The sequence below is a fragment of the Tessaracoccus sp. O5.2 genome (genome assembly GCF_964266725.1).
Classification (GTDB): Bacteria; Actinomycetota; Actinomycetes; order Propionibacteriales; family Propionibacteriaceae; genus Arachnia; species Arachnia lapidicapta.
The window spans coordinates 111,987-155,989 of sequence record NZ_CAXWGV010000052.1 but is presented as its reverse complement, the minus strand read 5'-3'; the positions used below and the strand labels follow the sequence as shown (position 1 = coordinate 155,989).

General features: G+C 70.7%; 43 protein-coding genes and 1 pseudogene (1 of these 44 only partly in view). 19 read left to right on the top strand and 25 right to left on the bottom strand.

The genetic code is table 11. The features are described from left to right. Positions 1 to 291: 291 nt before the first annotated feature. Positions 292 to 1,233 (bottom strand): restriction endonuclease subunit S, encoded by a 942-nt coding sequence (locus ACFQPD_RS12595; RefSeq protein WP_385901073.1) that lies wholly within the window; start codon positions 1,231 to 1,233, stop codon positions 292 to 294. A 205-nt stretch (positions 1,234 to 1,438) separates the two neighbouring features. Next, a complete protein-coding gene (locus ACFQPD_RS12590; RefSeq protein ID WP_385901072.1) occupies positions 1,439 to 2,905 on the bottom strand; it encodes an N-6 DNA methylase in 1,467 nt (488 codons plus the stop codon). A gap of 113 nt (positions 2,906 to 3,018) precedes the next feature. Between ACFQPD_RS12590 and ACFQPD_RS12585 the strand changes: the two genes are divergently transcribed. Then, entirely contained in the window at positions 3,019 to 3,966 is a 948-nt protein-coding gene (locus ACFQPD_RS12585; RefSeq protein ID WP_385901071.1) for a hypothetical protein, read from the top strand. A 339-nt stretch (positions 3,967 to 4,305) separates the two neighbouring features. Here ACFQPD_RS12585 and ACFQPD_RS12580 read toward each other — a convergent pair whose 3' ends face one another. Both ACFQPD_RS12580 and ACFQPD_RS12575 read right to left on the bottom strand, forming a co-directional pair. Further along, positions 4,306 to 4,482 carry a hypothetical protein gene (locus tag ACFQPD_RS12580; RefSeq protein WP_385901070.1) on the bottom strand — a complete coding sequence of 59 codons (177 nt, stop codon included), beginning with the start codon at positions 4,480 to 4,482 and terminating at the stop codon, positions 4,306 to 4,308. Between the two features lie 210 nt (positions 4,483 to 4,692). Beyond that, positions 4,693 to 5,637 (bottom strand): alpha/beta fold hydrolase, encoded by a 945-nt coding sequence (locus ACFQPD_RS12575; protein ID WP_385901069.1) that lies wholly within the window; start codon positions 5,635 to 5,637, stop codon positions 4,693 to 4,695. Positions 5,638 to 6,128: 491 nt separating this feature from the next. Between ACFQPD_RS12575 and ACFQPD_RS12570 the strand changes: the two genes are divergently transcribed. The 3 genes from ACFQPD_RS12570 (at position 6,129) to ACFQPD_RS12560 (ending at position 8,502) form a co-directional block, all read left to right on the top strand. Beyond that, positions 6,129 to 6,500: a hypothetical protein gene (locus ACFQPD_RS12570; RefSeq protein WP_013350234.1), complete on the top strand. Its 372-nt coding sequence runs from the start codon at positions 6,129 to 6,131 to the stop codon at positions 6,498 to 6,500. A gap of 422 nt (positions 6,501 to 6,922) precedes the next feature. Beyond that, complete coding sequence (locus ACFQPD_RS12565; protein WP_385901068.1) at positions 6,923 to 7,276, top strand: cupin domain-containing protein; 354 nt, start codon at positions 6,923 to 6,925, stop codon at positions 7,274 to 7,276. Beyond that, positions 7,273 to 8,502, top strand: coding sequence for a Gfo/Idh/MocA family protein (locus ACFQPD_RS12560; protein ID WP_385901066.1), 1,230 nt, complete (start codon positions 7,273 to 7,275; stop codon positions 8,500 to 8,502). The genes ACFQPD_RS12565 and ACFQPD_RS12560 overlap by 4 nt, the downstream gene beginning before the upstream one ends. Before the next feature lie 169 nt (positions 8,503 to 8,671). Here ACFQPD_RS12560 and ACFQPD_RS12555 read toward each other — a convergent pair whose 3' ends face one another. The 10 genes and pseudogenes from ACFQPD_RS12555 to ACFQPD_RS12510 form a co-directional block, all read right to left on the bottom strand. After that, complete coding sequence (locus ACFQPD_RS12555; protein ID WP_385901065.1) at positions 8,672 to 9,325, bottom strand: choice-of-anchor Q domain-containing protein; 654 nt, start codon at positions 9,323 to 9,325, stop codon at positions 8,672 to 8,674. Continuing rightward, entirely contained in the window at positions 9,225 to 9,695 is a 471-nt protein-coding gene (locus tag ACFQPD_RS12550) for a hypothetical protein (protein WP_385901063.1), read from the bottom strand. Before ACFQPD_RS12550 ends, ACFQPD_RS12555 begins: the two co-directional genes overlap by 101 nt. A 40-nt stretch (positions 9,696 to 9,735) precedes the next feature. Further along, on the bottom strand, positions 9,736 to 10,080 hold the full coding sequence (locus tag ACFQPD_RS12545) for a substrate-binding domain-containing protein (RefSeq protein WP_385901086.1): 345 nt from the start codon (positions 10,078 to 10,080) through the stop codon (positions 9,736 to 9,738). Further along, positions 10,061 to 10,336: a hypothetical protein gene (locus ACFQPD_RS12540; RefSeq protein WP_385901062.1), complete on the bottom strand. Its 276-nt coding sequence runs from the start codon at positions 10,334 to 10,336 to the stop codon at positions 10,061 to 10,063. Before ACFQPD_RS12540 ends, ACFQPD_RS12545 begins: the two co-directional genes overlap by 20 nt. Next, entirely contained in the window at positions 10,261 to 10,623 is a 363-nt protein-coding gene (locus ACFQPD_RS12535; protein WP_385901085.1) for a LacI family DNA-binding transcriptional regulator, read from the bottom strand. The genes ACFQPD_RS12540 and ACFQPD_RS12535 overlap by 76 nt, the downstream gene beginning before the upstream one ends. Further along, positions 10,571 to 11,302, bottom strand: coding sequence for a phosphatase PAP2 family protein (locus tag ACFQPD_RS12530; RefSeq protein WP_385901060.1), 732 nt, complete (start codon positions 11,300 to 11,302; stop codon positions 10,571 to 10,573). Before ACFQPD_RS12530 ends, ACFQPD_RS12535 begins: the two co-directional genes overlap by 53 nt. Beyond that, positions 11,299 to 13,170 carry a hypothetical protein gene (locus ACFQPD_RS12525; RefSeq protein WP_385901058.1) on the bottom strand — a complete coding sequence of 624 codons (1,872 nt, stop codon included), beginning with the start codon at positions 13,168 to 13,170 and terminating at the stop codon, positions 11,299 to 11,301. The genes ACFQPD_RS12530 and ACFQPD_RS12525 overlap by 4 nt, the downstream gene beginning before the upstream one ends. A 303-nt stretch (positions 13,171 to 13,473) precedes the next feature. Next, positions 13,474 to 14,469, bottom strand: a complete 996-nt coding sequence (locus tag ACFQPD_RS12520) for a LacI family DNA-binding transcriptional regulator (protein WP_385901056.1) — start codon at positions 14,467 to 14,469, stop codon at positions 13,474 to 13,476. 23 nt (positions 14,470 to 14,492) lie between these two features. Next, a pseudogene (locus ACFQPD_RS12515) lies at positions 14,493 to 15,521 on the bottom strand (glycoside hydrolase family 36 protein); the annotation flags it as partial. Between the two features lie 137 nt (positions 15,522 to 15,658). Continuing rightward, positions 15,659 to 16,003 carry a hypothetical protein gene (locus ACFQPD_RS12510; RefSeq protein WP_385901054.1) on the bottom strand — a complete coding sequence of 115 codons (345 nt, stop codon included), beginning with the start codon at positions 16,001 to 16,003 and terminating at the stop codon, positions 15,659 to 15,661. A 208-nt stretch (positions 16,004 to 16,211) separates the two neighbouring features. Between ACFQPD_RS12510 and glmU the strand changes: the two genes are divergently transcribed. Both glmU and ACFQPD_RS12500 read left to right on the top strand, forming a co-directional pair. Then, positions 16,212 to 17,693, top strand: a complete 1,482-nt coding sequence (gene glmU, locus ACFQPD_RS12505) for a bifunctional UDP-N-acetylglucosamine diphosphorylase/glucosamine-1-phosphate N-acetyltransferase GlmU (RefSeq protein WP_385901052.1) — start codon at positions 16,212 to 16,214, stop codon at positions 17,691 to 17,693. A gap of 5 nt (positions 17,694 to 17,698) precedes the next feature. Further along, positions 17,699 to 18,673 carry a ribose-phosphate diphosphokinase gene (locus ACFQPD_RS12500; RefSeq protein WP_068750518.1) on the top strand — a complete coding sequence of 325 codons (975 nt, stop codon included), beginning with the start codon at positions 17,699 to 17,701 and terminating at the stop codon, positions 18,671 to 18,673. Here ACFQPD_RS12500 and ACFQPD_RS12495 read toward each other — a convergent pair. Next, positions 18,670 to 19,851: an Nramp family divalent metal transporter gene (locus tag ACFQPD_RS12495; protein WP_385901083.1), complete on the bottom strand. Its 1,182-nt coding sequence runs from the start codon at positions 19,849 to 19,851 to the stop codon at positions 18,670 to 18,672. The genes ACFQPD_RS12500 and ACFQPD_RS12495 overlap by 4 nt on opposite strands. Before the next feature lie 160 nt (positions 19,852 to 20,011). On the opposite strand from ACFQPD_RS12495, the gene ACFQPD_RS12490 reads away from it, so the two are divergent. Together ACFQPD_RS12490 and ACFQPD_RS12485 are read left to right on the top strand one after the other, a co-directional pair. Next, positions 20,012 to 20,767, top strand: a complete 756-nt coding sequence (locus ACFQPD_RS12490) for an ABC transporter ATP-binding protein (RefSeq protein WP_068750522.1) — start codon at positions 20,012 to 20,014, stop codon at positions 20,765 to 20,767. Next, positions 20,767 to 23,163 (top strand): ABC transporter permease, encoded by a 2,397-nt coding sequence (locus ACFQPD_RS12485; RefSeq protein ID WP_385901051.1) that lies wholly within the window; start codon positions 20,767 to 20,769, stop codon positions 23,161 to 23,163. Before ACFQPD_RS12490 ends, ACFQPD_RS12485 begins: the two co-directional genes overlap by 1 nt. A gap of 30 nt (positions 23,164 to 23,193) precedes the next feature. Here the strand turns inward: ACFQPD_RS12485 and ACFQPD_RS12480 are convergent, their stop codons facing one another. From ACFQPD_RS12480 to ACFQPD_RS12460, 5 genes are all read right to left on the bottom strand, one after another. Further along, on the bottom strand, positions 23,194 to 25,707 hold the full coding sequence (locus tag ACFQPD_RS12480; RefSeq protein ID WP_385901049.1) for an FGGY-family carbohydrate kinase: 2,514 nt from the start codon (positions 25,705 to 25,707) through the stop codon (positions 23,194 to 23,196). Then, positions 25,707 to 26,867, bottom strand: coding sequence for an L-rhamnose isomerase (gene rhaI / locus ACFQPD_RS12475; protein ID WP_385901047.1), 1,161 nt, complete (start codon positions 26,865 to 26,867; stop codon positions 25,707 to 25,709). Before rhaI ends, ACFQPD_RS12480 begins: the two co-directional genes overlap by 1 nt. A gap of 72 nt (positions 26,868 to 26,939) precedes the next feature. Further along, positions 26,940 to 27,959 (bottom strand): LacI family DNA-binding transcriptional regulator, encoded by a 1,020-nt coding sequence (locus tag ACFQPD_RS12470; protein WP_385901046.1) that lies wholly within the window; start codon positions 27,957 to 27,959, stop codon positions 26,940 to 26,942. Positions 27,960 to 27,969: 10 nt separating this feature from the next. Beyond that, entirely contained in the window at positions 27,970 to 28,128 is a 159-nt protein-coding gene (locus ACFQPD_RS12465) for a hypothetical protein (RefSeq protein ID WP_385901045.1), read from the bottom strand. A gap of 138 nt (positions 28,129 to 28,266) precedes the next feature. Further along, positions 28,267 to 28,473 carry a hypothetical protein gene (locus ACFQPD_RS12460; RefSeq protein WP_385901044.1) on the bottom strand — a complete coding sequence of 69 codons (207 nt, stop codon included), beginning with the start codon at positions 28,471 to 28,473 and terminating at the stop codon, positions 28,267 to 28,269. A 120-nt stretch (positions 28,474 to 28,593) separates the two neighbouring features. Here ACFQPD_RS12460 and ACFQPD_RS12455 point away from each other — a divergent pair, with 120 nt between their 5' ends. The 10 genes from ACFQPD_RS12455 to ACFQPD_RS12410 all read left to right on the top strand — a co-directional run bounded on the left by ACFQPD_RS12455 (position 28,594) and on the right by ACFQPD_RS12410 (position 38,533). Continuing rightward, positions 28,594 to 28,986, top strand: coding sequence for a substrate-binding domain-containing protein (locus ACFQPD_RS12455; RefSeq protein WP_385901043.1), 393 nt, complete (start codon positions 28,594 to 28,596; stop codon positions 28,984 to 28,986). A gap of 144 nt (positions 28,987 to 29,130) precedes the next feature. Beyond that, the gene (locus ACFQPD_RS12450; RefSeq protein ID WP_385901042.1) at positions 29,131 to 29,736 is read left to right on the top strand and encodes a 50S ribosomal protein L25/general stress protein Ctc; all 606 of its coding nucleotides are present in this window, start codon (positions 29,131 to 29,133) and stop codon (positions 29,734 to 29,736) included. After that, positions 29,733 to 30,314, top strand: a complete 582-nt coding sequence (gene pth, locus ACFQPD_RS12445; RefSeq protein WP_385901040.1) for an aminoacyl-tRNA hydrolase — start codon at positions 29,733 to 29,735, stop codon at positions 30,312 to 30,314. Before ACFQPD_RS12450 ends, pth begins: the two co-directional genes overlap by 4 nt. A gap of 28 nt (positions 30,315 to 30,342) precedes the next feature. Next, positions 30,343 to 33,825 carry a transcription-repair coupling factor gene (mfd, locus tag ACFQPD_RS12440; RefSeq protein WP_385901038.1) on the top strand — a complete coding sequence of 1,161 codons (3,483 nt, stop codon included), beginning with the start codon at positions 30,343 to 30,345 and terminating at the stop codon, positions 33,823 to 33,825. A 79-nt stretch (positions 33,826 to 33,904) separates the two neighbouring features. After that, positions 33,905 to 34,414 (top strand): hypothetical protein, encoded by a 510-nt coding sequence (locus tag ACFQPD_RS12435; protein ID WP_385901036.1) that lies wholly within the window; start codon positions 33,905 to 33,907, stop codon positions 34,412 to 34,414. Between the two features lie 9 nt (positions 34,415 to 34,423). After that, entirely contained in the window at positions 34,424 to 35,032 is a 609-nt protein-coding gene (locus tag ACFQPD_RS12430) for a MazG family protein (RefSeq protein ID WP_068750540.1), read from the top strand. Between the two features lie 77 nt (positions 35,033 to 35,109). Then, positions 35,110 to 36,390 (top strand): phosphopyruvate hydratase, encoded by a 1,281-nt coding sequence (gene eno, locus ACFQPD_RS12425; RefSeq protein WP_068750542.1) that lies wholly within the window; start codon positions 35,110 to 35,112, stop codon positions 36,388 to 36,390. Between the two features lie 211 nt (positions 36,391 to 36,601). Next, positions 36,602 to 37,054, top strand: a complete 453-nt coding sequence (locus tag ACFQPD_RS12420; protein WP_385901034.1) for a septum formation initiator family protein — start codon at positions 36,602 to 36,604, stop codon at positions 37,052 to 37,054. 52 nt (positions 37,055 to 37,106) lie between these two features. After that, positions 37,107 to 37,610 (top strand): DUF501 domain-containing protein, encoded by a 504-nt coding sequence (locus ACFQPD_RS12415; RefSeq protein WP_385901032.1) that lies wholly within the window; start codon positions 37,107 to 37,109, stop codon positions 37,608 to 37,610. Then, the gene (locus tag ACFQPD_RS12410) at positions 37,607 to 38,533 is read left to right on the top strand and encodes an exopolyphosphatase (RefSeq protein WP_385901030.1); all 927 of its coding nucleotides are present in this window, start codon (positions 37,607 to 37,609) and stop codon (positions 38,531 to 38,533) included. The genes ACFQPD_RS12415 and ACFQPD_RS12410 overlap by 4 nt, the downstream gene beginning before the upstream one ends. 18 nt (positions 38,534 to 38,551) lie before the next feature. Here the strand turns inward: ACFQPD_RS12410 and ACFQPD_RS12405 are convergent, their stop codons facing one another. The 5 genes from ACFQPD_RS12405 to ACFQPD_RS12385 all read right to left on the bottom strand — a co-directional run bounded on the left by ACFQPD_RS12405 (position 38,552) and on the right by ACFQPD_RS12385 (position 42,649). After that, entirely contained in the window at positions 38,552 to 39,970 is a 1,419-nt protein-coding gene (locus ACFQPD_RS12405) for an SPFH domain-containing protein (RefSeq protein ID WP_353082191.1), read from the bottom strand. 20 nt (positions 39,971 to 39,990) lie between these two features. Next, positions 39,991 to 40,509: a hypothetical protein gene (locus tag ACFQPD_RS12400; protein WP_385901029.1), complete on the bottom strand. Its 519-nt coding sequence runs from the start codon at positions 40,507 to 40,509 to the stop codon at positions 39,991 to 39,993. A 65-nt stretch (positions 40,510 to 40,574) separates the two neighbouring features. Beyond that, entirely contained in the window at positions 40,575 to 41,906 is a 1,332-nt protein-coding gene (locus tag ACFQPD_RS12395; RefSeq protein WP_385901027.1) for a hypothetical protein, read from the bottom strand. A 168-nt stretch (positions 41,907 to 42,074) separates the two neighbouring features. Continuing rightward, a complete protein-coding gene (locus ACFQPD_RS12390) occupies positions 42,075 to 42,395 on the bottom strand; it encodes a hypothetical protein (protein ID WP_385901025.1) in 321 nt (106 codons plus the stop codon). Continuing rightward, on the bottom strand, positions 42,395 to 42,649 hold the full coding sequence (locus tag ACFQPD_RS12385) for a hypothetical protein (protein ID WP_385901023.1): 255 nt from the start codon (positions 42,647 to 42,649) through the stop codon (positions 42,395 to 42,397). Before ACFQPD_RS12385 ends, ACFQPD_RS12390 begins: the two co-directional genes overlap by 1 nt. A gap of 143 nt (positions 42,650 to 42,792) precedes the next feature. Here ACFQPD_RS12385 and ACFQPD_RS12380 point away from each other — a divergent pair, with 143 nt between their 5' ends. Further along, positions 42,793 to 44,003 carry the 5' portion of a hypothetical protein gene (locus tag ACFQPD_RS12380; RefSeq protein ID WP_385901022.1) on the top strand. 646 nt of this gene lie beyond the right edge of the window, so 1,211 of the gene's 1,857 nt are visible here — the first part of the coding sequence; it begins with the start codon at positions 42,793 to 42,795; its stop codon lies off the right edge, out of view.

Below are 44,003 nucleotides of genomic sequence, written 5' to 3'. Positions count from 1 at the left end.
GTCATGAGCCGAACCGACATGCTCCAAGATCCGGCGGCGGCCGTTGCGTTTCTCGACGATCTGGACCGCCGTCGCCCCCGAGGCGGTCTTGACCCTCCGCACGAACGGACTCACCCCAGCACTCTACCCAGCACCCCCGATTAGTGCCCCAAAACGGACCCCCAAACCCACCCTGACAAGCAACTCAATCCCGGCGATCGGGAGCGGTTGTGGAACTCAGGTGTGACAGGCGTATACGTCCTTGAGCCGCTATCAGTCTCTCCTCCATGAGTTTGACCATCGGGACGTCAGTCAGCAGAGCTCGCCTCGAAATGCGCGAGCCTGGAGGGAGTTGAACAAGCAATCGTCAATTGTAAGGGATCTCTCCAATGTTTGGCGCTGGTTAGCGATCTGCTGGACCGTTGCCGCGAGCGAACGCTGCTCCCCGAGTGAATACACGGGCACCGCCAGCTGCTTCAGGACAGTCGTGTTCACCACACCTTGTGCTGAGCCGACCCGTCGTCCTATCAACCTCCGCTGCGTTGAGGGCAGGGCAAGGTAGCCTACTACTGTCGGTCCGAGGAGTAGCTCGCTTGGGCGTACGACGATGATGTTGGCGCAGTTGGCTCCCTCGAGATCGTCAGGCAACATGGCGGCGCGCACTTCGTCGGTGATCACTCGGGATATCAGGACATCCCCGGCCCGCAATTGGCTCTTCTTCAGGCGCTTGTGGAACTCGTTGGTCACGTGAGCGAGATTGTTCGTTAATACTCGGCCGTGTCCCACATTCCCTGTTCTTAAGAACGGCACTCCCGCCGCGCAGAAGTGCTGACTGGTCGGGCCAACGTGGCCCACCACCACCTTGAGCGCCAAGGAGCCCAAGGGCTTGGTCTGTCTCGTCGACAGAGACCGAAAGAAATCGCAATAGATCGACTGGGTGAGGGCGTCGAGGTGGGTGAGGACCTGGCGACGCTTGGCGCGGATGGCGTCGGCCTTGTCGAGAATCGCCGCAATCCGCTTCTGTTCTTCGAGACTAGGCAGAGGAACCGGCAGTGCAAGGAATAGCTCTTGGGGCAGCGAGCGACGCCGGGCAGTACTACCGCGAAGTTTGCCCTTGTAGTAAGCGAGGGCTTGCGGAGACCGCAGAAAGAGCTTCAGGTACACAGGATCGCAATCTTGAGCCCTCAGCAGGTTCCAGACGCCGTAGGCAGGACTGACTATTCCGGCCGGATACATGAGCTGGAAGTCGAGCACTCCTTCGTCGATTGGGAATCCTACGACGAGTTGACCTCGGCGGACCACCTTGTATTCCGATACATCGTCGCTCGCGACGCGCTTCTTGAACTTGACGTGCGATCCACCAGCCCCGCATGCATCGTCATTGAAAGCAAGGGGTAGTCCATATCACCCGCTCGCTCGACCTTGGCAGGGGTGATCGCGTCCCCCAGCTGCACCATCTTCACGAGAGCATCGCCTTCAGCTCCGCGATCCCCGCCGCGATTTCGACCTCCAACTGCTCAATGTCGGCGATGATCTCCAGCGGCGGGCGGTGCTCCTCCTCGTCGTGGACGATCTCCTTGTATCGGTTGATACTGAGGTCGTACCCCTGGGCGACGATGTCGGCCTTGGGCACGAGGAACGACTGCTCGGTGCGGGCTCTCGCACGCTCGGGGCTGTCCGGGCGGGACAAGGTGCGCCAGCGTTCCAGCACCTCTGGTAGGTCGTTGGCCTCCACAGGGTTGCGCTTGTCGTCGAGGGAGAACCCGTCGGCCTGGACGTCGTAGAACCACACGTCGTCGGTGCCGCCGCTGTCGGTCTTGGTGAAGAACAGGATGGCCGTCGACACGCCCGCGTAGGGCCGGAAGACGCCCGAGGGGAGCTTGACCACGGCGTCGAGCTTCTGGTCCTCCACCAGCGCCCGTCGCAGGTCCTTGTGCGCCTTGGAGGAGCCGAAGAGGACGCCGTCGGGCACGATGACCGCCGCCCGTCCGCCGGGCTTGAGCAGCTTGAGGAACAGCGCCATGAACAGGAGCTCGGTCTTCTTCGTCTTGACGATCCGCTGCAGATCCTTGGCGGTGGACTCGTAGTCCAGCGAGCCGGCGAAGGGCGGGTTTGCGAGGATCAGCGAGTACTTCTCCGCGTCGCCGCTGGCGCCCTCGGAGAGGGAGTCTCGGTAGCGGATGTCTGGCGCCTCGATGCCGTGCAGGAGCATGTTCATGCTGCCGATGCGCAGCATGGTGGCGTCGAAGTCGTAGCCGTGGAACATCGAATGGTGGAAGTGCTGTCGCTGGGTGGCGTCGAGGAGCGCCTCGGGGTGCTGGTGGCGGATGTATTCGCTCGCGGCCACCAGGAAGCCAGCGGTGCCGCAGGCGGGGTCGCAGATCTCGTCGTCCGGGCGGGGGGCGGTCATGTCGACCATGAGCTGGATGATGTGGCGAGGGGTGCGGAACTGGCCGTTGACGCCGGCGCTGGCGATCTTGGACAGCAGGTACTCGTAGAGGTCGCCGTTAGTGTCCCGGTCGTCCATGCGGATGCCGTCGAGCATGTCGACGACGCGGCTGAGGAGCGCTGGGGTGGGGATGGTGTACCTGGCGTCGCGCATGTGCTCGGAGTAGGTGGACCCGTCACCGCCGAGGTCTCGCAGGAAGGGGAAGACCTGGTTTGCGACGGTTGCGTGCATCTGGGCGGGCTCTAGGTTCTTCAGGTTCTTCCAGCGCAGGTGCTCCTGGGAGGGGGTGAATACTGCCCCGTCGAGGGTGCCGGTGACGCGAGCTCGCTTCTCGGCAAGGGTATGGAGATCGTCGAGTCGTCGGACGAAGAGGAGGTAGGTGATCTGCTCGATGACCTCCAGAGGGTTACTGATGCCCCCTGACCAGAAGGCGTCCCAGACGCGGTCGATCTTGCTCTTGAGCTCTCCGGTGATCACGTGGGAACCCTAGTCGGTTGCCGGCTCGGGATGGAGGAGGGTGCCGGGCGGCACGCCTAGGATCGCCCGAGAAGCCCGTTACGGGGATCCCATGGAGGACCTGGACCTCATGGATGAGCGACACCTCATGGATGGTTCCGCCAGGCGGCAACGCTGGGCGATGTCCAGGTATCGCCCGCCTAGACTCGTGGAGGAGGCTGGCGGCGGCGAACACCGAAGGCCGAGCAGCTGGCCCCGCCGTCACCGATGGGAGGATGCAGGTGACCGGGCAGCCCGAGAAGAGCACGCCGTCCAGCGGCAAGAGGGTCTTCATCATGATCCCCGAGGGGTACTACGACTGGCCGGAGGAGCGTCAGACTGCCTTTCTCGCTGAGCTCGTCAAAGACGTGGCACGAGGGAGCGCTGAGCCTGACGTGAGGGAGGAGAGGGAGATGGGTGTGTACTTCGAGAACGATGACTCCCCCGGAGCGGTCTACTACTTCGTGGGGGACGAGATGTTCATCTACGGCCCGGCCACCGAGGGATGGATCGCTGGCAACGAGTTTTCGAGAGACGGCTTCCACCGCAGGTGGAGAGACGGCTGGATCTCCGGTCCCCTAGACAACCCGCCAGAGGGCGTTCCGCCGTGCGATGCACCACCGGTCGCGGAGGCCGCACTGCGGGTCGCTCGAGACGTCGGTGGCCCGGAGATTCAGGCAGCACCAGGGGCACCAGCGGGGGTCACAGAGAACCCCACGGGCGCTTCGCCGGAAGAGTTGTGGAACGAGGCCGTGCAGGCCCTGATGCGCTGCGACGCCGCCGAGTTCCTCTCCGAGGAGTACATGGCCGAGTCCCGCATCGCGCAGGATCTGTTCGAGCGGGCGGCCGTCGGCTTCTCTGAGGCCGGGAACACCGAGATGGCCACCGAGGCCGCTCAGGTCGTCGCCCGTCTGGCCCGCTTCAACTCCGTCGACTGGGGAGACCCAGCCGACGTGGAGACCTCCGACGAGGAGCCGGTGTATGCGGAGGATGGAATCACGCTCATACCGCCCAGGGGGCTTGGGACTCCGGTGGAGGGGTAGCGTCCCAACCGGGCACAAGCCCGAGGGGTCCCAGCATGCCCGAGCCCGGGGTGACTCGCAGAGGATGGTCGGATACGACCGGCCCTGCCCCAGGCCCCTCGGCTACATCTGGGTGCTGTTCGTTGCGCTCCGGTAGTTCCACCGGAGCAGCTGGTCACGACCTGGTCACAACCTGGTCACAAACGGCGGCCTGCCAAGCCAGACCAGAACGGATGAGAGCCGACACGATGGGCGAGCTGAGCGGGGAGACGGGACGAGAACCTACGACAAGGCACACCCGCGACCCTCTTTGAATCAGGATTAGCGCAGCAGGTTCGACTCCTGCCCGGGGAGCCGAAGTCAGTCCGGCGTCTGCGTGGACTCGCGACGGGTCTCCTCGGGGTGGAGGGTGCGATCCTCGGAGTCCTCCAGAATGGCGCGCGCCTGAGCCTCGGGGTCGTCGCTGCCCGCAGCCAACTCCTCGGGGAGGAGCGCTTCGCGGCCCTCGGTCTGGTGGTCGTCGTGTGATTCGGTCATGACCCGACCCTAACTCTCGGTACGCCCGGCCCCAGCAGTCTTTGTGATGAGCGCTGCCTGGGCCGCCCCCTTCATTCGGTCCGGTCGCTGTGCGAGTCGTCGGTTTCCGATTGATGGGTGCATTGCCGACGGGGCCCTGCCGAGAGACGATCCTCACGGCATGGCCCCGTCACGGTGCTTGGGCGCGAGCGGCCGGGTGCGCCTCGGGGGTCAGGCGTCGTCCCGCCCGGCGGCGCGGTGGACGAACTCGATGAGGGAGTTCTCCATCTCGGCGCGGGTCTCGGGCTCGTTGTGAACCTCGTGGCGGACGTCGGGGTAGATGTGGAGTTCGACGTCGTGGCCCTTCTCCTCCAGGCGCCGGGCGACCTCGCGCGCACCCTCGCCGTAGTTGGTCACCGGGTCCTCCGCGCCCGCGAAGATCGCGACGGGAACCTGCGGAAGGCGGTCGAAGAAGTCGTCGCCGTTGGCCAGGTCGTACACGTCGACGAAGCCCTGCAGGAACCGGTTGCTCAAGGGGGCGCCGAAGTTGTTGAAGGGGTCGCGGCCGTGATCACGGACGACGTCCGCGTTGCGCGCCACCCAGTCCGTCGGGCCGAAGTCCGGGCCGAGGCGGTCGTAGAAGCCGTCGAACAGCTGGCCCACCAACGCATCCGCAGCGGGGGCGGAACCGTCGGCCGCCACGGCAGCCTTCAGGGCCTCGCGATCCAGCGTCGACTCGACACCGCGCATGCCCACGGCGATACCGCCCAGCGCGAGCCCGTCGACCTCGACACCCGGCTGCAGCACCAGCGCCCGCGCGATCATCGACCCCAGGCTGTGGCCGAACACCACGTACGGCAGGTCGGGGAACAGCTCCTTGGCCTTCCGGTACAGCGTCACCTCGTCCTGCACGATGACCGTCGCCGACTCGTCACCGGCGTCACCCCACGTCCCCGACTGCATCGCCGTCCGACCGTGACCCGCGTGATCGTCCGCGACCACGACGAACCCCGCATCCACCAGCGCGGCCGTCATGTGCAGGTACCGGCGGGAGTGCTCGCCGAGACCGTGGATGAGCTGGACCACCGCCACCGGCGTGACCGCCGGTTCGTACACCCAGGCCTGGATGGTGTCGGTGCCGTTGTGCGACGTGAACTCGAGTTCGCGCAGAGCCATGCTGACCTCCTCGTCATGCCCCTCGGGCGGGAGCTCGACGGTATGACCCTACCGGACCTGACGACAACGGGATGTCCGGCCCCCGACCTCCGTCGCCCACTCGCGGAACTCCCTGTCGCGGGCGCTGAGAGCGGCAGGTACGCCCCCAGCCCGTCCCGAGAGCCGCGTGACCGGGTCCGGACCCGGCGGCCCGGCAGGGTCACCCCCGGTGGGGGGCCGCGTCCCGCCCGGAGCATGCCTGCCGGCCCACCCCGTGGCACTTCGGACGCTCTGTGCCGGCGCCGGGCGTGCCCGTCCACGCCCGGACGGCCCGCAGAACGTGGACCAGCCCTCGGCATCGCGGCTAAGGAAGGTGAGGCCGGGGTCGATCAGACAGGCGACACGGGACATCACATGGAGAAACGGCGTCCCCGCTCCGGTGCTGCGTGTACCCGACGACGGCCCCCCGGCCGACGAGCCCGGCGCCGACGACCCGTCCGAGCGTCCCCGCAGTGAAGGCGGTGCAGCGCACCTTCCAGGTGGACCGGTACATGCCCAAGACCGCGGCTCAGGCCCGGGTCGTGGCGCGCCTCGACGACGACGGCGTGCTGCGTTACCGCGAGGACCGCGCCCTCTGGGGCGCGAACAACTGGCAGTTCGTGACGGTGCGGGTGCCCGCCGACGCGAGCAAGGCGCAGGTCATGGCCGTGATCAACGCCAAGACGTCCTCGCGTGTGGGTGACGTGCACACCGGTTCGCGCCTGCGTTCCATCACGCGTGGTCGCTCGGTGACGATCGCGTGGGAGCTCGGCAAGGGCGCCCGCCCCACCTCCGCCTGGGGTGCGAACAAGTCCGTCAACCAGATGTTCTTCGCCCGCTCCTGAGCGACCACAGGTGGGCGTGGCCATCACCACCACGCCCACCTGTGGCGGGCCTGCATCGCCGAGCCCGGCCGAGCGACGCGTCACCCTTGCGAGGGTGGCGCCGTCGCCGCATGTCGGCTCCGCCCCTCGGGGGTGAGTCCGGGACCGGCGCCCTCATGGGTCGAATCACTCGGCTCGGCCATCGAATTCCGCGGCAGCCTCTCGGTGATCCTGGGACCCGCGCGGTGTTGCGGGGCGGCCTGGCACCTCTTCTCCGCGTCGTGCAGCAGCGTCCCTTCGCGTGAGAACACTGTGAACGTTCCCCCGAGATGCCGGGGGAGAGGCTCAGCGCCGGCACGCTCGATGTCTGTTACGTCAGCGCTTCTTTGGCCGGACCTCTGCGTGGGCAGAAATGCCGGGGCGAGGCCCTCTAGGCTCGGTGCATGGCGACACTTACTCCCATCACTGAATCCACCGCCCACCTGGACCTGGCCACCGCGCTGCCTGTGGTTCGCGAGTCGACGACCTCGCGCGTGCTGGTCAACAACGACCTCCTGCGCGTGGTCCAGTTCACCTTCGATGCGGGCGAGATGCTGACCGAGCACACCTCGCCGCGGGCGGTGGTCGTTCAACTCGTCAGCGGCCGGATGCGGTTCACCGTCGACGGAGACGAGCACCTGATGGGCGACGGCGACATCATCTACCTCGCGCCAGGCGCGGCCCACGCCCTGGTCGCCGACACCGCGTGCCGGATGACCCTGGTGATGGTCGATGTGGCCGTCGCGACGGGGGTGTGAGAGACGTGAAGATCGGGGTCATCGGAACCGGCCAGTTCGCGCGCAGCTTCATCGCCCTGTGGCAGCTCCATCCTGCGGTCGAGGCCGTGTATGTGACCGACCTCGTCGCGGAGCGGGCCGCGCAGCACGTCGAGCAGTACGACCTGGCGGGCAGCTTCCCCGACGTTGACGCACTGCTGGCCTCGGACGTCGACTCGGTCGCCATCATGACCCAGCGCTGGACCCACGGCGAGCTGGCCCTGAGGGCACTTGAGGCCGGCAAACACGTGTACTCCGCCGTCCCCATGGCCATCACCGCGGAGGAGATCTCGGCCATCGTGGCCAAAGTCGAAGAGACGGGCCTCATCTACATGATGGGGGAGACCAGCTACTACAACCCTGCGGTGATCTACGCGCGCACGAGGATCGCCGAGGGCCGCTTCGGCCGCGTCTTCTACTCCGAGGGCGACTACGTCCACGACATGGACAACGGCTTCTCCGCCGCCTACCGGTTCAGCGGCGGGGAGGACTGGAAGTCGACCGCCAGCTACCCGCCCATGCTCTACCCCACCCACGCCATCGGCGGGGTACTCGGGGCGCTGCCGACCTACGCGACGTCCGTGTCGTGCCTGGGCATCGTCGACACCGGGACCGACGGCATCTTCGACGCGACGCTGTCGCGGTGGGGCAACGACTTCTCGAACATGACCGCACTGTTCGAGCTCGCCGACGGCGGCGCGATGCGCACCAACGAGTTCCGCCGCGTGGGTTACTGGAAGGGGCACGAGTCGCGGTTCCGCTTCTACGGCACCGAGGAGGTCTTCGAGCAGTCCGGAACCGGTGCGACGCTGAGCGTCAAGACTGAGGGGGAGGACTACGCCAAAGGCGACACCCTCGACGTGAGCGACCTCCTCGCCACCGGGCCCGGCGAGCTTCCGGAGGGCTTCGGCGACGTCGACCCCGCCCTGATGCAGAGCTTCGCGTCCGGCAGCGCCAAGGTCCAGGACCGCTCCCGCCTCCCGCGCGAGTTCGACGGCGCCCACAACGGCCACGAGGGCAGCCACCACTACCTGGCGGACGACTTCGTGCGCGCCGTCACGACCCGCACCCAGCCGCCCGTCAACGCGTGGCGGGCGGCCCGGTTCACGCTGCCCGGCGTGATCGCCTTCGAGTCCGCACGGCAGGGCGGTGCACGGCTTTCCATCCCCGACCACGGCGACGGCCCGGCCGATCCCGGCTGGGACTGACCGTCCCCCGGGGCGGTCCGCGAGGTCCTGGAGACGAGCCATCCACCCACGTACTACCTGCCCCGCTCTGCCTTGCCTCGTCGGCGGAGACAAGGTGACTCCCTGACCGGCCCGCGGGGAGACAGAACTCCACGCGGGCCGGCCAAGGTCATCTCACCTGAGGATCAGCTCACGCCACCTCCAGCTCGAACGACCCGGCGTCGGGGCCCGCACCCTGCGGACGGGCGACGCCGCGCTGGTCCGTGTCAGGGCCGGACGCATCGCCCGCGTCGAGGGCGGGGCTGCCGGGCAACAGAGCGTGGGTCAGCGTCGGCCCTCCGTTGTCGGCCAGCGGGCCGAGCAGGGCGTCGTCGACGCCCACATCCGTGGATGCCGCCGCGCCACAGGTGGCGTCGCCCAGGACGTTGGAGCCGAGCGACTCCATCGCGAACGGGCCCCCGTAGAAGACGATGCACTCGTCGCCGGAGTTCCCTGAGACGATCGATCCCTGCAGCGAGGCGCTTCCGTTCGGCGCACCGAACGAGCCGAGGAACAGCCCGCCCGCGGTGCCGCCGGGTGCAGTGTTGCCGGTGACGGTGGACGACGAGATGGTCATCGCGCCGTCGGTGTGGAACACGCCGCCGCCCTTCCAGAACTCGATGGCGCCGGTGGTGACCGTGTTGTCGGCGACCACGACGTGGTCCAGCGTCAGGTGTCCGTTGTTGAGCACGCCGCCGGCCAGGTCAAACCCGTAGCCGTCGCGCAGCGTGAGCCCGGCGACGGTGGCGGTCACGCCCGTGTTGACGACGAGCGCGCGCCTGGCGTCCTGGCCGCTGACGGCCACGCCGGGGCGCCGCCGACGCGTCGATCGTGACGTCCTTGCCCAGCGTGAGCTCGGAGCCGCTCAGGATCGTCGCGCCCGCCAGGTCCTCGGCGAAGGTGACCGTCCCGCCGGCGCACACCGCGCCCAGCGCGGAGCGCAGGGATCCCAGACCGCTGTCCGCGTCGGTGGTGACCTCCATGGTGGAGGAGCAGGCCAGGCGCAGGTCGTCGACGAGGATGGACTCGCCCCGCTTCGTCTGGGCGCTCAGCGAGATGGCCCGGACGTCGGTGAGGTCGAGCGTGGCGCCGTCCTCATTGAGGAAGGAGCTGAACGGAAGGTTCACCGTGCGCCATCCGGCGACGTCATCGCGGAAGGTGGAGGTGAACGTCACCGGACGGGTCGCCGGCTGGTAGACCGCTGAGGCAAGAGGGTCAGGCGGATTCGCGCTCGACGAGAGCGACGGGCAGGACGAGGCGATCCAAGCCGCGGAGGTCGGGGAGGCCGCCGTCGGACGGCGCCGGACGGGCGGGGCGAATGGCGCTGAGCAGCATGCGGGCCATCGCGCGCCCCTGCAGCACGGTGTCCTGGCGCACCGTGGTGAGCGGCGGCTCGGCAGCGGCGGCCAGCGGGATGTCGTCGAAACCGACCACCGCCACGTCGTCGGGGACCCGGCGGCCGGCACGTCGCAGCGCCCGGAGAACGCCCAGCGCCATGAGGTCGGACGCGGCGAAGATCCCGTCGATGTCGGGGCGCGGCTCAGCAGGCGTTCGCGCGATCTCTCCCGGAGAATCCGCGGAGGCGGTCCGTGCCCGCGGTCATGTCGCCGGGGCCCGCGACCGTAGCGATCCTCCGGCATCCCCTCGACAGGAGATGCTCGGCGGCGATCCGCCCACCGCCGACATTGTCGTTGTCGACGTAGGGCACGCCCAGGCCGTCGTCGATCGGGCGCCCGCCGATCACGAGGGGGAGCCCGGCGTCGCGCATCGCGAGGGGGATGGGGTCGTAGGCGGCGTGCTCGGAGATGAGGAGCACACCGTCGAGCGGCGCGCTGCGCAGGTATCGCTCGATGTGGTCGAGGTCCGGGTCACCAGGGTGCGGGCCGCCTGGTTGGGGACGTAGCGCAGGTCCGCGATCGCCTTCTCCACGCGCGTGCGCAGGTCGGCGTCGACCGTGGCGACCCCGTTGACGACGCGCGAGACGGTCGCCCTGGAGACGCCGGCGGCTGCAGCGACCTGCTCGAGGTTGGGACGGCGTGTCGACGGTCCGCTACTCGACCGGGGCCCTGTCCGGTTGCGGCCGCATGGCGTGCCAGAGGCGATGCACGCCGATGACCATCGCGAGCCAGGCCAGGCCGAGGACCCAGGCCGCGAGCACGTCGGTGAGCCAGTGATGCCCCAGATAGACCCTGCTGAGCCCCATGGTGAGGGCGTACACGGTGAAGAAGGCCACCCACCCGACCCGCGCGAGCGGGCGACGCCCGTCCAGGTGGATCAGCACCAGGTAGCACAGGATCCCGGCGATGACGAGGGCGTTGAGACTGTGCCCGCTCGGGAAGCTCGCGGACACCTCGTGCGGCGGGATGGCCTGCTCGAACGGCGGCCGGATGCGCCCGACCGCCCGCTTGCCCAGCACCGTCATGGCCAGGGCGCCGCCCGCCGCGATGAGCGTCAGCACCAACGGGCGCACCGAGCGGTAGCGCCAGCAGAGGAACGCGACGACGGCGGCGGTGACGATGGGCTGCCACAGCGGGCCGCCCGCGTTCGAGTACCACGCGATCGCCGCGTCAGCGGCCGGCGTCCGCGCGGCGATCATCCAGTCGAGGAGCGGGCGGTCCCACATCGCGATGCCGTCGCGATCCGTCACCGACTCGAGGACCTCCCCGGCGGCCCAGAAACCCGCGACCGCGACGATGAAGGTGACGCCGACGGCGCCCCAGAGCACTGAGTACCAGGCCGGCGTCGGCGCGGGAGCGGGGACGGCATCGCTACGTGAACTCATCGGCACAGTGTCGCGGACGGGGGATCGACCGACAAGCGCAGCGGGGCCACGACGATCCGACTCACCACAGGCGATGGGCCGCCCACCGGGACCAGCCGCAGCGGATCGTCCGCCGTCTCGAGGACGACGGGCAGCGCCCGATCCCACTCGTTGGCCCAGGAGTAGGTGTACCGACACCCCGCCCGGCCCACCGGCCGCTCGCCCTCACTGAGCTCCAGGTGCCGATCGACGACCTGCGGGTTGTAGTCGTGCTCGCCGTCGAGGTCGGCGTTGGCGTACGTGATGACCACGTGGTGGGGGCCGGGGGAGGCGATGGCCCCCGTCCGCGGCACCTCCAGCGCGTCCCCGTCGGCCGCGACGACCACGCGGTCAGCGTCGTACGACGCGGCCCGGCGCAGCTCGAGCGAGATCACCTCGGCGACGCCGGCGGCCGCGGACAGCTCCACCTCCGTCACGCCCTCCACCAGGTGCACGACCGCACGACCGGGCGCATCGCCGTCGCAGTCGACGATGCCGACGGGGCAGCCGTCCAGCGCCACCACGACCCCGCCGGGGCGGGTCGTGCGGAGGATCAGTTCGTGATAGCCGGTCTCCCAGGCGGTGACGTACGCGTCGGCCCGGGCGCGGTCGGCCAGGACTACGGCCCCGCTGGACGGCGCCCACTCCAGACGCGCGCCGTCCGCGAGCCGGAACGTCGCGGCGGGGTACACCTCGCGGTCTTCGTCGGAGGCGTCCATGAGCGTGAACCGGTCCAGCGTGATCTCCGCGCCGGGCAGGAGCGTCAGGCCGTCGAGGCTCGGGCGGACCGAGAACTCGTGCTCGCCTCGGGTGAGCGTGAAGACCACCTCTGCGCTGCCCCGATAGTGGCCGCGCGACGTGTCGTTCAGCGCGAGACCCGCGGGATGACGCAGGATGCAGGCGGGCGCACCGTCGACGAACACCGCCAGCTGCCCCGGATCGCCGGCCGCGGCGCCGATGGACTGGAGCCGGTACCGGCCGTCGTGGGGCAGGGTCGTCCGCCAGGTCGCGGCCGACGTGGGAGCGCTGAAGTCGACGACGTGGGCGGACCCGGAGGCCAGGAACTGCCATCCCTCCCGTGCCCGCGGATCCTGGACGGCCACGGTGGCGTCGTCGAGCCGCGTCGTCTCCGCCTCGACGTCGGCGCGCCAGTGGGCGGGCGGCTGCGCCTCAGCGACGGCGGGGGTGATGAGGACCTGACAGGCGCTGGTGGGGTCCGACAACGCGAGCCGCAGCTCGAGGGGCACGCCGTCATGGACCGCGAGCCCACGCCACGCCCTGACCACCGGCGGCGCGGGATGCAGCCCGTCGACGCCCGTGAGGCGCGCCTCGCGCACCGCGACATCGACCCCGCCCGCCAGCCCCGCCTCGGCCAGGCCCCGCAGCTCGACGACGACCTCGCCGGACCCGCCGCCGAGCAGGACCGTCGCGCGGCCGTTGACGGCGTCGGCCGCGCCGATGGCCTGGAGCGTATCCGGGACGTCAGAGGCCGGAGGCGCGACGCGCACCGTGGTGGCACCGTCGAGATCGCCGTACCACTTCCACAGCCACCAGCCGCCGTTGGCTCCATGGGCGCGGGCGGAGTTGTCCGAGAGGTTGCCGGCGTAGTTCCAGTACGCCACCTGCGCGTCGACCTTGGTGTCCTCGAACAGGGCGAACCATTGGATGAGCTGGCCGGGGACGGCCATGTCGCGCAGCATGCCGTACTCGGTGATGTTCACCTCTAAGGGCCCGAGTCCGAGGCGGGCCTCCAGCGTGCGGTACTCGGCCAGGTGGCCGCGGAAGGTGCCGAGATTCTCGATCCCGAGCTCGTGCCAGATGACGACGTCGGGGAGGCAGTCGTGGGCCACCGCTGCGCGGGCCCGTCCGGGTACCAGTTGCCCCCGTCCGGCTCGTTGAAGGGGATGAGCACGTAGTCGCCCGGCCGGGCGGAGCCGGCGGCCACCGACTCCGCGACCCGCTCGGCGACCGCGAGTCCCCGCTCGGGTGCTGCGCGCCCCCGGGCGCCTTCTGCGATGACGTCGTCACGTGGGCGCCGTTGAGGACGGCTCGGGTGGGCACGCCGTTGTCGCCCAGCCCGTACAGCGTCCCGGCGGCCCCGCCGCGGAAGGGGCCGACGGGGGCGGTGAAGTCGACGACGAGGCGCTGCTCGGTCATGGGGCGGTCCTTCCCGCAGACGGTGGCGCCGTGCTGGCGCGCAGGATGAGCTCGGGGGTCAGGCTGACGAGACGGGTGCTGGTGGATCCCTGGATGCGGCCGGCCAGCATGCGCCAGCCGCGCCGCCCCAGCCCGGCGAAGTCCTGGCGCACGGTGGTGAGGGACGGATCCCACAGCTCGGCGATCGGATGGTCGTCGAAGCCCACCAGGCTGATGTCGCGGGGGACGGCGACGCCCCGGTCGCGCAGCCCGGCCGCCACGCCCATCGCCACCTCGTCGTTGCCGCAGAACAGCGCGGTCACGTCGCGGCGCTCTGCGAGCAGGTGACCGATCCGCCGTGCCGCGGCAGGTTCCCACGTCGTCTCCAGGAGCTCCGGCACCGGGCGGCCCGCAGCGCGGAGGGCGGCCCGCCAGCCGGCCGTGCGGCCGAGCTCGCCGCCCTGGGCGGGGACGCGGAGGTGGTGCACCGTGTGATGCCCCAGCCCGAGGAGATGCTCGACGACGAGACGAGCGCCGTGCTCCTCGCGGATGACCGCCTGCGCGCGTCCCCGCTCCCGCGCCCCGGCCAGGGCGACCGTCGGCAGCCACGCGGGCAGGCGTTCGAGTGCCGCGGCCCCGGGGGCGTCGAACTTCAACACGACGACGCCCGCGATGGGCTGCGACATCGCGAGGGCGACCGCCCCGGCGACGGCCTCGTCGGCCGCGCTGTCCAGCGCGGTGATCGTGACGACGAATCCGGCCGAGCGCGCCGCCTCCTCCACTCCCCGGATGGTCTCCGCGTAGCCATAGCGCGACGTGTCCCCGGTCAGCACCGACACCACCTGCGGCGGGCGGCCGACGAGCGCCCGGGCCGCGGCATTCGGCGTGAAGCCCAGGTCCGCGACGGCCTCGGCGATCCGCAGCCGCTTGTCCTCGCTCACCCGCGCGGCGCCGCTCAGGAACCGCGACACGGTGGGGACGGACACCCCAGCCCGCTCGGCGACGTCCTTCATGGTCGCCGGACCCGACGGGCGCATCAGGCCTCCGGGGTGAGCCGGAAGAGGCGGGCGGTCCCCGGCTCGCCGGCGCCGACCGTCAGGACGCCGGCCTCCCGGTCCCACCGGGTCCGCCAGGCCGCCAGCGTTCCGGGGAAGAGCTGCTCGACCGCGCACCCGCGCCCGCGGAGCCCGGCGAGGGGGAGCGCCGTGTCCCCGGCCCCGTCGCGGCGCCACACGGCCAGGATCGTCTCCCGTTCCGTCGCCAGCGCGACGGCGACCACCGGGTCCGTCCACCCCGGCAGGCCCAGGGGCCACGAGGGGACCGCCTCCGGGAGCACGTCGCGGAGCAGCCGCGCGACGCCCACGGCCTCCCGGACCAGCCCCAGCTCGGCCCGCGTCATGCGGTTGAGGTGACCGGAGAGGTAGAAGCGCCCGACCAGCCCGGTCACGAGGCAGAAGGCGGCCTCCTCCGCGGACATGCCCGGCTGGGGGTAGGCCCAGTTCGCGGCCTGTTCCGGCAGCATCTGCATCGGCGCCGCGGCCGCGATCGGCGGATAGAGCCGGGGCTCCTGCTGGTCCGAGGTGGACTGCAGCTGCAGCCGCGACAGCAGAGCGAAGTCCGCCCGCATCGCGCCCGATCCGCAGTTCTCCAGGATCAGGCAGGGATGCCGGTCGGCGACCCCGTCGAGCCACGCGAGGTGGGCCCGGTTGTGCTCCAGCAGCCCGTGGCCAACGCTGGGCGCGTCGACGTCAGTGCCCGGGCCCGGGTTGATGTTGTAATCGAGCTTGAAGTAGCCGACCCCGAACTCGCCGACGAGCCGGTCGACGACCTCGTCGAGGTGTCCGCGCGCCGCCGGATGCCGCAGGTCCAGGTGGTAGCGGTCGTGTTCGACGATCCGCTGCCCGCCTCGCTGGAGGAATGCCGAATCCGGGAGCCGGTCCGCCACCGGACTGCGCACCCCGACGACCTCGGGCTCCAGCCAGAGCCCCGGCGTCATGCCGTGCGCGCGGATGCGGTCGAGGACCTCGCCCAGCCCGCCGGGGAAGCGGGTGTGTGACGGCCGCCACTCGCCGACCCCGTCCCACCAGTGACCCTAGTCGTCGTACCAGCCGGCGTCCACGACGAACACCTCGGCGCCGACGCCGGCCGCGGCGTCGATCAACGGCAGCAGCTTCTCGGTGGTCGGGTCGCCGCCCAGCGTGTTCATGTCAGGGCCACGGCGAAGTCCCCGGCCAGCTCGCGCACCTCCATCCGTGCGTCGACCCGCAGGCCGTCAGCCTCCATCGTCACGAGGAGCCGGTGCCAGCCGGTGTCCCTGGTCGACTCGTGGTCCACGTAGCGCAGCAGCGACCCCAGCCGGGTCAGCCCGAGGCCCGCGCTGGCGGGCGCGTGCCCCGAGTCCGCCGTGAGCACCTGTGCCAGGCCGACGGGCGCCCCGCCGGCTACGTGCGCGTCGCGGGCGGCGGCCGACACGAGGGAGACCGGCGCGTCGTCGTCGGTCGAGAACGTCAGCTCGAGTGCGTCGTGGCCCCAGGTCAGCGTTCCCACGGATGTCGTCCTTCTCTCGATGCGGCGCCCCAGTCAAGTACAGTCGTGATAGCGCTTTCAAGGGTTCTGAACACGCTTTCATCGCGCGAGGTCCGGGCCACGGGGCGCGGGCTGGTATTTTGACGGCGAGAGAGCGGCCCCAGGCCCGTAGCTCGTCCGGCTCCACGGCAGCGGAGCGTTTCGGTCGGCACCGAAGGAGAGATATCCCGTGTCCAACTCTGACAGCGATCTGGCGCCCGTAGCGGCCGTCGTGGTGCTCGCCGCGGGAGGCGGCACCCGGATGAAGTCCAACAAGTCCAAGCTGCTCCACGAGGTGGCGGGCAAATCGATGCTCAGCTTCTCCGTCTCGGCGGCGGCGGCGCTGAACCCCGAGCACCTGGTCGTGGTCGTGGGTCACCTGCGGGAGCAGGTCGTCGAACATCTCGAGCAACTCTCCGAGACGGTGAGCACCGCCGTCCAGGACGAGCAGCTCGGCACCGGCCACGCCGTGGCGTGCGGGCTCGACGGGCTCGGCGACCTGGAGGGCGACGTCGTCGTCACCTACGCCGACGTGCCGATGCTCACGGGGGACACGCTGCGTCAGCTCGTCGCCGTGCACCGCGCGCACCGCAACGCCGTCACCGTCCTCACCGCGAGGGTCGAGGACCCCACCGGTTACGGCCGCATCCTGCGCGACGGCGACGTCGTGACCGGGATCGTCGAGCACAAGGACGCCGACGAGGCCCAGCGGGCGATCGACGAGATCAACTCCGGCATCTACGTCTTCGACGCGGCCACGCTCCGCGAGGGCCTCGCCTCGCTCACCACCGACAACGCGCAGGGCGAACAGTACCTCACCGACGTCCTGCGGTTCGCGCACGAGAGCAGCCGACGCTGCGGGGCCCACCTCATCGACGACGTGTGGCAGACCGAAGGCGTCAACGACCGGGTGCAGCTGGCCCGCATGAACCTCGAGATGAACCGCCGCATCCGCGACGCATGGATGCTCGCGGGCGTCACGATGGTGGACCCCGCCACGACGTGGATCGACGTCGACGTGGACCTGGCCCGCGACGTCGTCCTGCTGCCCGGCGTCATCCTCCAGGGCGCCACGACGATCGGAGAGGGCGCCATCATCGGCCCCGACACCACCCTCATGGACGTCGAGGTCGGCGCCGGCGCCGAGGTCGTGCGCACCCACGGCTCCTTCGCGGTCATCGGGGAGGGGGCCACCGTCGGCCCGTTCGCCTACCTGCGCCCGGGCACCGAGCTCGGCAAGGGCGGCAAGATCGGCACCTTCGTCGAGACCAAGAACGCGGTCATCGCCGACGGCTCGAAGGTGCCGCACCTCACCTACGTCGGCGACGCCGTCATCGACGAGGGCGTCAACATCGGCGCGGGCACGATCTTCGCCAACTACGACGGCGTCTACAAGTCGACGACGCACGTCGGCGCGCGGGCGTTCGTGGGGTCGAACTCGGTGCTCGTCGCCCCCGTCGACATCGGCCCGGGAGCGCTGGTGGGCGCCGGGTCGACCATCACCGACGACGTGCCGGCCGGCAGCCTCGCGCTCGCGCGCGGACGGCAGCGCAACATCGACGGGTGGATGGCCGAGCGCCGCCCCGAGTCCAAGGCGGCCGCCGCGGCAGCCGAGCACGACGGTGGGATCCACCCCGCCGTCGAGGAGTCCCGAGCCAAGAAGAAGGCCTGATCGCTGTGTCCCATACCGCCAAGAACACCAAGCACCTCATGCTGTTCAGCGGGCGTGCCTTCCCGGAGCTCGCGCAGGAAGTCGCCGCCCTCATGGACGAGGAGCTCGTGCCAACGCGCGCCCTCACCTACGCCAACTCCGAGATCTACGTGCGCTTCGAGGAGTCGGTGCGCGGCTGCGACGCCTTCGTCATCCAGTCGCACACCGCGCCGGTCAACGAGTGGCTGATGGAACAGCTCATCATGGTCGACGCGCTCAAGCGCGCGTCCGCCAAGCGGATCACGGTCGTGGCGCCGTTCTACCCCTACGCCCGCCAGGACAAGAAGCACCTCGGCCGCGAGCCCATCTCGGCCCGCCTCGTCGCCGACATGTACAAGGCGGCGGGCGCGAACCGGATCATGTCGGTCGACCTCCACGCCGCGCAGATCCAGGGCTTCTTCGACGGCCCCGTCGACCACCTGTGGGGCCTGCCGGTCCTCTCGGACTACGTCAAGGAGAAGTACGACGCCAACGAGATGTGCGTCGTGTCCCCGGACGCCGGCCGCGTCCGCCTCGCCGACATGTGGACCGACGTGCTCGGCACCCCGCTGGCGATCGTCCACAAGCGACGCGACCACGAGAAGGCCAACACGGTGGCCGTGCACGAGGTCGTGGGCGACGTCGAGGGCAAGGTGTGCCTGCTCGTCGACGACATGATCGACACCGCGGGCACCATCGCCCAGGCGGCCCAGGCGCTGCACGACCGCGGGGCGTCCAAGGTCATCGCCGCGGCCACGCACCCCATCTTCTCCGGCCCGGCGGCCGAGCGGCTCAACGGGGCCAACTTCTCCGAGATCATCGTCACCAACACCCTGCCGACCCGCACCGACGTGCCGATCAACAACCTCACCACGCTGTCGATCGCGCCCCTGATCGCCAAGGCGATCAACGCGGTGTTCCTCGACGGCTCCGTCACGTCGCTCTTCGGGGGCGTCGCCTAGAAACTGGTGACGATCACCGCCACGTTGAGGGCCAACACGGCGGCCACCACCGCCCATGCCACGGCGGTCAGCCACGCCGGGTTGCGGTACTCGCCCATCGTCGCCCGGCTCGCGGTCATCGCCACCAGCGGCACCACGGCGAAGCCGATGCCGAAGCTCAGGACCAGCTGCGACTGCACGAGCGCCTGCGTGGGAGCGAGCCCGATCATCAGGATGGCGACGGCGGGCACCAGCGTGATCAACCGGCGCACGGTCGGCGTGATCTTCGGTGAGACTAAGTCGCGCACCATGCCCGCGCCGGCGTCGGTCCCGACGATGGCGGACCCGACGCCGGAGAACAGCAGACCGAAGGCGAACACGGTCGCGGCCAGGGGGCCCACCAGTGCGGTGACCTCGCCGTGTGCCGCCTCGATGGAGTCCACCGTCGCGCCGCGCAGGGCCGCCGCGGCGAACAGGAGCATCGAGACGTTCACCACCCCGGCCACCGTCAGCGCGATCATCACGTCAACGCGTTGCACACGCAGCAGCCGCGGCACCGTCTCGGAGGAGCCCTCATGGCGTGAGCGGGCCAGTTCCGAATGAAGGTAGACGGCGTGGGGCATCACGGTGGCCCCGAGCATTGCCGCGGCCAGCTGGAGTGACTCGGCGCCGGCGAATCGGGGCACGAGGCCGCCGATGACCTGCGCGGGGTCTGGCGGCAGCCAGATCAGGCTGGTCATGAAACCGATCGCGATGATGGCCAGCACGCCTATGAGCAGCACCTCGAAGAACACCTCGCCGTGGGAGCGCAGCCACTGCAGCATCACGATGGCGACCAGCCCCACGATGACGGCCCCTACCGGCAGCGGGAGGCCGAAGAGCAGGTTGAGCGCGATGGCGCCGCCCACCACCTCGGCCACGTCCGTGGCAATGGCGACGGCGAGCGCCTGGGCCGCGTACAACGCGCGCCACACCTTTCCACCCCGACGCCTCAACAGAGAGGCGCGCACCAGGCCGCTGAGGCTCTGGCCGGTGACCACGCCCAGCTTGGCCGACAGGTACTGCACCAGCATCGCCATGAGGCACGCGAGCACCAGCGACCAGACCAGCAGGTAGCCGAACGTGGCGCCCGCCGTCAGGTTCGCCGCCACGTTGCCCGGGTCCACGTAGGCCATGGCCGCGACGAACGCCGGTCCCAGGAGGGCGACGGTGCGGCGGGTCATGGCGTGAGTCTAGGCACCCTGAGGCCCTGGCAGGGTCTGGCTCAGGGAGCGGCCATACCCAGGTGCACCCCCTCCGGGACGCTCAGCCGATCCGCCGGCGGCACGCCCGGTCCTAGGTTCGATGCGAGACCCACCCATGGAGAGGACCACGGCAGTGACCGTCATCACCCACACCGCCTGCGCCACCCGGCACCTGACGAAGATCTACGGCAGTACCGCTGAGCAGGTGGTGGCCGTGGACGACGTGTCGGTCGACATCGCCCGGGGGTCGTTCACCGCCATCATGGGGCCCTCCGGCTCGGGGAAGTCGACGTTGATGCACTGCATGGCAGGGCTGGACCGCCCGACGAGCGGCCAGGTCCTCATCGGCGACGATGACCTGGCGGCCCTCCCCGAGCGGGCCGTGACGCGGGTGCGCCGTGACAAGGTCGGCTTCATCTTCCAGGCCTTCAACCTGCTGCCCACCCTCACGGCCGAGCAGAACATCGTCCTTCCGCTCGAGCTCGCCGGGCGGCGCGTCGAGCGGTCCGTCCTCGACGCCGTCGTCGACTCCCTCGGACTGGGCGACAGGCTGGGGCACCGACCGAGCCAGCTGTCCGGCGGGCAGCAGCAGCGCGTGGCCGTCGCCCGGGCCCTGGTCACCCGCCCGGAGGTGATCTTCGCCGACGAGCCGACGGGGGCGTTGGACCAGAAGACCGGCACCCGCCTGCTCGACTACCTGCGGGCCTGTGCCCGCGACGACGGGCAGACCATCATCATGGTGACCCACGACGCGCGCGCGGCCGCCTACGCCGACCGCGCCCTCATGCTGCTCGACGGCCGCATCGTCGGCGACCTCGCCCAGCCGACCGCCGAGGCCGTCACCGGCTTCCTCGGGGCGGTGGCCGCCTGATGTTCCGCCATGCAGTCAGCGAGTTGAGGCTCCACCCGGGCCGCTTCATCGCCACCCTCGTCGCGATCGCCATCAGCGTCGGGTTCATCGTCGCCATCTCGGTGTTCATCAGCACCGAGCAGAACGGCACCGGCAAGGCCAACTCCATGGCCCTGTCCACGGCCGACCTCGTCGCCGTCGCGGGCGACGAGGGCCTCTCCGCCGAGGCCGCGGAGCTGATCGGGACCGTCGACGGCGTCGCGGCCGTCCAGCGGGTGATCAACGCGTCGGCGGAGGTCACGGCGGGGGACCGCACCGTGTTCGCCACCCTGTGGGTCAACCAGGCCCCGGAGTTCCGCTGGGCCGAACTGGCCGAGGGCGCCTACCCCGGCGCGGCCGGGGAGATCACCGTCGCCGGGGACATGGCCGACAAGCTCGGCGTCGAGCTGGGCGACGAGGTCCAGGCCGGCCCCGGTCAGCCGCTGACCGTCGTGGGGATCACCCGCGACGCCCGCAGCCTGTTCACCTCCACGGGCTACCTCTCGCAGCCCGCCGAGGAGTTCCCGGCTGCCGGCGCGGTGGCGATCCTCCTCGCCGAGGACGCGGACCCGTCCGCGGTGGCCGACGCGGTCGTCCGCTCCGCCGACGCCGTGGCGCCTGGCCTGACGGTCCAGACCGCCCAGGAGTACCGCGACGCCGCCCTCGTGGCCACCACCGGTGACTTCGACGTCTTCAAGAACCTCCTGCTGGCCTTCGCCGTCATCGCGGTGCTCGTCGGCATGATCACCATCGCCAACACGTTCACCATCCTCCTGGCGCAGCGGCGCCGCCAGCTCGGGCTCCTGCGCGCCGTCGGCGCCTCGGGGAGCCAGGTCATGGGCCGCATGGTCCTCGAATCCCTGCTCCTCGGGCTCGCCGGATCGCTCGTCGGCGTCGGCCTCGGCTTCGCGGTCGCGGCCGCCGGCTCGGCCGTCACCGGCTCCTGGTACTGGGGGCTGACTGTGGACTGGGCCGAGGTCGGGCTGGCCGTCCTGGTCGGAGTGCTCGCGACGCTGATCTCCGCGGTCGTGCCGTCGGTCGCCGCCGCGCGCGTCCGGCCGCTCGAGGCCCTGCAGGCCGTGCCGACCGAGGCCCAGGCCCGGCGGGCCGGCGCGGTGCGCGCCGTCGTCTGCGGCCTCCTGATCGCCGGCGGGGTGGCGTTGGCGGTGCTGTCGCAGGTCGGACGCTCGGAGATGAACCTCGTCTACGCGGCCGCCTCCGGCGTCCTGCTCACCCTGGGGGTGCTGGGGGCGGCGCCGTTCTTTGTCCCGGCCCTGCTCCGGCTCGCGGGCAGGCTGGCCGGTCCCGCCGGACCCACCGCCCGGCTGGCGCTGAAGAACTCGGCCCGCAACCCCCGCCGAGCCGCCGCCACCGCCAGCGCGCTCATGCTGGCCATCGGGCTCATCGTCACCCTGCAGATCGCACTGACCAGCGCCCGGACGTCCGCGATGGACACCATCGACCGCGAGCTGCCGCTCGACCTGTCGGCCACCTACGAGTCGGGGGTCCCGGCCGGCACCGCCGACGCGGTCCGGGCGGTCCCCGGAGTGGCTGAGGTCGCGGTGCTGCGCGGGAAGGTGGTCGAGGTGGACGGCGCCTCGTACTTCGCCGTCGACGACCACGCCGCGCGCCGCGACATGGGAGTGGAGGCGGAGCCGATCCCCGACACCGTCGCCCGCTTCGACGAGGTGGGCCCCGACACACCCGCGACCTTCGCGATCGGCGACGTGGAGCTGACGTCCGAGACGGGGGAGCTGTACGGCTGGCGGGCGTTCGGCGTCAGCGCCGCGACGCTGGACCGGCTGCCCGGCCAGATGGTCGACGCCGCGCTCTGGGTGAAGCTCACCGACCGGACCGACGCCACGGCCATCAACCGCGCCATCGCGGCCCTCTCCGCCGAGGAACAGCCGGACCTCAGCAACAGTGGGGCGCAGATGGCCGGTCTCCTGGAGCAGGTCGTCGGGGTGGTCATCCTCATCATGACGGCGCTGCTGGGCGTCGCGGTGCTCATCGCAGTGGTCGGGGTGGGCAACACGCTCGGCCTGTCCGTGCTCGAACGGCAGCGCGAGTCCGCGCTGCTGCGGGCGCTGGGTATGCAGCGCGGACAGCTGCAGCTGATGCTGCTCATCGAGGCGCTGGCGCTCGTGCTGGTCGGCGCGCTGGTCGGCTTCGCGGCGGGGATCTTCTTCGCCTGGCTGGGGCTGTCGGCGGCCTTCGCCGCCGTGCCCGGCGGCACCGTCGACCTCCGGCTCGCCATGGACCCGGCGTGGATCTTCGGACTCGTCGGGGTGTGCCTGGCGGCCGCCGCGCTGGCGTCGGTGCTCCCGGGGCGGCGTGCCGCGGGGGCGACCCCGACCGAGGCGCTGGCCGTCGACTGATGTCGCGGCGGGGCCGGGGAGGGGCGGGGCTCAGGCCTTGGCGACCTGCTTGCGGTACGCCTCGGCCTCCCAGGTCTCGATGAAGCGCCGCTCCCGCTCGTCGAGCGCCCGGACCCGGCCCAGCGCGGTCGCGGCGCGCCCCACGGTCAGGGCGTCGACGTAGACCTGCAGGGCCGTCGTCGCCGACCTCTCCGAGTCACCCACGGCGACGACCCCGGACCCGGGCACCACCGCGACGACCGGGTCCACCCCGCGGGCCTCGCGGAACTCGGCCAGCCTCGGCTGCACCTCCGCGACGCCCGTGACGACGAGCGGGAACGAACCGGCGTAGACGATCTGGTCGGGGATGAGCGGACCCTCGACGAGGAACCGCGTGCCGGCCTCGGTGACGGGGAAGGCGCGGGCCAGGTCCCCGTCGTCGGTGGCGACGGCGGCCGCACCGACGGCGGCGCGGAACTCCTCGGCGACGGCGGCCAGGTCGGCGAGCTCGGCCTGGGCGGCCGCGGGGGTCTCCGCCGCCCTCGCCGCGGCCGCGGCGACCGCGTCCTCGATGCGCCGCAGGATCCGGTAGCTCTCCTCGGCGACGGCGGCCGGATCGTCGCCGGAGACGATGAGGCCGTGGTTCATGAGGAACGTGGCGCTGGGCGCCGGGCGGCCGGTCCGTGCCGTGAACTCCTCCCGGCGGGCCTTGATCTCACGGGCCAGGGGCAGACCGGGATCGACGTACGGCACCCAGAGGACGTCGTCGCCGAAGTGGTCGCGGGTGAGGCGCTCGCCGTCCGCGTTACAGGTGATGGCGTTGATCAGCAGCGGGTGGCTGTGCAGCACGTAGGTGTCGGGGATGAGCGCGTGGAACAGGATCTCCACCGACGGGCGGCGGGGCCCGTCATCGCGGCGGGCCAGCGTCGCGATGTGGTTGACCGGGTCGCCCAGCGCCGGGTCCGGGTCCGGCGCATCGAGCGAGTCGAGGAGCACGGCCAGGTCGAGGGGGACGAGGTCCTCGGCGGTGAGGGTGCCCATGGACACGCCGCTGGGCTTGATCCAGAGCACGCCGTCGGCCTTCGCCGACGAGTTGCCGCCGCCGGCGCGGGCGAAGGCCGGGTTGGCGCCGAACTCGTTGGACAGCGCGGTGATCGCGGCGAGCTCCTTCTCGGGGCGCGGGAGGTACTGGGTCACGGTGGTCGATGCCATCACGGTCCTTCTGAGGTCGGTGAGCGAGCCGGCGAGCAGCCCGACGGCGCGCGCCTGGATGAGGCAGTTGCCGAGTGCCGTCGCCTCGACCGGGCCTGCGGAGACGGGCAGTCCGGTGCGGTCGGCGGCGCGCTGGCACAGCAGAGTGTTCTGGGAGCCGCCGCCCACCACGACGATGCGGCGGGGTGAGCGGCCCGTGATCGCGGAGATCTCGGCGATGGCGTCGGCGTAGGCGTCGGCCAGGGACTCGATCAGGGCGCGGGTGAACACGGCGGGGTCGTCCAGCCGCGCGTCGCCGCCGGACAGGGCCTTGACCCGACCGACCATGTCGCCGGGTGGCAGCAGGCTCGGGTGCGTGGCGTCGAAGTGGGGCGCGTCCCGCACGGTGCGGGCCGCCGCGACCAGCTCCGGCACGGACAGGTCCCTGCCCTCCGCGGCCCAGTGCCGGACCGCCTCCGAGAGGATCCACAGGCCCATGACGTTCTTGAGGTAGCGGACGGTGCCGTCGACGCCGCCCTCGTTGGTGAGGTCAGCCGCCCGGGACTGCTCCGTGAGGATGGGGGCGTCGAGTTCCATGCCGACCAGCGACCACGTCCCCGACGAGATGAACACGTCGTCGTCGGCCAGGGGCGCTCCCACGACGGCGGAGGCGGTGTCGTGGGTGCCGACGGCGACCAGTGGGACGCCCGCGGCCGGGCCCTCCGTGATGGTGCCGAGCACCGTGCCGGGCTCCACCACCTCCGGGAAGATGCGCCGCGGAAGCCCGAGCCGGTCGACGAGCTCCCAGTCCCACTGACCCGTGAGTGGATCGAGGAGAGCGGTGGTCGACGCGTTGGTCCGTTCCGCCACCTCCCGCCCGGTGAGCCACGAGGCCAGGAGATCGGGCAGGAGCAGGAACCGCCGCGCCCGGTCGAGCCGACCGGCGGCGAGGTCGTCGGCCAGCTGGTTGACCGTGTTGAACGGCACGTCCTGCAGCCCCACCCGCGAGTACAGCTCGGCCTCGGAGATCCGCTCCCGCACGAGGGCCCGGCCGCGCTCCGTCCTGGGGTCGCGGTAGTTGAAAGGTTGTTCGAGCAGTCCGTCATCGCCGAGCAGGCCGTAGTCGACCGCCCAGCAGTCGATGCCGAGCGACACCACCGGCGCCGTGGCCGCAGCCATGGCCAGGCCGATCCCGGTCTGGATCTCCGCGAACAGCCCGGCGACGTCGAGCCGGAGCCCGTCGTCGGTCTGCCGGGCGGCGGTGGAGAACCGGTGGACCTCCGTCAGGTCGACGCGGCCGCCGGCGAGGGCGGCGAGCACCACCCGCCCGCTGGTCGCGCCCAGGTCGACGGCGATGACGGACTGCGCGGCCATCAGGCTCCCCAGCCCGCCTGCGCCCCGCCGACGCGCTCCTCGGCGATCTTGGCCAGGTAGCCGGACTCGGCGAACGCCTTCATCGGGTTGCCGGGCAGGCCGCGGGACTCGCGCCACTCGGCCAGCATGGGGCGCACGTCGGTGTAGAAGGCGTCCATGAGGATCTCGTTCGCGCCGAGGACGTCGTTGGCGTCCTGTGCCGCGGCCAGCTCGTCGGCGTCGAGGAGCAGCACGCGGGCCGTCATCTCCTGCACGTTGAGCACGGAACGGATCTGGCCGGGGACCTTGTCCTCGATGTTGTGGCACTGGTCGAGCATGAACGCCACGCCGGTGGCCGGATCGAAGCCGCCACCGCGCCGCACCTCCCACAGGATGCGGAAGAGCTGGAACGGGTCGGCGGCGCCCACGACCAGGTCGTCGTCGGCGTAGAACCGCGAGTTGAAGTCGAACGAGCCGAGCTTCCCCAGGCGCAGCAGCTGCGCGACGATGAACTCGATGTTGGTGCCGGGGGCGTGGTGGCCCGTGTCCAGGCAGACCAGCGCCTTGTCGCCGAGGGCGTTGACGTGCGCGAACGAGGTGCCCCAGTCCGGGACGTCGGTGTGGTAGAACGCGGGCTCGAAGAACTTGTACTCCAGCACGAGCCGCTGCTCCGGGCCGAGCTCGGCGTAGATGGTGGCGAGCGACTGGGCGAGCCAGTCCTGGCGGCGGCGGATGTCGCCCTGTCCGGGATAGTTGGTGCCGTCGGCGAGCCAGATCTTGAGGTCCGAGGAGCCGATCTCGTTCATGATCTCGAGGCACTCGAGGTGGTGGTCGATGGCCTTCCGGCGCACCTTCGGGTCATTGTGGGCCAGGCTGCCGAACTTGTAGGCCTCGTCCTGGAAGGTGTTGGAGTTGACGGTGCCGAGCTCCAGGCCGAGCTCCTCGGCGTAGGCCTTGAGCCCCGCCCAGTCGTCGACCTTGTCCCAGGGGTAGTGCAGCGCCACCTTCGGCGACAACCCGGTGAACCGGTTGACCTGCGCCGCGTCGGCCAGCTTCTCCTGGATGGTGCGGGGCGTGCCGGGCGAGCCGAAGACCCGGAAGCGGGTGCCGGAGTTTCCGTACGCCCACGACGGGACCTCGATGACCTGGGCCTCGAGTTGAGAGCTGATGGTGTCGATCATGGCGCCTCCTCGCGCTACTTAAATCGTTTCACAAACGAGTGATTGAAACGATACAACGATGGGGTTCGCCGGTCAACGGGACGTGGAGTCCCGGACGACGAGCGTGGGGGTGTAGACGATGGTGCGGTGCTCGTGGTCCACGCCCGCGTCGTGGTCCTCGAGCTCCCGGATGAGCAGATCCGCGGCGGCCCGGCCCAGGTCACGCCGGGGCTGGGCCACGGACGTGAGCGGCACGGTGGCCGCGGACGCGAACTCGATGTCGTCGTATCCGACGATCGCGACCTCCTGCGGCACCCGGATCCGGGCGGCGACGAGGCCCTGCAACAGCCCGATCGCGATCATGTCGTTGGCGCAGAAGATCCCCGTCGGGCGCTCCTCGGGGGGCAGCGTGGACAGGTGCTCGGCGGCCGACCGGCCGGATCCGAAGTCCAGCGCCGGCACGGACACGGCCAGCAGGGTGGCCCCGGCCTCGGCGGCGGCCTGCTCGGCGCCCTCGCGGCGGTCGCGGACCTGTGCGAGAGTCGAGGGCCCGCCGACGAAGGCGAGCCGACGGTGTCCCTGCGCGACGAGGTGCCTGACGGCGATGCGCCCGCCCTCGATGTCGTCGACGCCCACGGTGCAGCCGGCCTCGCCGGCGGCGCGGTCCACCAGCACCGAGGGGATTCTGGCGCGGTGCAGCGCCTCGACCTCCGCCGGCAGGGCCCCGATCGGCCCGAGCACGACGCCGCGGACGCGCTGATCGCGGAACGAGCGCAGGATCGCCGCCTCGCGGTCGGGGCGGTTGTCGGCGTCGCCGATCGTCGCCCCGTAGCCGGCCTCCTCGAGGCGGGCCTGGGCGCCGCGCAGGACGTCGGCGAAGAACGGGTTCGCGACGTCCATGACCGCCAGCCCGATGGTGCGGCTCCGGCCGGCCCGCAGCGCCTGTGCCTGCTGGTTCGGGGCCCAGCCCAGCGTCCGGATCGCGTCCTCCACCCGGGCGCGGGTGGAGGGGAGCACCCGGTCCGGGTTGTTGACGACGTTCGACACCGTCCCGATGGAGACTCGGGCCAGGTCGGCGACGTCGCGCATGCTGAGGCGGGGCTGCGGGTTCACGGGTCTATCCTCAGCCCTTCACGGCCCCGGACGTCATCCCGGCCACGATCTGACGCTGGAAGAAGATGTACATGATCAGCGGCGGGATCGTGATGAGCAGGATGTTGGTGAACAGCAGGTTGTAGGACGTGTTGAACTGGCTCTGGAAGTTGAACAGCGTCAGCTGCACCCGTGGCGTTCTTGTCGCCGGGCAGGAAGTACAGCGGATTCTGGAAGTCGTTGATGAATGCGAACGGCAGGATGAACACGACGGTGGTGACGGCGATCCCGATGATGCCGACGATGTAGCCGAGTGGCCGCATCTTGGTCACAGGACGACCTCCTTCGAGTTGAGCCACCGAGACAGAGGGTAGATGATCGCCGTGACCACGATGAACAACACGACGTTGCCCGCGGTGGACAGGCCGTAGAAGCCGGCCTGGTACTGCTTGTAGATGACCGACGCGATGACGTCGGACGCGAAACCGTGACGAAGTTGTCGAAGCCGACGAACGTCGCGTCGAACAGCGTCCACCGGGTGAAGGCTTAGTAGAACGACTGCACCGTCGGGACGATGAAGAGGACGAGGAAGACCAGCCCGCCCGGCAGGTAGAACCACATGGGGTAGATCTTGTCGATGTGGACCGTCGCAGGGATGGACGGTGTGTCCCTGCGCGACCTGCACGTCCCGGACCTCGAGATCGACGGCGGGATCGACGCGGGCCATGCACTGCTGTCGCTTCCGGACGACGAGCGGCCCGACGGCGTCATCTGTGTCGCGGACCTCACCGGCATGGCGATCGTCCAGGTGCTGTCGGGTGCCGGCGTCCGCGTGCCCGACGACATCCTCGTCATGGGATGTGACTCCAACATCAACGCATGGGGCGGCGTGCCGCTGACCACCGTGGCCCAGCGCGGCGACGAGATGGGCGCAGCAGGAGCCCGCATCCTGCTCGACGAGCTGGCCGACCCGGGCCGCCCCCCGACGCGCCACGTGATCCGGCCGGAACTGATCGAGCGGGCGTCCACGTCCCCGCGGCCCCGCTAGGCCACGGCGATTGGCCCGGCCGCGGGTGCTGAGGTAGGCTTGGCGGGCTGCCTGGCGAGGGACCCCCAGGGTCCGTGATCGACATGCCACTGTCCTCGCTCGGCGCCCGCACGCGTACACCACCCGAAGCTTGAGGAGTTCCGCATGGCAGACGTCACCCTGACCGCCACCACCCGCACCGAGTTCGGCAAGGGCGCCGCCCGCCGCCTGCGTCGCGCCGGCCAGACGCCGGCCGTCCTGTACGGCCACGGCACCCAGCCGGTCCACCTGGCGCTGCCCGCGCGCGAGACCTTCCTGGCGCTGCGCCAGGCCAACGTCCTCCTGCACATCACCGTCGAGGGCGAGAAGAAGCCGTTCCTCGCGCTGCCCAAGCAGATCACCCGCGACCCGATCCTCCCCGCCATCGAGCACGTCGACCTGGTGCTCATCACGGCCGGCGAGAAGGTCACGGTCGACGTGCCGCTGTTGTTCACGGGCGACGTCGAGCGCGGCGCGCTGGTGAACCACGACCTGTCGACGGTCAGCGTGCTGGCGCCCGCCACCGACATCCCCACCGAGGTCGAGGTGTCGCTGGAGGGCCTCGCCATCGGTGCGCAGATCACCGTGGCGGACCTGACCTTCCCGCAGGGTGTCGAGGCCGCCGTCGACGGCGACACGCTCGTCGTCAGCGTCGTGCCGGCGCCGGTCGCCGACCTCGGTGAGAGCGCCGAGGGCGAGACCGAGGCCGAGGGCGGCGCCGAGAGCGAGTGACCGACTCGACGTACCTCGTGGTCGGGCTCGGCAACCCGGGCCCGACCTACGAGGCCACCCGGCACAACGTCGGGTTCTGGGCCGTAGCGGACCTCGCGGACCGCTACGGCTCGTCGTTGTCCCTCAATTCCCGGCAGCGCGCCGAGGTCGCGACCGCGCTGGTGCCGGGCACGTCGATCCGGCTCGTGATCGCGCGGCCGACGACGTTCATGAACGACTCCGGCTCGGCCGTCCGCTCCCTGGCGACGTTTCACAAGGTCAAGCCGTCCCACATCGTCGTGATCCACGACGAGCTGGACCTGGACGCCGGCCGCCTGCGCGTGAAGCTCGGGGGCGGCGACAACGGGCACAACGGTCTGAAGTCCATCCGCGCCCACCTCGGGACCGGAGACTTCCACCGGGTGCGGGTCGGCGTGGGGCGCCCCCCCGGTCGGCAGGACGCGGCCGCCTGGGTGCTGGCGAAGATGAAGCCCGCCGAGCTGGAGGAGATGCGGGTGGATGCCGCCGTGGCGGCGGACGCCGTCGAACTGCTCGTGCGCGAGGGCCTGGTGGCGACGCAGAACCGCTACAACTCGTGATGTCAGAGGGCCGTGGAAGGATGGCGACGTGTTGTTCCCCGGACTGCTGACCGCACTCGAACGCGACCACGCCGTCGCCGCGACGCTGGCCGATTCCCGCCGCTCGGGCGTCACCACGCTCGACGTCACCGCCGTCCCCGCGTTCTTCCCGGTGCTGACGGCGGCCATCGCGGAGGAATCGGGCCGCACGGTGCTGCTGGTCACCTCCACCTACCGCGAGGCGGAGCAGGTGACGGCGGAGCTGGGCGGGTTGCTCGGCGAGGACGCCGTGGCCTACTACCCGGCCTGGGAAACCCTGCCCCACGAGCGGCTCTCGCCCCGCGCCGACACCGTGGGCCGCCGGCTGTCCGTGCTGCGGCGCCTCACCGGACACGCCGAGCTACCGGTGCCGCGCGTCGTGGTGGCACCCATCCGCTCCGTGCTGCAGCCGCAGGTCAAGGGGTTGGCGGACATGGCCCCCGTGCGGATCGCCGTGGGGGAGGAGTACCCCCTGTCCACGCTGCTCGCGGACCTCTCCGGCGCCGCCTACACGCGCGTCGATCTCGTGGAACGGCGCGGCGAGTTCGCGGTGCGCGGCGGCATCGTCGACATCTTCCCGCCCACCGAGGAACACCCGGTGCGCGTGGACTTCTTCGGCGACGAGGTGGAGGAGATCCGGTCGTTCACCGTCGCCGACCAGCGCTCCACGGGCGACACGCTGCCCGAGATGGTGGCCCCGCCGTGCCGCGAACTCCTGCTCACCACCCCGGTCCGCGAGCGCGCCCGGGCGCTGGCCGCCCAGCACCCCGAACTGGGGGACATGCTCGGCCGCATCGCCGAGGGTCACGCCGTCGAGGGCATGGAGGCGCTCACGCCCGTGCTGGTCGACGGCCTCGAGCTGCTCGTCGACGTGCTCCCGGCCGGGTCGCTGATCCTCGCGTCGTCGCCGGAGCTCATCCGCGCCCGCGCGATCGAGCTGGTCCAGACGAGCCAGGAGTTCCTGGAGGCCAGCTGGGCAGCGGCGGCCGGCGGGGGCACCTCGCCGATCGACCTCGGCGCGTCCGCCTACTGGAGCCTCGCCGACGTCCGTCAGCACGCGCTCGCCGTCGGCCACCGCTGGTGGTCGCTGTCACCGTTCGCGGCCGACGACGAGCAGACCATCGACGCGGACTCCGTGCACTCCCGCTCGGTCAAGGTGGGGGCCGTCGAGTCGTTCCGCGGTGACACGGAGGCCGCAGCCCGGCACATCGCCGAACGCCGCGCGGCCGGCTGGGGCGTGGTGCTCAGCGTCGAGGGACGCGGCCTGGCGCAGCGCATGGTCGAGCTGCTCGACGAGGCGGGCGTCCCCGCCGGCATCGACGACCTCACCGAGCCACCGGGCCCGGACCGGGTGACGGTCGTCGTCGCGACGCTCACGCACGGCTGGCGGGCCGACGAGGCCAAGGTCGAGCTCATCACCTCGACGGAGCTCACCGGACAGACGGTCACCGACCGCTCCGAACGGAAGCTCCCCAGCCGCCGCAAGGCCACCATCCAACCGCTCGAACTCAAGGCCGGCGACGCGATCGTCCACGAACAGCACGGCGTCGGGCGGTTCGTGGAGCTGGTGCAGCGCGTGGTGCAGGGCGCCACCCGCGACTACCTCGTCGTGGAGTACGCGCCCAGCAAGCGCGGACAACCCGGGGACCGGCTGTACGTGCCGATGGACCAACTCGACCAGCTCAGCCGCTACGTGGGGTCGGAGGCGCCGGCGCTCGACAAGATGGGCGGCGCCGACTGGACCAAGCGGAAGGCCAAGGCCCGCAAGGCCGTCCGGGAGATCTCGGCCGAGCTCATCAAGCTCTACGCGGCCCGGCAGGCCACCCGAGGGCACGCCTTCGGGCCGGACAACGTGTGGCAGCGCGAGCTGGAGGACGCCTTCAGCTTCGTCGAGACGCCGGACCAGCTGTCGGCCATCACCGAGGTGAAGTCCGACATGGAGAAGATCGTGCCGATGGACCGGCTGATCTGCGGCGACGTCGGCTACGGCAAGACGGAGATCGCCGTGCGGGCCGCCTTCAAGGCCGTCCAGGACGGCAAACAGGTGGCGGTGCTGGTGCCCACCACGCTGCTGGTGTCGCAGCACTACCAGACCTTCGCGTCGCGGTTCGCCGGCTTCCCGGTCCACCTCGCGCAGCTGTCGCGGTTCCAGTCCGACGCCGAGTCCAAGAAGATCCTCGACGGCCTGGCCACCGGCCGCATCGACGTCGTCATCGGCACGCACCGCCTCCTGAGCAAGGAGGTCCAGTTCAAGGACCTCGGGCTGGTCGTCATCGACGAGGAGCAGCGGTTCGGCGTCGAACACAAGGAGCGCCTGAAGGCCATGCGGGTCAACGTCGACGTCCTGTCGATGTCCGCGACGCCGATCCCCCGCACGCTCGAGATCGCCATCACCGGCATCCGCGAGATGAGCGTCATCGCCACGCCTCCGGAGGAGCGGCACCCCGTCCTCACGTTCGCCGGTCCGTACGACGACGCGCAGGTCAAGGCGGCCATCCGGCGCGAGCTGGCGCGCGAGGGTCAGGTGTTCTTCGTCCACAACCGCGTCGGCACGATCGAGAAGACGGCCGCGCACCTGCGCGAACTCGTGCCCGAGGCGCGCATCGTGACCGCGCACGGCCAGATGAGCGAGACGCGCCTGGAGCAGGTCATGCTCGACTTCTGGGAGCGCAGGGCCGACGTCCTCGTCAGCACCACCATCGTCGAGGCGGGCCTCAACATCCAGAGCGCCAACACCCTCATCATCGACCGCGCCGACACCCTCGGCCTGTCCCAACTGCACCAGCTGCGGGGCCGCGTCGGCAGGTCCCGCGAGCGCGGCTACGCCTACTTCCTGTATCCGCCGGACAAGCCGCTGACGGAGGCGTCGCACGAACGCCTCGCGACGATGGCCGCCAACACGGACCTCGGCTCCGGCATGGCCATCGCCATGCGGGACCTCGAGCTGCGCGGCGCCGGCAACCTGCTCGGCGAGGACCAGTCGGGGCACATCGAGGGCGTCGGCTTCGACATGTACCTGCGCATGGTGGGGGAGGCCGTCGCCAGCTACCGCGGCGACGACGTCGAGCCGGAGCCGCAGATGCGCATCGAGCTGCCCATCGACGCCCACCTCCCGGAGGACTACATCGAGTCCGAGCGCCTGCGCTTGGAGATGTACAAGCAGATCGCGGAGATCCGCACGGAGGCCGACATCGATTCCGTCCGGGCCGAGCTGGCGGACCGCTACGGGGAGCCGCCGGCCCCCGTCGTCGCCCTGCTCGGGGTGGCGCGGCTGCGGATGCTGGCCCGCGAACACGGCGTCCAGGAGATCGTCCCCCAGGGCAAGGTGGTGCGGTTCGCGCCGGTCACGCTGCCCGATTCCCGGCAGGTGCGGCTGCGCCGGCTCTACCCGGGTGCCACCCTCAAGCCGGGCGCCGAGCAACTGCTTGTGCCCAAGCCCGACGGGGACCACCTCGCCTGGGCCACGACGCTGCTGACCCAGCTGTACGGCTGACGCCATCGGGCCGCCGGAGAGCCATGCGCTAGGCTGGCCCGCAGTGTCACCGCCCTCCTGTTCCACCGAGAGGACCCCCATGAAGCTGACCCGCCTCATCCCGATGGCCGCGGTCGTCGCGGCAACCGTCGCCGCCGGCTGCAGCCCCATGCCGAGCACGGCCGCCCAGGTCGGCGATGCTCGGATCTCGGAGGCGCAGCTGACCCGCGTTGCCGAGGGCTGCGAGTCGGTCGGCCTCGGGCCGGACCAGGTGCAGCGCAGCCAGCTCCTCATGTCGGAGATCCTCGGACTCATCGCCGACGACCTCGCCGCCGACAACGGCCAGACCGTCACCGACGAGGAGGCCCAGGCGGTGCTGCGCGAGACCAACGGCACCAGCCCCGCGCTCGGCAATCCGGACTGCGCCCGGGTCGCCGCCAGCGGCGCGAAGCTGCAGATCCTGGTGACTAAGCTGGGGGAGAACGCCGACATCGCCGCGCTTCAGCAGCAGTTCGAGGCGGTCGACGTGCAACTCAACCCGCGCTACGGCACGTGGGACCCCGCCGGCGCCGGGATCACCGGCACCGGGTCGCTCTCGGTCCCCTCCTGAGCCGCCCGGATGGCCTCTGAGCTCGAGCGGCTGCGCGGCATCATGGCCGAGCTCCGCACGAAGTGTCCCTGGGACGCGGAGCAGACCCACCGGTCGCTGCTGAACCACCTCATCGAGGAGGCGTGCGAGGTCGTCGACGCCGTCGAGGCCGGGGACGACACCGAACTGGTCGAGGAGCTGGGCGATCTGCTGCTCCAGGTGTACTTCCATGCCCGCATCGCCGAGGACGAGGGCCGCTTCACGCTCGACGACGTGGCCCGCGGCATCTCCGACAAGCTCGTCAGGCGGCATCCGCACGTGTTCGCCGACGAGGACGTGCCGTCGGACATGTGGCAGTCCTGGGAGGAGCGCAAGCGCGCCGAGAAGGGCCGCTCGTCCGCCCTCGAGGGCATCGCGCAGTCCCTGAGCGTGCTCGGGCGGGCGCACAAGGTGGTGTCGCGGACACGATCCCACGGCGTCGCCGTCGACCTGCCCGACGAGCCGATCGATGAGGAGAGCGTCGGCGCGGAGATCGTCGCCCTCGTCGCCCGCGCCCAGGCCCACGGAATCGACGCCGACGCCGCCGCCAGGCAGGCGCTCAGGGCGCTCGAGGAACGCATCCGCAGCGCGGAAAGTTAAGCCGTCCCGCCGACGCTTTCCTGCCCCTGGATAGCTAGGCTGGACCCGCAAGAGAACAACTCTTCGAAAGGGAGCACATGGCATCCATCGAATTCATCCAGGCACGCGAGATCCTCGATTCGCGCGGCAACCCGACCATCGAGGTCGAGGTCGAGCTCGAGTCGGGTGCGAGCGGTCGCGCCGCCGTCCCGTCGGGTGCCTCGACCGGCGCCTTCGAGGCCGTCGAGCTCCGTGACGGTGACAAGGGCCGCTTCGGCGGCAAGGGCGTGCTGACCGCCGTCCAGAACGTCACCGAGGCCATCGGTGAGGAGATCCTCGGGCTCGACGCCTCCGAGCAGCGCCTGGTCGACATGGCGATGCTGGAGCTCGACGGCACCGAGAACAAGGCCAAGCTGGGCGCCAACGCCATCCTCGGCGTCTCGCTCGCCGTCGCGCACGCCGCGGCGGAGGAGGCCGGCCTGCCGCTGTACAAGTACGTCGGTGGCCCCAACGCCCACATCCTGCCCGTCCCGATGATGAACATCCTCAACGGCGGGTCCCACGCGGACTCGAACGTCGACATCCAGGAGTTCATGATCGCCCCCATCGGCGCCGAGAGCTTCGCTCAGGCCGTCGAGATGGGCGCCGGTGTTTACCACGCGCTCAAGGCCGTCCTCAAGGAGAAGGGCCTCAACACCGGCCTCGGCGATGAGGGCGGCTTCGCCCCCAACCTCGAGTCCAACCGCGCCGCCCTCGACCTCATCCTCGAGGCGATCAAGAAGGCCGGCTACGAGCCCGGCGCCGACGTGGCGCTCGCGCTCGACGTCGCGGCGTCCGAGTTCTACAAGGACGGCGGCTACCAGTTCGAGGGCACCTCGAAGACAGCCGACGAGATGATCGACTACTACGCCGAGCTCGTCGACGCCTACCCGCTGGTGTCCATCGAGGACCCGCTGAACGAGGAGGACTGGGACGGCTGGAAGGCCATGTCGGACCGCCTGGGCAGCAAGGTCCAGATCGTCGGCGACGACCTGTTCGTCACCAACGTCACCCGCCTGCAGAAGGGCATCGACACCGCCACCGCCAACGCGCTGCTGGTGAAGGTCAACCAGATCGGCTCGCTGTCGGAGACCATCGACGCCGTCGACCTCGCGCACCGCAACGGCTACCGCACGATGATGTCGCACCGCTCCGGTGAGACCGAAGACGTGACGATCGCCGACCTCGCGGTGGCGCTCGGCTGCGGCCAGATCAAGTCGGGCGCCCCGGCCCGCACCGACCGCGTGGCGAAGTACAACCAGCTGCTGCGCATCGAGGACGACCTGGACGAGGCGGCTGTCTACGCCGGCCGTTCGGCGTTCCCGCGTTTCAAGGGCTGAGTTACCCGGCCTGATCCGGCACACTGGGTCAGTGCCTCAGACTCCTCGGAACAAGCCGACACGCAATGGTCCGGGACGCGGTACGCCGCGGTCCCGGACCACTGCGCGTCCGGGGGAGCGCACCCGCCCCCGGGTCGAACCGCTCCCGGACCGCGACGTCACCGCCGCGATGGACCCCAAGCCGGGCCCGATTCCCCGCGCGCAGCGCGCCATGTCCGCGACCTGGCGGCTCATCGTTCTGCTCGTCGTGATCGCGGGCCTCGGTCTGGTCCTGGCGCACTCGTTGCGCGTCTACTTCGCCCAGTCCCAGGAGATCGCCGCGGTGCGGGCCGACATCGCCGCCAAACAGGAACAGATCGCCGACCTCGAAGACAAGCTCAACCGCTGGAACGATCCGGAGTACGTGCGCTCCGTCGCCCGGGTCCGGCTCGGGTGGGTCATGCCCGGCGAGGTTGGCTACCGCGTGATCGGTGCTGACGGTCAGCCGCTGGAGGGCCCGGAGATCGAGACGCCGGCGGATCGCGAGGAGCCGGGACTCTGGTGGGAGAAGATGTGGCGGTCGGTGGAGATCGCCGATGCGCCGGAGCCTGAACCCACCCCCGCCCCCAGCCCGGAGCCGGACCGCACCATCCAGCCGAGTCCTGCCCCCACCCCCGAGCGCTGACTCTCGGCGGAGTCCGACCCGCTAGGCTCGGACGTCCAGTGAGGAGGCGCCCATGAGCGAGCACACCCAACCGAGCGACGAGGATCTCGCCGCCGTCGCGGCGCAGCTCGGCCGCGAACCCCGCGGCGTGCTGGCCGTGGCCTGGCGCTGCCCCTGCGGGAAGCCTGGCGTCGTCACGACGGCACCTCGCCTCCCCAACGGGACGCCGTTCCCCACGACCTACTACCTGACCTGTCAGCGAGCCGTCGCGGGCTGCTCGGCGCTCGAGGCCTCCGGCCTCATGACCGAGATGACGCAGCGCCTGGCCGAGGACGAGGACCTCGCGGCGCGGTACCGGGCGGCCCACGAGGCGTATCTGGCGGACCGGGCCGCGCTGGGACACGTCGAGGAGATCGACGGCATCTCCGCCGGCGGCATGCCGAACCGCGTCAAGTGCCTCCATGTGCTCGTCGGTCACGCCCTGGCGGCGGGGCCGGGCGTCAACCCGCTGGGCGACGAGGCACTGGAGCGGCTCGGCGAGTTCTGGGCCAACCCCTGTGCACGGGAGGACGCATGACCACCGTCGCCGCCGTCGACTGCGGCACCAACTCCATCCGCCTGCTCATCCTGCGTCGGGAAGAGGACGGCAGCATCACCGAGCTCGCCCGTGAGGTGCGCCTCGCGAGGCTCGGTCAGGGCGTCGACGCCACCGGGGAGTTCCACCCGGACGCGCTGGCCCGCGCCAACGTGATCTTCGAGGAGTACGCGGGGCTCATCGACGCAGAAGGGACAGATGAGGTGCGGTTCGTGGCGACGTCCGCCGCGCGCGACGTCAGCAACCGCGCGGAGTTCGAGCGCAACGTCCGGGACCGGCTGGCGGTCGCCGTCGACGTCATCACCGGCGACGAGGAGGCCCGCCTGTCCACCATGGGCGTGTTGAGCGGCGTCGACGCACACACCCCGGCCCTCGTCTTCGACATCGGGGGCGGCTCCACCGAACTCATCGTGGTCGAGGACGGCGCCGCGGTCCGATCTGCCCTCAGCCTCGACATCGGCGCCGTGCGCATCAGGGAACGGTTCCTGCACTCGGATCCCGCGACCGCCGACGAGGTCGCTGCCGCGCGCGAGCACGTCGGAGCGCTCCTCGACGGGGCGGGCGTGGATTTCGCGGCCTTGAAATCGGCCATCGGGGTGGCGGGGACCGTCACCAGCGTCGCCGCGTCGGTCCTGGGCCTGCAGCAGTACTCGCGCCAGGCCGTGCACGAGACGGTGCTCAGCCGCGCCGACATCGACCGGACCGTGTCGCGTTGGCTGGCCCAGACCGCTGAGCAGACGGCCGCCGAGCCGTGCATGCATCCGCTCCGCGCCGCCGTGCTCGGGGCCGGCGGCCTGATCCTGGACGAGATCTCCCGCCGCGTCCCGGACGGGGCGGTGCGGGTGAGCGAGACCGACATCCTCGACGGCATCGCGCTCGGTCTCCTCGGCCGGACCGCCGGCTGAGGAGACCGAGCGCCTCCGTCACTCGGCCGAGGCGCGATCCCTCGACGCGAACCGGTCGAGGGCCGCGGTGAGGTCGTAGCCCGTGGTGTCCTTCACCATCTGCAGCGTCTGCAGCATGTTGGTGGTCACCGTCTTCGGGAGCGCCGAGGCGCCCTCGGTCGAGACGACCGTCAGGGTGTCGATGTTCGCCATCGGGGCGGCCACCTTCTCCGCGATCTGCGGCAGCACCTCAATCAGCATCTGCAGGACGGCTGCGTCGTTGTAGTGCGCGAAGGCTTCGGCCCGCTTGTCCATCGCCTCCGCCTCCGCCTGACCGACGGCGAGCACGGCGGCGGCCTTCGCCTCGCCTTCGGCGCGGACCGCCTCGGCCTCCGCGGTACGACGCGACTTCTCGCCCACACCGGTGAGCCGGGCCTTCTCCGCCTCCGCCTCGGCGTTGGCGATCGAGGCGGCCTTGCGGGCCTCGGCCTCGAAGATCGCAGCGTTGCGCTGCGCCTCCGCGGCGGTCTCGACGCGGTACCGCTCGGCGTCTGCCGGCCGGCGCACCTCGGTGTCCAGCTGGCGCTCCTTCAGCGCCGCCTGCGCCACGGCCACCTTCTCCTGCTCCAGCAGGATCGCCTGATCCCGGTCCGCCTGAGCCAGGGGCCCGGCCGCGGCGGCCTGCGCCCGGGCGGCGTCCGTCTCCGCCTGGATCTCGGCCTGCTTGAGGACGAGCGCCCGGTTGGCGATCGCGATCTCCTGCTCGGCCGCGATCTGCGCCTGCTCGGCCTCGCGGCGTGCCTCCGCCTCGGCCACGGCAGCCATCCGGCCCAGCTTGGCCGACTCGGGGCGGCCGAGATCGGACAGGTAGGAGCCGTCGTCGGTGATGTCCTGGATCTGGAACGTGTCGAGGACGAGCCCCTGACCGGTGAGCGATGACTCGGACTCGTCGGTGACGCGCTGGGCGAAGGCGGCGCGGTCGCGGATGATCTGCTCGACCGTCAGCGACCCGACGATGGAGCGCAGCGACCCGGCCAACGTCTCCTGCGTGAAGGTCTCGATCTCGCCCTGCTGGGACAGGAAGCGCTGCGCCGCGGCGCGGATGGAGTCCTCGTTGCCGCCGACCTTGACGATGGCGACGCCGTCGACGTTGAGCTTGATGCCCTGTCCGGACACCGCGTTGCGGATGGTCACCATGATGCGGCGGGACGACAGGTCCAGGACGTGGAGGCGTTGGATGAACGGCACGACGAACACGCCGCCGCCCATGACGACCTTCTGGCCGCTGAGGTCGGTGGACACCAGCCCGGTCTCGGGGTTCCGCACCTCCTTGCCTTTGCGTCCGGTGATGATGAAGGCCTCGTTGGGCTTGGCCACCTTGTAGCGGCTGGCGATGAGCAGGCCCACGAGGAGCAGCAGGAGGAGGAGGCCTCCTACGGCGAGGACGGCGGGTGGCATGGGGTGCCTTTCTGTCGGGTTCAGTTGGTGGAGTCGGGCAGTGCGGCCGCCGGGGTGACCTCGACGGCGGTGGGGGAGACGATGGCGGAGATCCACACGTCGGTCCCCGTTGGGATGGGCGAGTCGGCGCGGGCGGCGAGCTTGCGGACATGCCCGGCGATGCTGACGTGGACCTCGCCGTAGCCCCCGACGGGAATGTCGGTGATGACCCGGGCAGGGTGGCCGAGCATGGCGTCCGGGCGGAGCGCGGCTGAGTTCTCACCGGAGCGCAGGGCGCGGGTGAGGCTGATGGCGCCCCAGGCCGCGGCGGCACCGACCACGATCCCCGTGAGGACCGCCAGCAGGGTGTTCGGCACGAGCGCGAGCGCCAGCGCGCCGCCGAAGCCGAACGCTCCGATGAAGGCGGCCAGGCTGGACACCGAGAACAGGTCGCTGTCCAGGGCGTCGAGGCCGAGGACGCCGTCGAGGACATCGCCGATTACGAGGGTCACCACGACGAGGGCGAGACCGATCCCACCGATGAGCAGGAATGTGGTCATGGCTGCACCCTTCCGTGGGCGGACACATCCACCCTAGCGGGAGGCCAGGTCAGCGCGACTTGGCCCTAGTCGAGCGCGCGGGTGCCGGTGGTGGTGACTTCGTAGGTGAAGCCGAGTGGGCTGAACCAGATGAGTTGTCCGGGTCTGGGTTGGTCGACGCGCCAGGCGCGGCGGGTCTTGGCGCGGTGGACGGTGCGGCCCAAGGGTGCGAGGTTCCCGACGCGGGTCTGCCCACGGCAGCCGAGCCGGTAGGCGCGGGTGTGGTCGACATCCAGGCCCTGGGACCGGTGCTGCCGGTAGAGGAACATGTCATGCTCGAACTGGAGCAGGAGGCCCTTCTTCAGCGGCACCGACGGCACGTACTGGTCCTCGGCGGGCAGCTCGGGCAGGTCGATGACGGGCTGGATCTTCACATCCAGCCCGGGCAACAGCTCGGCCAACAGCGCGGTGGTGATGTGGCCGGCTTTGTCGACGCGGGCGGCGCCGGTGAGCCGGCCGACGGCGTCGGTGTGGATGTGGACCGCAAGCTCAAGGGTGGGGCGCAACCGCGACAGGGGCGCGGTGATCGTCCCGCACAGCGCGCCGAGGCAATGCGGATCATGCCGCTGCCCACCCGCCTCGGAGGCTGGATCTTCGACCGGGTCGTCGAGCAGCGACGGCTGCGCCGCGCGCTGCAGCAGCGCCAGCGCGTAGGCGGGGTTGGCCAACACACCCAGCGCCTTCGCGCGCAGGATCGTCTTGGTCTGGCCGGGCTGCTCCACGGCCAGAATGTCGGCGACCCTGTCGACCGCCGCATCCAGGTAGCGGGCATCCAGCACGTCCAGGCGTCCGGTGAGGTTCATCACGCCCTCGTACAGACCCCACACGTGGACCCCGCGATCCTGGCGCTGTTTGACCTCCTGTGCGGCGGCTCGTGCCGGGTCAGCGTCGATGATCAGCTTCTTCAACCAGTTGAACGCCGCGGTCCAGCCGAGCTTTCCCTGTCGCCCGAGCCACCGGCTCGTGACCTGCTCGGCCACCTCCTGCGGCAGGCCGCTGCACAGATCGGCCGCCTTACACGCCCGTGCTGGCTCGACCTCGAACAGGCGCACCGCCCGGAACAGCTCCGGATGGCGATACTTCAGGTTCAGCGCGTCGGCGAGCTTCGTGGCCGCCGCCATCGGCGTGCAGCGCAGCAGCCCCGCCAACTCCAACGCGATGAACTCCGACACCCCCGGCGTCCCCGCGCCACCCACCGTGACCTTCCGCTCGGCCAGGATCTCGTGGACCTCGTCACAGCCGACCGAGTACTCCTCGGCCAACTCACACATCAAGGTCACGGTGTTCGCTTCCGCGACCCGGCGCAACTCATCCGTGGAACGCAACTGCTCCGCGATCCTGCGCGCCACCTCTGTCATGACCCCCACGCTACGGACCACCACCGACAATTTCCGATCATGCGAGCGAATCTGCGGATTTCCAGTCAGATTCTCGCTGGTCCGGGGTCAACACATGACAGGGCCGCCGGCGAGTCAAGTGCCCCCCAGAACACTCGTCTCGCCGGCGGCGGCTCGCGGGTCCTCCACTCAGGAGGCGGCGACGGTCCACGCCCCATCGGCGGTGATGAGCAGGAGGGAGGGGCCGGCCATCAGCGGCACACTGCCCTCGTAGGGACCGATCTCGTTGATGAGCAGATTGGGCCAGGTGCCATCGGACTGATGGACCACGAAGTTGGCCGTCCCGGTGTGGGTGATCGATGCCACGGCTGCCGGCCCCTCGTACTTGTAGACGGCGTCACCGCTGCCCTTGAGTGGCCCGGCGGCTAGCGGCGCCGTGGTGATGGGGGAGATCTGGACGGTCCAGGACCCGTCGGCCGTGATCTGGAGCATGCCGCTCTTGTCTCCCATCAGCCCGTAGGGCACGGTGCCGGAGTAGGCGCTGGGCTGGGCTGCGCCGACGTCGCTGCCGGAGCGGAGCTCGAGGCGGGGGCGGCGGCCGGCTGCGCCGTCTCGGCGGGATCTGAGAGTGCGCCCCCGATGCCGGCCAGCACCAGGAGGCCGGCGGGAATCATGATGCGCTTCTTGCGGTACCACGGCCTGGTTGCGGTCGGCTGGGGGGCGGCGGTACCGGCGGGCGGCTGCCACTGGGGGGTGGTGGTCACGGTGACTCCTTCGGGTTGATGGTGACTCCACCATCCCAAGCCGTGGTCATCCGGTGTATTAGCACGCCCGATAACAGGGGTTATCGCAAATCAAGTGAGCATGTTCCACCGCGTCGCTAGTGTGGGCGAAGAAGGGAGGGTGTATGCGCATCACTGCTGCCGACGTGGCGATGATCGCGCGCGTCCGCCGCCCCGTCGTCTCCATGTGGCGCAAGCGATACGCCGGGACCGACGCCTTCCCTGCGCCAGACATCGACGGGCGGTTCGACGCGGAGCGCGTCGTCAGCTGGCTCTCCGAGCACGGGCGCGGGAACAACCCGCAGCCCGAGCGAACGCTGCCGCTGCTCGGCATGCTGATCGGGGCGCGCACGGACGTGGCGCGGGCGATGGAGCTGTCCGCCGTGCTCGCGCTTCGGGCGGCCTACGGCGATGACCTCGTCGACGATCTCACTTCGCGCGCAGCGGCACTCGGCGGACTCGACAAGCTGGACCGGCTCGGCTGCTTCGGCAGCGAGGTCCTGGCTCTCGGCCCTGGCCTGCCGGAGACTGCCGCGGCCGTCGACGCCTTCCTCGACGAGCGCTTCGGCGCGGCCGACGCCATGCGGTGGTTGACCGATGACTGCCTCGTTCGCCACCTCCCGACCTTCGCCGCCGCGGGCCTGTCTGACGTGGCGGCAGGGCTGGTTGCACGGGCCGCCGTCGCGCTCGCGGACCTCTCCCCGCAACCCTCTCTCCTCGATTCGGCAGGCACCGGCTTCTCCTGGCTGCAGCACCTCCCCTCGGAGTGGCCCGCGCCGGTGGGGATCCGGATGCACGAGTCACCGGTGGGCCGCCACTCCCGGCGGGTCCTGCAGGTGGGGGAGTGGGACGCGCAGCCGGTGGACGACGAGCGCGGCTGGGCGGTCGCCGTCGACGCCGCCCTCGACGCCGAGCCCTCGGAGCTGTTCGCGCGCGCCGCGCTCGGTGACGACGGCCAGGTCCGGCTGGTGCTGGGCCCCGCCAGACTCCTGACCGATCCTGCCGGAGACGTCGCCGCGCGCGACGCACTCCTCCGCGATGGCGTGGTCCGGGCCGTCGTCAAGCTGCCGGCCGGCTGCCGTCCCGCCCACCCGCGCGAGGCGCTGGCGCTCTGGCTGGTGGCGGAGCGCGACGAGTTGCCGTTCGAGCAGCACCGCACCTTCGTCGCTGACCTCACCGGCTCGGATCTGACGGCCCCGCTGGTCGCCGACCTCGTCGTCGATCTCACCGTCGCCGCGCAGGACCTCCCCGCCCAGCAGCACCGAGCGTGGCGCGTCCTGCGCCCGGCCCTCACCCGGCACCTCCTTGCCCGCGGCGGCTCACTCGTGTCCACCTC

What these genes read in the sequence shown, in the direction of transcription:
- ACFQPD_RS12405 (WP_353082191.1), bottom strand. Translation starts at nt 39,970, where the DNA reads ATGCCACCCGCCGTCCTCGCCGTAGGAGGCCTCCTCCTCCTGCTGCTC.
- ACFQPD_RS12450 (WP_385901042.1), top strand. Translation starts at nt 29,131, where the DNA reads ATGGCAGACGTCACCCTGACCGCCACCACCCGCACCGAGTTCGGCAAG.
- ACFQPD_RS12390 (WP_385901025.1), bottom strand. Translation starts at nt 42,395, where the DNA reads ATGGGAGACAAGAGCGGCATGCTCCAGATCACGGCCGACGGGTCCTGG.
- ACFQPD_RS12430 (WP_068750540.1), top strand. Translation starts at nt 34,424, where the DNA reads ATGGCCTCTGAGCTCGAGCGGCTGCGCGGCATCATGGCCGAGCTCCGC.
- eno (WP_068750542.1), top strand. Translation starts at nt 35,110, where the DNA reads ATGGCATCCATCGAATTCATCCAGGCACGCGAGATCCTCGATTCGCGC.
- ACFQPD_RS12565 (WP_385901068.1), top strand. Translation starts at nt 6,923, where the DNA reads ATGGCGACACTTACTCCCATCACTGAATCCACCGCCCACCTGGACCTG.
- ACFQPD_RS12490 (WP_068750522.1), top strand. Translation starts at nt 20,012, where the DNA reads ATGGAGAGGACCACGGCAGTGACCGTCATCACCCACACCGCCTGCGCC.
- ACFQPD_RS12530 (WP_385901060.1), bottom strand. Translation starts at nt 11,302, where the DNA reads ATGAGTTCACGTAGCGATGCCGTCCCCGCTCCCGCGCCGACGCCGGCC.
- ACFQPD_RS12455 (WP_385901043.1), top strand. Translation starts at nt 28,594, where the DNA reads ATGGACGGTGTGTCCCTGCGCGACCTGCACGTCCCGGACCTCGAGATC.
- ACFQPD_RS12520 (WP_385901056.1), bottom strand. Translation starts at nt 14,469, where the DNA reads ATGAAGGACGTCGCCGAGCGGGCTGGGGTGTCCGTCCCCACCGTGTCG.
- ACFQPD_RS12420 (WP_385901034.1), top strand. Translation starts at nt 36,602, where the DNA reads ATGTCCGCGACCTGGCGGCTCATCGTTCTGCTCGTCGTGATCGCGGGC.
- ACFQPD_RS12435 (WP_385901036.1), top strand. Translation starts at nt 33,905, where the DNA reads ATGAAGCTGACCCGCCTCATCCCGATGGCCGCGGTCGTCGCGGCAACC.
- rhaI (WP_385901047.1), bottom strand. Translation starts at nt 26,867, where the DNA reads ATGATCGACACCATCAGCTCTCAACTCGAGGCCCAGGTCATCGAGGTC.
- ACFQPD_RS12415 (WP_385901032.1), top strand. Translation starts at nt 37,107, where the DNA reads ATGAGCGAGCACACCCAACCGAGCGACGAGGATCTCGCCGCCGTCGCG.
- ACFQPD_RS12580 (WP_385901070.1), bottom strand. Translation starts at nt 4,482, where the DNA reads ATGACCGAATCACACGACGACCACCAGACCGAGGGCCGCGAAGCGCTC.
- ACFQPD_RS12480 (WP_385901049.1), bottom strand. Translation starts at nt 25,707, where the DNA reads ATGGCCGCGCAGTCCGTCATCGCCGTCGACCTGGGCGCGACCAGCGGG.
- ACFQPD_RS12575 (WP_385901069.1), bottom strand. Translation starts at nt 5,637, where the DNA reads ATGGCTCTGCGCGAACTCGAGTTCACGTCGCACAACGGCACCGACACC.
- ACFQPD_RS12485 (WP_385901051.1), top strand. Translation starts at nt 20,767, where the DNA reads ATGTTCCGCCATGCAGTCAGCGAGTTGAGGCTCCACCCGGGCCGCTTC.
- ACFQPD_RS12395 (WP_385901027.1), bottom strand. Translation starts at nt 41,906, where the DNA reads ATGACAGAGGTGGCGCGCAGGATCGCGGAGCAGTTGCGTTCCACGGAT.
- ACFQPD_RS12400 (WP_385901029.1), bottom strand. Translation starts at nt 40,509, where the DNA reads ATGACCACATTCCTGCTCATCGGTGGGATCGGTCTCGCCCTCGTCGTG.
- ACFQPD_RS12585 (WP_385901071.1), top strand. Translation starts at nt 3,019, where the DNA reads ATGAGCGACACCTCATGGATGGTTCCGCCAGGCGGCAACGCTGGGCGA.
- ACFQPD_RS12410 (WP_385901030.1), top strand. Translation starts at nt 37,607, where the DNA reads ATGACCACCGTCGCCGCCGTCGACTGCGGCACCAACTCCATCCGCCTG.